The organism is Novosphingobium aeonii (assembly GCF_052279045.1).
Taxonomy (GTDB): domain Bacteria; phylum Pseudomonadota; class Alphaproteobacteria; order Sphingomonadales; family Sphingomonadaceae; genus Novosphingobium.
On the sequence record NZ_CP176833.1, the window covers coordinates 1820172 to 1876609 of the forward strand.

General features: G+C 64.7%; 50 protein-coding genes, 2 pseudogenes and 1 riboswitch (1 of these 53 only partly in view). Of the genes and pseudogenes, 25 read left to right on the forward strand and 27 right to left on the reverse strand.

Annotation, left to right across the window (positions count from 1 at the left end):
* The 11 genes from alkB to ACLIMP_RS23455 all read right to left on the reverse strand — a co-directional run.
* Positions 1 to 397, reverse strand: partial view of a DNA oxidative demethylase AlkB gene (alkB, locus tag ACLIMP_RS23405; protein WP_443478471.1) — the 5' portion only. The gene continues 245 nt to the left of window position 1, outside the view; the window shows 397 of its 642 coding nt (coding positions 1-397); its start codon is at positions 395 to 397; the stop codon falls past the left edge of the window.
* Positions 387 to 1085 carry a 2OG-Fe(II) oxygenase gene (locus ACLIMP_RS23410; protein ID WP_443478472.1) on the reverse strand — a complete coding sequence of 233 codons (699 nt, stop codon included), beginning with the start codon at positions 1083 to 1085 and terminating at the stop codon, positions 387 to 389. The genes alkB and ACLIMP_RS23410 overlap by 11 nt, the downstream gene beginning before the upstream one ends.
* 401 nt (positions 1086 to 1486) lie before the next feature.
* Positions 1487 to 2491 carry a DUF6607 family protein gene (locus ACLIMP_RS23415; RefSeq protein ID WP_347812943.1) on the reverse strand — a complete coding sequence of 335 codons (1005 nt, stop codon included), beginning with the start codon at positions 2489 to 2491 and terminating at the stop codon, positions 1487 to 1489.
* A gap of 233 nt (positions 2492 to 2724) precedes the next feature.
* Positions 2725 to 3939, reverse strand: coding sequence for a molybdopterin molybdotransferase MoeA (locus ACLIMP_RS23420; RefSeq protein ID WP_443478473.1), 1215 nt, complete (start codon positions 3937 to 3939; stop codon positions 2725 to 2727).
* A complete protein-coding gene (cobA, locus tag ACLIMP_RS23425) occupies positions 3939 to 4721 on the reverse strand; it encodes a uroporphyrinogen-III C-methyltransferase (protein ID WP_443478474.1) in 783 nt (260 codons plus the stop codon). Before cobA ends, ACLIMP_RS23420 begins: the two co-directional genes overlap by 1 nt.
* Positions 4721 to 5056: a nitrite reductase small subunit NirD gene (gene nirD, locus ACLIMP_RS23430; protein ID WP_185999436.1), complete on the reverse strand. Its 336-nt coding sequence runs from the start codon at positions 5054 to 5056 to the stop codon at positions 4721 to 4723. Before nirD ends, cobA begins: the two co-directional genes overlap by 1 nt.
* Before the next feature lie 5 nt (positions 5057 to 5061).
* Complete coding sequence (gene nirB, locus ACLIMP_RS23435; RefSeq protein WP_443478475.1) at positions 5062 to 7566, reverse strand: nitrite reductase large subunit NirB; 2505 nt, start codon at positions 7564 to 7566, stop codon at positions 5062 to 5064.
* A 221-nt stretch (positions 7567 to 7787) separates the two neighbouring features.
* Positions 7788 to 8993, reverse strand: coding sequence for an alginate export family protein (locus tag ACLIMP_RS23440; RefSeq protein ID WP_324699303.1), 1206 nt, complete (start codon positions 8991 to 8993; stop codon positions 7788 to 7790).
* A gap of 73 nt (positions 8994 to 9066) precedes the next feature.
* Complete coding sequence (locus ACLIMP_RS23445) at positions 9067 to 10329, reverse strand: nitrate/nitrite transporter (RefSeq protein ID WP_324699302.1); 1263 nt, start codon at positions 10327 to 10329, stop codon at positions 9067 to 9069.
* A gap of 317 nt (positions 10330 to 10646) precedes the next feature.
* Positions 10647 to 11861 carry an ABC transporter substrate-binding protein gene (locus tag ACLIMP_RS23450; protein WP_054436249.1) on the reverse strand — a complete coding sequence of 405 codons (1215 nt, stop codon included), beginning with the start codon at positions 11859 to 11861 and terminating at the stop codon, positions 10647 to 10649.
* Positions 11858 to 12439, reverse strand: coding sequence for an ANTAR domain-containing response regulator (locus ACLIMP_RS23455; protein ID WP_132469701.1), 582 nt, complete (start codon positions 12437 to 12439; stop codon positions 11858 to 11860). Before ACLIMP_RS23455 ends, ACLIMP_RS23450 begins: the two co-directional genes overlap by 4 nt.
* Before the next feature lie 126 nt (positions 12440 to 12565).
* Positions 12566 to 12688, forward strand: a riboswitch (TPP riboswitch).
* 55 nt (positions 12689 to 12743) lie between these two features.
* On the opposite strand from ACLIMP_RS23455, the gene tenA reads away from it, so the two are divergent.
* Positions 12744 to 13406: a thiaminase II gene (gene tenA, locus ACLIMP_RS23460; RefSeq protein WP_185999431.1), complete on the forward strand. Its 663-nt coding sequence runs from the start codon at positions 12744 to 12746 to the stop codon at positions 13404 to 13406.
* A 16-nt stretch (positions 13407 to 13422) separates the two neighbouring features.
* On the opposite strand, the gene ACLIMP_RS23465 is transcribed toward tenA, so the two are convergent.
* Positions 13423 to 13971 (reverse strand): YbaN family protein, encoded by a 549-nt coding sequence (locus ACLIMP_RS23465; protein WP_443478476.1) that lies wholly within the window; start codon positions 13969 to 13971, stop codon positions 13423 to 13425.
* A 65-nt stretch (positions 13972 to 14036) separates the two neighbouring features.
* On the reverse strand, positions 14037 to 15920 hold the full coding sequence (locus ACLIMP_RS23470; RefSeq protein WP_054436250.1) for a potassium transporter Kup: 1884 nt from the start codon (positions 15918 to 15920) through the stop codon (positions 14037 to 14039).
* 143 nt (positions 15921 to 16063) lie between these two features.
* Here ACLIMP_RS23470 and ACLIMP_RS23475 point away from each other — a divergent pair, with 143 nt between their 5' ends.
* From ACLIMP_RS23475 to ACLIMP_RS23505, 7 genes are all read left to right on the forward strand, one after another.
* Positions 16064 to 16399 carry a hypothetical protein gene (locus tag ACLIMP_RS23475; RefSeq protein WP_324699299.1) on the forward strand — a complete coding sequence of 112 codons (336 nt, stop codon included), beginning with the start codon at positions 16064 to 16066 and terminating at the stop codon, positions 16397 to 16399.
* 98 nt (positions 16400 to 16497) lie between these two features.
* Positions 16498 to 16587: a K(+)-transporting ATPase subunit F gene (kdpF, locus tag ACLIMP_RS23480; RefSeq protein WP_324699298.1), complete on the forward strand. Its 90-nt coding sequence runs from the start codon at positions 16498 to 16500 to the stop codon at positions 16585 to 16587.
* Between the two features lie 25 nt (positions 16588 to 16612).
* Positions 16613 to 18316: a potassium-transporting ATPase subunit KdpA gene (gene kdpA / locus ACLIMP_RS23485; RefSeq protein ID WP_324699977.1), complete on the forward strand. Its 1704-nt coding sequence runs from the start codon at positions 16613 to 16615 to the stop codon at positions 18314 to 18316.
* An 11-nt stretch (positions 18317 to 18327) separates the two neighbouring features.
* On the forward strand, positions 18328 to 20343 hold the full coding sequence (kdpB, locus tag ACLIMP_RS23490; RefSeq protein ID WP_324699297.1) for a potassium-transporting ATPase subunit KdpB: 2016 nt from the start codon (positions 18328 to 18330) through the stop codon (positions 20341 to 20343).
* Positions 20344 to 20355: 12 nt separating this feature from the next.
* Positions 20356 to 20964 (forward strand): potassium-transporting ATPase subunit KdpC, encoded by a 609-nt coding sequence (gene kdpC / locus ACLIMP_RS23495; RefSeq protein ID WP_324699296.1) that lies wholly within the window; start codon positions 20356 to 20358, stop codon positions 20962 to 20964.
* Positions 20961 to 23633 (forward strand): DUF4118 domain-containing protein, encoded by a 2673-nt coding sequence (locus ACLIMP_RS23500; protein WP_443478477.1) that lies wholly within the window; start codon positions 20961 to 20963, stop codon positions 23631 to 23633. The genes kdpC and ACLIMP_RS23500 overlap by 4 nt, the downstream gene beginning before the upstream one ends.
* Positions 23630 to 24316 (forward strand): response regulator transcription factor, encoded by a 687-nt coding sequence (locus ACLIMP_RS23505; protein ID WP_324699976.1) that lies wholly within the window; start codon positions 23630 to 23632, stop codon positions 24314 to 24316. The genes ACLIMP_RS23500 and ACLIMP_RS23505 overlap by 4 nt, the downstream gene beginning before the upstream one ends.
* On the opposite strand, the gene ACLIMP_RS23510 is transcribed toward ACLIMP_RS23505, so the two are convergent.
* Complete coding sequence (locus ACLIMP_RS23510) at positions 24292 to 24957, reverse strand: YitT family protein (protein ID WP_082370126.1); 666 nt, start codon at positions 24955 to 24957, stop codon at positions 24292 to 24294. The two genes, ACLIMP_RS23505 and ACLIMP_RS23510, sit on opposite strands and share 25 nt — an antisense overlap.
* A 249-nt stretch (positions 24958 to 25206) precedes the next feature.
* Here ACLIMP_RS23510 and ACLIMP_RS23515 point away from each other — a divergent pair, with 249 nt between their 5' ends.
* Complete coding sequence (locus ACLIMP_RS23515) at positions 25207 to 25587, forward strand: winged helix-turn-helix domain-containing protein (RefSeq protein WP_054434945.1); 381 nt, start codon at positions 25207 to 25209, stop codon at positions 25585 to 25587.
* On the opposite strand, the gene ACLIMP_RS23520 is transcribed toward ACLIMP_RS23515, so the two are convergent.
* Both ACLIMP_RS23520 and ACLIMP_RS23525 read right to left on the reverse strand, forming a co-directional pair.
* Entirely contained in the window at positions 25588 to 26592 is a 1005-nt protein-coding gene (locus ACLIMP_RS23520) for a cytochrome c peroxidase (protein WP_324699294.1), read from the reverse strand. It lies immediately after the preceding gene.
* Between the two features lie 8 nt (positions 26593 to 26600).
* Positions 26601 to 27077, reverse strand: a complete 477-nt coding sequence (locus ACLIMP_RS23525; RefSeq protein WP_197282896.1) for a homogentisate 1,2-dioxygenase — start codon at positions 27075 to 27077, stop codon at positions 26601 to 26603.
* Between the two features lie 321 nt (positions 27078 to 27398).
* Between ACLIMP_RS23525 and ACLIMP_RS23530 the strand changes: the two genes are divergently transcribed.
* Positions 27399 to 29456 (forward strand): TonB-dependent receptor plug domain-containing protein, encoded by a 2058-nt coding sequence (locus ACLIMP_RS23530; RefSeq protein WP_324699291.1) that lies wholly within the window; start codon positions 27399 to 27401, stop codon positions 29454 to 29456.
* 283 nt (positions 29457 to 29739) lie between these two features.
* On the opposite strand, the pseudogene ACLIMP_RS23535 reads toward ACLIMP_RS23530, so the two are convergent.
* Positions 29740 to 30164 (reverse strand): annotated as a pseudogene (locus ACLIMP_RS23535) (site-specific integrase); the annotation flags it as partial.
* A 195-nt stretch (positions 30165 to 30359) separates the two neighbouring features.
* Entirely contained in the window at positions 30360 to 31280 is a 921-nt protein-coding gene (locus ACLIMP_RS23540) for a LysR family transcriptional regulator (protein WP_324699290.1), read from the reverse strand.
* A 97-nt stretch (positions 31281 to 31377) separates the two neighbouring features.
* Here ACLIMP_RS23540 and ACLIMP_RS23545 point away from each other — a divergent pair, with 97 nt between their 5' ends.
* Positions 31378 to 32247, forward strand: coding sequence for an aldo/keto reductase family oxidoreductase (locus ACLIMP_RS23545; protein WP_324699289.1), 870 nt, complete (start codon positions 31378 to 31380; stop codon positions 32245 to 32247).
* Positions 32248 to 32281: 34 nt separating this feature from the next.
* Here ACLIMP_RS23545 and ACLIMP_RS23550 read toward each other — a convergent pair whose 3' ends face one another.
* Together ACLIMP_RS23550 and ACLIMP_RS23555 are read right to left on the reverse strand one after the other, a co-directional pair.
* On the reverse strand, positions 32282 to 32926 hold the full coding sequence (locus ACLIMP_RS23550; protein ID WP_324699288.1) for an alpha/beta hydrolase: 645 nt from the start codon (positions 32924 to 32926) through the stop codon (positions 32282 to 32284).
* 255 nt (positions 32927 to 33181) lie between these two features.
* Positions 33182 to 34462: a S41 family peptidase gene (locus ACLIMP_RS23555; protein WP_443478478.1), complete on the reverse strand. Its 1281-nt coding sequence runs from the start codon at positions 34460 to 34462 to the stop codon at positions 33182 to 33184.
* 98 nt (positions 34463 to 34560) lie between these two features.
* On the opposite strand from ACLIMP_RS23555, the gene ACLIMP_RS23560 reads away from it, so the two are divergent.
* On the forward strand, positions 34561 to 35178 hold the full coding sequence (locus ACLIMP_RS23560; protein ID WP_324699286.1) for an ArsR/SmtB family transcription factor: 618 nt from the start codon (positions 34561 to 34563) through the stop codon (positions 35176 to 35178).
* Positions 35179 to 35659: 481 nt separating this feature from the next.
* Here the strand turns inward: ACLIMP_RS23560 and ACLIMP_RS23565 are convergent, their stop codons facing one another.
* The gene (locus tag ACLIMP_RS23565) at positions 35660 to 36079 is read right to left on the reverse strand and encodes a GNAT family N-acetyltransferase (RefSeq protein WP_054434307.1); all 420 of its coding nucleotides are present in this window, start codon (positions 36077 to 36079) and stop codon (positions 35660 to 35662) included.
* A 226-nt stretch (positions 36080 to 36305) separates the two neighbouring features.
* On the opposite strand from ACLIMP_RS23565, the gene ACLIMP_RS23570 reads away from it, so the two are divergent.
* The 4 genes and pseudogenes from ACLIMP_RS23570 (at position 36306) to ACLIMP_RS23585 (ending at position 39221) form a co-directional block, all read left to right on the forward strand.
* Positions 36306 to 36917: an SDR family NAD(P)-dependent oxidoreductase gene (locus tag ACLIMP_RS23570; protein ID WP_443478479.1), complete on the forward strand. Its 612-nt coding sequence runs from the start codon at positions 36306 to 36308 to the stop codon at positions 36915 to 36917.
* Between the two features lie 38 nt (positions 36918 to 36955).
* Positions 36956 to 38016 (forward strand): IS630 family transposase gene (locus tag ACLIMP_RS23575; RefSeq protein ID WP_443478325.1). Its coding sequence is split into 2 segments (ribosomal slippage): positions 36956 to 37448 and positions 37448 to 38016, totalling 1062 coding nucleotides; the frame shifts between segments, so codons are not numbered across the junction.
* A 15-nt stretch (positions 38017 to 38031) separates the two neighbouring features.
* Positions 38032 to 38307 (forward strand): annotated as a pseudogene (locus tag ACLIMP_RS23580) (SDR family NAD(P)-dependent oxidoreductase); the annotation flags it as partial.
* Between the two features lie 5 nt (positions 38308 to 38312).
* Positions 38313 to 39221: a glycoside hydrolase family protein gene (locus ACLIMP_RS23585; protein WP_185999348.1), complete on the forward strand. Its 909-nt coding sequence runs from the start codon at positions 38313 to 38315 to the stop codon at positions 39219 to 39221.
* A 567-nt stretch (positions 39222 to 39788) separates the two neighbouring features.
* On the opposite strand, the gene ACLIMP_RS23590 is transcribed toward ACLIMP_RS23585, so the two are convergent.
* The gene (locus ACLIMP_RS23590) at positions 39789 to 40685 is read right to left on the reverse strand and encodes an AraC family transcriptional regulator (RefSeq protein ID WP_324699285.1); all 897 of its coding nucleotides are present in this window, start codon (positions 40683 to 40685) and stop codon (positions 39789 to 39791) included.
* A gap of 189 nt (positions 40686 to 40874) precedes the next feature.
* On the opposite strand from ACLIMP_RS23590, the gene ACLIMP_RS23595 reads away from it, so the two are divergent.
* Entirely contained in the window at positions 40875 to 41606 is a 732-nt protein-coding gene (locus ACLIMP_RS23595) for an SDR family oxidoreductase (protein WP_443478480.1), read from the forward strand.
* 473 nt (positions 41607 to 42079) lie between these two features.
* A complete protein-coding gene (locus tag ACLIMP_RS23600; protein ID WP_443478481.1) occupies positions 42080 to 42364 on the forward strand; it encodes a hypothetical protein in 285 nt (94 codons plus the stop codon).
* Positions 42365 to 42623: 259 nt separating this feature from the next.
* On the opposite strand, the gene ACLIMP_RS23605 is transcribed toward ACLIMP_RS23600, so the two are convergent.
* Positions 42624 to 42959 carry a TfoX/Sxy family protein gene (locus tag ACLIMP_RS23605; protein ID WP_324699283.1) on the reverse strand — a complete coding sequence of 112 codons (336 nt, stop codon included), beginning with the start codon at positions 42957 to 42959 and terminating at the stop codon, positions 42624 to 42626.
* 679 nt (positions 42960 to 43638) lie between these two features.
* Between ACLIMP_RS23605 and ACLIMP_RS23610 the strand changes: the two genes are divergently transcribed.
* Complete coding sequence (locus ACLIMP_RS23610; RefSeq protein ID WP_221937268.1) at positions 43639 to 44028, forward strand: putative quinol monooxygenase; 390 nt, start codon at positions 43639 to 43641, stop codon at positions 44026 to 44028.
* 7 nt (positions 44029 to 44035) lie between these two features.
* Here ACLIMP_RS23610 and ACLIMP_RS23615 read toward each other — a convergent pair whose 3' ends face one another.
* Positions 44036 to 44701: a glutathione S-transferase family protein gene (locus ACLIMP_RS23615; protein ID WP_324699282.1), complete on the reverse strand. Its 666-nt coding sequence runs from the start codon at positions 44699 to 44701 to the stop codon at positions 44036 to 44038.
* 85 nt (positions 44702 to 44786) lie between these two features.
* Between ACLIMP_RS23615 and ACLIMP_RS23620 the strand changes: the two genes are divergently transcribed.
* Entirely contained in the window at positions 44787 to 45752 is a 966-nt protein-coding gene (locus ACLIMP_RS23620; protein ID WP_185999345.1) for a helix-turn-helix transcriptional regulator, read from the forward strand.
* A gap of 92 nt (positions 45753 to 45844) precedes the next feature.
* Entirely contained in the window at positions 45845 to 46699 is an 855-nt protein-coding gene (locus ACLIMP_RS23625; protein ID WP_324699280.1) for a LysR family transcriptional regulator, read from the forward strand.
* Positions 46700 to 46930: 231 nt separating this feature from the next.
* Here the strand turns inward: ACLIMP_RS23625 and ACLIMP_RS23630 are convergent, their stop codons facing one another.
* Both ACLIMP_RS23630 and ACLIMP_RS23635 read right to left on the reverse strand, forming a co-directional pair.
* A complete protein-coding gene (locus ACLIMP_RS23630; protein WP_324699279.1) occupies positions 46931 to 47503 on the reverse strand; it encodes a hypothetical protein in 573 nt (190 codons plus the stop codon).
* 455 nt (positions 47504 to 47958) lie between these two features.
* Positions 47959 to 49401, reverse strand: coding sequence for an efflux transporter outer membrane subunit (locus ACLIMP_RS23635; RefSeq protein WP_324699974.1), 1443 nt, complete (start codon positions 49399 to 49401; stop codon positions 47959 to 47961).
* A gap of 90 nt (positions 49402 to 49491) precedes the next feature.
* Here ACLIMP_RS23635 and ACLIMP_RS23640 point away from each other — a divergent pair, with 90 nt between their 5' ends.
* The 4 genes from ACLIMP_RS23640 (at position 49492) to ACLIMP_RS23655 (ending at position 54815) form a co-directional block, all read left to right on the forward strand.
* Complete coding sequence (locus ACLIMP_RS23640) at positions 49492 to 50112, forward strand: TetR/AcrR family transcriptional regulator (RefSeq protein ID WP_185999343.1); 621 nt, start codon at positions 49492 to 49494, stop codon at positions 50110 to 50112.
* 186 nt (positions 50113 to 50298) lie between these two features.
* On the forward strand, positions 50299 to 51270 hold the full coding sequence (locus ACLIMP_RS23645; protein WP_443478482.1) for an efflux RND transporter periplasmic adaptor subunit: 972 nt from the start codon (positions 50299 to 50301) through the stop codon (positions 51268 to 51270).
* The gene (locus ACLIMP_RS23650) at positions 51267 to 54404 is read left to right on the forward strand and encodes an efflux RND transporter permease subunit (protein ID WP_324699277.1); all 3138 of its coding nucleotides are present in this window, start codon (positions 51267 to 51269) and stop codon (positions 54402 to 54404) included. The genes ACLIMP_RS23645 and ACLIMP_RS23650 overlap by 4 nt, the downstream gene beginning before the upstream one ends.
* A 150-nt stretch (positions 54405 to 54554) precedes the next feature.
* On the forward strand, positions 54555 to 54815 hold the full coding sequence (locus tag ACLIMP_RS23655; protein ID WP_420719899.1) for a winged helix-turn-helix transcriptional regulator: 261 nt from the start codon (positions 54555 to 54557) through the stop codon (positions 54813 to 54815).
* A gap of 223 nt (positions 54816 to 55038) precedes the next feature.
* On the opposite strand, the gene ACLIMP_RS23660 is transcribed toward ACLIMP_RS23655, so the two are convergent.
* Entirely contained in the window at positions 55039 to 56436 is a 1398-nt protein-coding gene (locus ACLIMP_RS23660; protein ID WP_324699276.1) for a sensor histidine kinase, read from the reverse strand.
* Between the last annotated feature and the right edge of the window lie 2 nt (positions 56437 to 56438).

Genomic DNA, 56438 nt, shown 5'->3' on the forward strand with positions numbered 1-56438 from the left:
CCTGATGGAGCGAGAGCTTCGTCTCGGCGTCGTAGCGATTGACGAGGCAGGCGTCGGGCACGAAGCCGGGATAGCCCGCCTGCGCCGCCGCGCCCGCGGCCAGCGCCAGGAACCGGGGCGGGATCGCCGGCCAGGGCCGGTCGGTCTGCGGATCGATGGCCTGATAGCGATAGCCGCGCCGGTCGCTCACCCAGCCGGTCTCCCCGCAGTTGAACATGGCGACCGAGAGCCTTCCGCCGCTGCGGGTCTCCATGTGGCGGAACCCAGAAACGGCGGCGAGAGCCGGAATTTCGCCGATCAGCGCTTCCGATTCGGCCAGCGCGAAACCGCCGAGCAGCACCGCGCCCGGGCCGAGATCGATGCGGCTGCGCGTGTCGGCGAAGAGGTCAGGCTGCATCGTGGAAAATGATCCCCAGCGTATGGCGCCGCCCTGTGCGCAGTTTCGAGACGCCATGCCGCATCACCACGCGGTAATCCCCGCGCGATCCCTTCTGCGGGCGCTGGTTCACCGCGAAGACCACCCCGTCCCCCTTGCCCAGCGGCACCACGACCGGACGCGACTGCATGCGCGGACGCTGCTCGGTCAGGACCAGCTCCCCGCCGGTGAAATCCCGCCCCGGAGAGGACAGCAGCACCGCCACCTGCAAGGGGAAGACATGTTCGCCGTAAAGGTCCTGGTGAAGGCAGTTGTAATCGCCCGGGCCGTATTGCAGCAGCAGCGGCGTGGGTCGGCGCTGGCCCGCCGCATGGCAGCGCGCCAGGAATGCGGCATGATCTTCGGGAAAACGGGTGTCGATCCCCATGCGCTCGTGCCAGCGGTTGGCCACCGGCGCGAGGGCGGGGTAGAGCGCGGCCCGCAAATCCTGCACCAGCGGCGGGAGCGGATAGGCGAAGTAGCGGTATTCCCCCAAGCCGAAGCCGTGACGCGCCATGTGGACATGGCTGCGGAACCGGTCGGAAGGGCCATAGAGCCCGGCCACGGCATCGCATTCCGCCTCGTCCAGCAGGCCGGGCAGCACGGCCCAGCCCTCATTATCCAGATCGGCGGCAATGGTCTGCCAGTCGATGCTATCGGTCTGCCTCATCCAGCGGACCTAGGTCGTAAACTCATAAACGGCACCATCGAGGTTTGAAGAAAAAATGGCTCAGCGCAAGAAGGGAAGGCGATGGAATATGTCGATATTTCAAGCCTTCCCGACGCAGCGATGGGCCATTTTGGTCAAATCCCGAAGGGACGCCCAAATGGCTTCCATCTCGAACCGAAGCTGCCTTGGACGGGCAACCAGCCCGCCCGGCGGCACCTTCGGCCCGAGCTGTTCGCCATTTGGGCGCCTCGATGGTGCCGTTTATGAGTTTACGACCTAGCGCGCCGATCCGCCGCCTGTCACTCCGAAGCTTGCGATCAAACCGGATGCCAGGAACCCCTGCCCCCACTGGAGACGGGGACAGGGGTTCTGGTTGGGACCTTCTGTTGCTCCGCTCCGGCCTAGCGGCGCGTTACTTCGGCGATCACCGCCTTGCCGCGCTGCACCGCCTGCGGCAGCCTGACCTTGCCGGACTGGATATCGTCGGCGAGCCCCATCAGCCGCTCGCCGCTGGCAGAGCCGGTTTCGGCCACTTCTGCCACGGAAACGCCCTTGTCGCGGGCGATCGCCTCGTCCCAGTCGGTGCGGATCGCGGCCCAGTAATCCTTCGTCGCCGCCCAGTAGCTGTCGGCCGCGGCCAGGCTTACGCTGTCGTCGCGCACATAGCTGTTCAGCACCGATTCCTGCACGAAGGGCACGATCCTGCCATCGGCGGAACCCGGTTCAGGCCCCTCCTTGATATTGTCCTGCCAGTGAATCCACCCGGCGGGGCTCGGCGAATGGCGGTTGATCGCGAGATAGCGGTCATAGGGCGGCTTGCGCACGGCATCGCGGCGGGCAAGCGGACGCCAGGTCCAGTTGCTGCGCCAGCGGCGCACGCCGCCTTCCTCGGTCCACTGCCCCCAGCCGCCATAGCGCGGGGAATCGTCCGTCTGCCACACCGTCTGCGACCAGCGCCCCTTGCGGAAGGCGGCGGGCACGGCCTCGACGTTCCAGCGCCCCTTCCCCGCGTAGACCAGCACGCTTTCCGGCTCGTACGTCCAGTCCTGCCGCCAGTGCTTGATGACCATCTGCTTGCCGTCGCCCTCGTCCACCACGAGCAGGTGCTGCAGCACGATGCGCCGCCCGCTGTCCTCGATCACGCGAACCGCTTCGTGCCCGCCCGAGACCTTGCCCGGAATCGGCGTGTAATCGGCGCGCCATGGCGTGGTCTCGCGCATGTCGAAGGTGACCTTGTAATTGCCCGCCATGGCAAGGATCGCAGCACGGTCCGCATCGAACGCCGCGGTCTCCGCCTCCGCCGAACGCCCGGCGACCGGCCCGTCCGCCATGGCAGGTCCGGCAAGGGCCAGACCGCCGGCCAGGGTCGCCGCGAGCAGCGCCGACTTGAGCATCATTCTCTTCATCTTCTTCGTACCCTCTTCGCAAGCGAGCGAGCAGCAGACCCCGCCGCCAGGCGAAGATCCGGCCCCTCACTGCATCGACGCTTGGGAACGCGGCAATTCCGGCACGATCGCCGGAGCGGGCGAACCGGCTCAACGCCCTGCATCGATATTTGATAGTGATTTGATAATGATTCGCAGAAGCGATTTATCGAGAGGAACACGCTCCCGTCAATCCATGCCGGAAGATTTGCCGCTCAGGCGAAGCCCGCAAGCCGCAGGAATTGCGCAAGGCCGCCATTGGCGGCGCTTCCCAGCCGCACCAGCGCATTCGCGCCCAGCAGCGGGGCCAATGCGGCGCTGTCGCTGCCGCCCAGCAGTTCGATGCACCGCCCGGCGCCCGCGTTATCGGCAAGGCGCGCGAAACGCAGGCGTTCGCAGCCCGCTTCCCCTGCCGGATCGCCCAGCTCCGGGCAATCGGTCCAGCTTATGGCCGCGCCCAGCCCCTGAAGCGCGAGCAGGGCCGGAACCAGGAACAGCTCCGCCGCCGCCAGCGCCGCCACGGGGTTGCCGGGCAGGCCCATGACGAAACGGTCATCCCCAAGGCGGCCGAACCAGAACGGCTTTCCCGGCCGCATCCGCACGCTCGGCACCAGGACCGACAGTCCCAGCCCGCCAAGGGCCGCGCGCACCCGGTCATGCCGCCCACCGGACGCACCGCCGATGACGACGAGGATCTCCGCATCGGCGCGGCGAAGGCGCGCGGCGATCGCGGCGTCATCGTCCGCCGCAATGCCAAGGTCCAGCACCGCCGCGCCGACCTGCCCCAGCCTTGCGCAAAGCGCGGGCGACAGCGCATCATAGTTCGCGGCGGCATGTGCCATTGCACCGGGAACCACGAGTTCGTCCCCGGTGGCGAGCAGCGCCACGCGCGGGCGGGCGCGAACCTCAACTTGCGCGGTGCCCGAGGCGGCCAGCCGCGCGATATCGAAATGATCGATCCGCTTGCCCGCCACCAGCAGACGGGCGCCCTGCCGGAAATCACAGCCGCGCGGCCGGATATCGCGCCCGCTCACGCATTCGCCGATGGAAAGCACGGTGCCGAGCTGACGTCCCTGCTCGCGCCGCACGAGAGCATCGGCGCCGCCGGGCATCATCGCGCCGGTCGAGACATGAACCGCCTCGCCCGCCTGCAATTCGCCCTGGAACGCGTGGCCGGCGCGGCTTTCGCCGATGACCCGGAACGACGTCCCGCCACCTTCCTGCCCGCCATCATCCCCTCGGCATATCGCCCAGCCGTCCATCGCCGCCGCCGCGAAGCGGGGCTGATCCCCGGTCGCGGCGACACCGCGCGCGGCGATCCGGCCAAGACCCGCGCCCAGCGCCACGGTTTCGGTCCTGCCCGGCCCGCCCAGCATTCCGGTCACTACGGCATGGGCATCGTCTATCGCAAAGGATGCGGGCGCCGTCATCAGGCCGGGCAGGCCAGTTCCCGCAGCACGTCCACTGCCGCGCGCCGGGTCTCCACAGCTTCGCCGATCAGCAGCAGCGTCGGGTCGTCATCGCTGATCGTGGCGACGAGGAAGGCCAGCGCCGAAAGCTTGCCCCGGATCAGGCGCTCGCTCGGGAGGGACACGTTGACCGCGATCATCACCGGCGTATCGGGATCGCGTCCGGCGGCGATCAGCGAACGGCCGATCTCGCCCGCCGCCGCGCGCCCCATGTAGACGCCGAGCGTGCCGCCCGGCCGGGCCAGCGTTTCCCAGTCCAGCCGCAAAGACTCGCCCGCCTTGAGATGCGCGGTCACCAGCGTCAGGCCGCGCGCCACGCCGCGCAGGGTGAGCGAGGCCAGCCCGCTCGCCGCCGCCGCGCTGGCGGTGGTGATGCCGGGGCAGATCCGCACCGGAACGCCCGCCGCCGCAAGGTGATCCATCTCCTCCGCCGAACGCCCGAATACCGAGGGATCACCGCCCTTCAGCCGCACCACCCGCTTGCCCGCGCGCGCCGCTTCCAGCAGCAGGTCGTTGATCGAACCCTGCTCCTTGCTGTGGCGGCCGGAGCGCTTGCCGACGCTGACCCGTTCCGTCGGCACAGGGATCAGGTCCAGCACGCCCGGCCCGACCAGCGCGTCGTAGAACACCACGTCCGCCGCCGCGATCAGCCTTTCGGCCTTGCGGGTGAGCAAGTCGGGATCGCCCGGCCCCGCACCCACCAGCCAGACCTGCCCCGGCGCGATGAGGTCCCCCGCCGCCATCACGCCGCGACCTTCAGGCTCTGCGGGTGCGCGATCAGGATACGCTCCCCTTCCATCCGCACCGGGATCGTCGGGGTGCAGCCCTTGTCCTCGCCCTGCGCCTCGCCGCTGGCAAGCGCGATGTTCCAGTTGTGCAGCGGGCAGGCCACCGAATGGCCGTGGACGATGCCCTGGCTGAGCGGGCCCTTCTTGTGCGGGCACTCGTTGACCAATGCGAAGACCCGGTCGTCTCCGGCGCGGAACACCGCGATTTCCTTTTCGCCCTCGATCTGCACGGTCCGGGCGCCGCGCAGGGGAATGTCGGAGAGGGTGCCGATGTCGATCCAGTCGTTCATGTGCATTACTCCGCTGCAATGGCCAGGGGTTCAAGGTGCTGGTGCAGTTCGGCCTTGTGACCGGCCGCGCGTTCGGCCCAGGGGTCTTCCTGGCTGAAGCTCTGCGAATAGAGGAAGCGGCTGCGCAAGGCCTCGCGTCCGGTGTCGTCCTCGACGATGCGCTGCTTCACATATTCGACGCCGACGCGTTCGATCCACGGCGCGGTGCGTTCGAGATAGCGCGCCTCCTCGCGGTATAGCTGGGTGAAGGCGGCGCAGTAATCGAGCGCCTCCTGCTCCGTGGCGACCTTGCAGAGGAAGTCGGTGGCGCGAACGTGAATGCCGCCGTTGCCGCCGACGTGGAGTTCATAGCCCGAATCCACGCAGACGATCCCGAAGTCCTTGATCGTCGCCTCGGCGCAATTGCGCGGGCAGCCGGAGACCGCGATCTTGAACTTGTGCGGCATCCACGAGCCCCAGGTCATCCGCTCGGTCTTCACCCCAAGGCCGGTGGAATCCTGCGTGCCGAAGCGGCACCATTCGCTGCCCACGCACGTCTTCACCGTGCGCAGCGACTTGCCGTAGGCATGGCCGGAGACCATCCCGGCGGCATTGAGATCGGCCCAGACGGCGGGCAGGTCTTCCTTCTTGATCCCGAAGATGTCGAGCCGCTGCCCGCCGGTGACCTTCACCATCGGCGCGTCGTACTTCTCCACCACATCGGCGATCGCGCGCAGTTCGCGGGGGTTGGTCAGGCCGCCCCACATGCGGGGAACCACCGAATAAGTGCCGTCCTTCTGGATATTGGCGTGCATGCGTTCGTTGACGAAGCGGCTCTGCTGGTCATCCTCGTATTCGCCGGGGAGCGCGCAGAGCAGGTAGTAGTTGAGCGCCGGCCGGCAGGACGAGCAGCCGTCGGGCGTGGACCAGTGAAGCTTCTGCATCACTTCGGGGATCGATTTCATGTGCTGCGCCACGATCTCGCGCCGCACGTCGTCGTGCGTGAAGCTGGTGCACTTGCACATCGTCTTCGGGCCGGACTTGACCTCCTCGCCCAGGGTCAGCGCCAGCAGGCTCTCGACCAGACCGGTGCAGGAACCGCAGCTTGCCGATGCCTTGCAGGTGGCGCGCACGGCGTCGAGGCTGCAGGCGCCGCCGGCGATCGAGCCGACGACCTGCCCCTTGGAAACGCCGTTGCAGCCGCAGACCTCGGCATCGTCGGAAAGCGCCGCCACCGCCGCCAGCGGGTCCGCCGTGCCGCCCGAGGCGAAGGCCTGCCCCAGGATCAGGAAGTCGCGGATTTCCGAAACGTCCTCCCCCTTCTTCAACAGGTCGAAGTACCAGTTGCCGTCGGCCGTATCGCCGTAGAGCACCGCGCCCACGACCTTGCCGTCCTTCACGACGACGCGCTTGTAGATCCCGCGCGAGGCGTCGCGCAGGACGATGTCCTCGCAGCCCTCCCCGCCCGAGAAGTCACCGGCCGAGAACACGTCGAGCCCGGCGACCTTGAGCTTGGTCGACGTGACCGAACCGCGATAGCCGCTGTGGCGGTCGGTCAGGCCATCGGCGAGACTGCGGCACATGTCCCAGAGCGGCGCGACAAGGCCGTAGACGTTCCCGTCATGCTCGACGCATTCGCCCACCGCGAGCACGGCGGGGTCGCTCGTCACCATGTGATCGTCGACCCTGATGCCGCGCCCCACATCCAGCCCGGCGTCGCGCGCCAGTGCCGTGGAGGGACGAATGCCCACCGCCATGACCACGAGGCTGGCCGGGATTTCGCGGCCGTCCTTCAGGCGCACGCCCTCGACTTTGCCGTCGCCCAGGATTTCGGCGGTATCGGCGCCGGTCAGGATGGTCTGGCCCCGTGCTTCGAGCGCGCTCTTGAGCAGCCAGCCCGCCGCCTCGTCCAGCTGGCGCTCCATCAGGGTGGGCATCAGGTGGATCACGGTGACCTTCATCCCGCGCAGGGTCAGGCCGTGCGCGGCCTCGAGGCCGAGCAGCCCCCCGCCGATCACCACCGCATCGCCGCCCCTGCCCGCGGCTTCCAGCATCAGGTCCACGTCGTTCATGTCGCGGAAGGAGATGACGCCGGGCAGGTCCTTGCCGGGAACCGGGATGATGAAGGGATCGGAACCGGTGGCGATCAGCAGCCGGTCGTAATGGACCTTGCGGCCCGACCGCGAGGTGACGGTCCTGCCCGCACGGTCGATCGCGGTGACCGGGTCCGACGTGACGAGTTCGATGCCGTTCCCGTCATACCATTCGCGGGTATTGATGACGATCTGGTCGAAGGTCTTCTCTCCCGCCAGCACCGGCGACAGCATGATGCGGTTGTAGTTCACATGCGGTTCGGCGCCGAAGATGGTGACGCGGTAGCGCCCGGCATCGCGCGCCAGCAGTTCCTCCACCGCGCGGCATCCGGCCATGCCGTTGCCCACCACCACCAGATGTTCGCGCACATCGTCGGAGGGCACGATCAACGTGCTCTCATAGTCCGCAGAAGCTTCGATCCCGTCCTGAAATTCCATGCCCGCGTCTCCAGAAATTCGAAGGAGAAAAAGAAAAAGGCCGCCATCCGGACCCTCGGTTCGAAAACCGAAAGTCTGGATGGCGGCCTTGCCATCGTTTGCGCTTCTGCGGCCCTTCAGTGGATCGCATCGGCTATGTTTGGTTGGGACAACGTCGTCCCTTGCACTGCACAATAAACGGAATCGCCCGAACGCTCAAGCGATTCCGTAAACGGTGGCGATCAGATCGCCCAGTCCAGCTGAATCCAGTACTTGTCGGTATCGACCGCCATCTGGCGGGCGTCGTAATGCGCATAGCGCAGCGCGATCGTCGTCCTGGCGACCTTCGCACTCGCGATAATATCCACTTCGTTGCCGTAGTGCTGGTCCAGGCGGTCGCTGTCGAAGCGGTGCCAGGTTCCCTGCAGGGCGACGGCGGAGAGCGGCCCCAGTTGCTTCACGCCGTAACCGCCGCCGAAATAGAGATCGCGCAGGCCGTTCGCAGGCGTCGTCAGGAACTTGTCCGTCCAGCCCTGGAACTTGAAATTGGTGCCGAGCGGGACCTGGAAGCTGGTCAGCGCGGTACCATCGGCAGCGCCCAGCACTTCATAACCGGCGTTGAGCTTCCATCCCTTCACGTCCAGCACCGCATCGGCCAGCCAGTAGTCGGCATGGTAGCTGTTGGGATTGTTGTGCCAGTCGTACTGGCGGGCATAACTTGCCTGCCAGGACAGTTTCGCCGCCTTGCCGAAGCCGTGGCTGCCCACGAAACGCCCGCCATAGGTCTGGCTGGACAGGCGGAACCCCTGCACCGCCGCTTCGTCCTGATCCACCAGATAGGCAAAGCCGGTGAACGTGCCGACCGGCGTCGCATAGGACAGGTTGGCGAAGACATTGTCCCCGCTCACCGCCTGCTGGCGGGCGCCATGTCCGTCGATGCCCCAGATCGTGCGCACGCTCCAGGCGTAGGACACATCGAGCTTCAGGCCCTTGAGCGGGGTGAGTTCGGCGCGCACGGCATCGAAAGTCTGCGCGTTGTCGCGAAAGCCGGCGTTGCCGATGAACCGCTCGTCGTCGAGCGCGATCTTCTGGCGGCCCGCGGTCAGCGTCACGCCCTTCGCCTTGTACTGAAGCTGGGCGACATAGAGCGCGATGTTCTGCGGATCCGATACCTGCGGACGGATCGCGGCGCCGTTCAGGCCGTCGTAGTAATGGTCCACCACCGCCAGCGTGCCTTGTCCGACGACCGTGGCGCTGAAGGCCCCTGTCGTCGCCGTGGCGCCGCCGCGAACGCGCAGGATCACGGCATCGGCGGCCGGGTCGATGTCGTCCTGATCGACATGTTCATAACGGGCCCGCGCCTCGACGATGGGCTTCAGGTCCACTTCCTCGGCATGGGCGGACCCGGTAGCGGCCAGCGCGGCCACCGTTCCAAACAAGTATCGCATTGAACTGATCTCCTGGGGGGCAAGGGTCAGCGGCGTCCAGACCAGCCTGTCCGAACGCCGCGATGCACTCCCATTATATGCGGGCGGCGGTCTTCCAGGTCGCGCGCCAGCGAGACTTGACCAGCGCCACCGAGGCGAGCGCGGCCAGCGCAAGGCCCGCGAAGATCAGGAAGCCCGGCGCGAAACTGCCGGTCATCTGCTTGGCCAGGCCCAGCGAACTGGCGAGATAGAACCCGCCGATCCCGCCTGCCATGCCGACAAGGCCCGTCATCACGCCGATCTCGGCCTGGAAGCGCTGCGGCACCAGTTGGAAGACCGCGCCGTTGCCGGTGCCCAGCGCCAGCATGGCCATCACGAACATGCCGAGCGCGCCCGGCAGGCTGGTGGCATTGGCAACCCCGGAAAGCGCCAGCGCGGCGACGAGGTAGACCACCATCAGCGCCTTCACGCCGCCGATCCGGTCAGCCAGCGCACCGCCCATGGGCCGCACCAGCGACCCGGCAAAGACGCAGCCCGCCGTGCAGTATCCCGCGACGATCGGGGTCAGGCCGAACTGGTCGGTAAAGTAGATCGGTAGCGAGGCGGCAAGGCCCACGAAACCGCCGAACGTCACGGCATAGAAGCCCATCAGCCACCATGCATCGGCCTGCCGCAGCGGTTCGAAATAGTCGATCAGCTTGCGCGGAGCCGGTGCGTCGGGGGCATCCTTCGCCATGACCATGTAGGCGACGAAGACCAGCGACAGCGGGATGCAGGCAAGGCCGAGCACCGCATTCCAGCCGAACATCTTGGCCAGCATGGGCGCGAAAAGCGAAGCGAGCACGGTGCCGGAATTGCCCATGCCGGCCAGCCCCATGGCCTTGCCCTGGTGCTCGGGCGGGTACCAGCGGCTGGCGAGCGGCAATGCGATCGCGAAACTCGCGCCCGCAAAGCCGAGGATCACGCCGAGCGCCAGCGTTCCCGCAAAGCTGTTCACGCCTGCAAGCCATGCGGAAAACAGCCCGGCGATGACGATGATCTGGCTGATCGCGCCGGAACGCTTGGGTCCGATCCGATCGACGAGCAGGCCGTTGACCACCCGCAGCAGCGCCCCGGCGAGCGTGGGGGTGGCCACCATCAGGCCCTTTTCCGCCGGGGTCAGCGCCAGCGTCTTCGAAATTTCCGGGGCCAGCGGCCCGAGCAGGACCCACACCATGAAGGCGAGGTCGAAATAGAGAAAGGCGGCGATCAGCGTGGGTGCATGACCGGCCTTCCAGAAGCTGGTTGTCGGCGCGTCGACCGGCGCATTCCCGGCCGTCTCGGCCTCTCCATCACGTTTCCAGTAAGCGGTTGCCATCGTAGGTCCCCCATAAACGGACACGAAAAAAGCCGCAGGCCGGACGTCACCCTCTGGTGAGCCCGGTCAGCGGCTTTGCTGCGAATATCGGTAAGGATGGCGCCCCGCCCTTGGAGCAGCGCATCCGAACATGGTCACGCTACATCGCGTGAGGCCTGTATCATCAGGCGATTCGCTTCATGTTGCAAGGCACAATATTCGCCGCCCGTGATCATCGCCGCATGAATGCGCGCAAGGGTGGCGCCGGAGAAGCGCAAGTCCATCAATTCAGATGGATTTTCCGCAAGGGCGCAATCGCCGCCGCTGGAACGAACCGGTCAATCCGGCTTCGCGAAGCCCGCAAGATAGTCCTCGATCCGTTCGGGATCGAACACGCGCCCGTCGAAGAAGCTGTCCGGCCCCAGCGTCAGGTCGCCCTGACGCGAGCCCACGGCGAGCGGCGCCGCCACCGCGCCTTCCAGCTTCATGCTGGCGCCCGGCATCGGCATGTCGCTGCCCGCCAGAGCGCGGCGGAACACGTCCGGACGGAATACCGCCCCCGCCCTCGCCGCATTCTCGGGCGTATGTTCGACCATGCCCCAGCGCGCGAGTTGCGAATAGATCCACAGCGCCTGGCTGCGCCAGGGAAACGGCGTCGCCTCGCGCGAGAACAGCATGAAATCGGGATTGGAGATCGGCGCATCCCCCGCCCGCGCGACGATCTGCCCGGTCAGCGCGCGCTGGATGAGATCGGCCGGCTGGTCGAGATAGCGGGGATCGGACAGCAGGTGCGCCAGCGCATCGTGGTTCTCCGGCGCATCGCACCACGCGGCGGCCCGCGCCAGCGCGCGCAGCAGCCGGTCGACGGTTTCGGGGTTCTCTTCCAGCCAGTTCTGGCGGAAGGCGAGCACCTTTTCCACGCCGCGGCGCCAGATCCGCTCCCCCACCGCCACGGTTTCGGCAAGGCCCGCCTCGATCGCGGCGCTGCCCCAGGGCTCGCCCGCGATGAAACCGTCGATCTCTGCCGCCAGCAGCGCCTCCACCATCAGCGAGGGCGGCAGCACCCGCAGCACCACGTCCCGGTCGGGATCGACGCCTGCGCTCGCCAGCCAGTAGCGCAGCATGAGCGCATGGCTGGAGAAGCGATGGACCACGCCGATCACCGGCTTGCGGCGCCAGAGGCCGATGGCCCCGGCGAAATCGTGCGCCGTGCCCAGCGGATCGGCGAGGCGGCTGGCCGGATCGGGATAGAGCGCGGCGGCGAAATCCTTCGCCATGACCAGCATGTTGCCATTGACGCCCAGCTTGTAGGGCGCGGCAAGCGCGGCGGGCTGCTGGCTGAGCCCCAGCGTCACCGCGACGGCGAGCGGCGCCAGCATGTGCGCGGCCTGCACCTGCCCATAGACCAGCCGGTCCCGCAAGGTTGCCCAGCTCGTCGTGCGCAGCAGGTCCAGCGCGAGCCCTTCCTCCTCGGCAAACCCTCGTTCCCGTGCGGCGGCAAGCACCGCCACGTCGTTCAGCGGCAGGAAGGCGATGCGCAGGTCCGTCGTCATATTCCGCCTCCCAGCAGGTCGCTGGCGGTGATGAGCGCCTGCGCCACGTCCACGATCTTCTTGCCCTGGTTCATCGCACCCGAGCGCAGCAGCGCATAGGCTTCCTGTTCGGAGAGGCTGCGCTGCGCCATCAGGATCGACTTCGCCCGGTCGATCACCTTGCGGTCGGACAAGGCTGTGCGCGCCTCGTCCAGTTCAGCCTGTATCCGTGCGAAGGCATTGAAGCGCCGCACCGCCAGTTCGAGCACCGGCTTGACCCGTTCCTTGCGGAGCCCGTCGACGACATAGGCCGAAACCCCGGCATCGATGGCCGCACCGATCATCGCCTCGTCCGACTGATCCACGAACATGGCGATCGGCCGGGCGAGCGCGCGGCTGACGGTGAGCATCTCCTCCAGCGTGTCGCGGCTGGGGCTGCCGAGGTCCATCAGGACGACATCGGGCGCCATCCGCTCAAGCCGGGCCACGAAGGCGCCGCGCGGCGGAACGATGTGAATGTCGTCATAGCCCGCATCGCGCAGGCCCTCCTCGAGAACCGTCGCGCGCAGCCCGCTGTCGTCGATGATGACGATTCTCATCGATTCCCCAATTTGATCGAACCCGTGCCCGTGTTTCCCCGCACATCGCCGAGAGCCGGTGCCGCGTCAATCGCCGTCCACCGGCCGTTGACGCGGCTCGCGCCTTTTCCTAGGCCGCCATGACATCTTCAACCCACGGGGTGTCCTGGCGCTGTCAGGGCTGAGAGGCGGATCGGGGCCGTTCCCAGTCCGCAAACCCGCGAACCTGATCCGGCTCATACCGGCGGAGGAATAGGGACATGCACTGCTGCGGCTCGATGACTTTCGCCTTCACGCCGGGCGCCATCTTCAAGGACGAAACGCCATGAGCTTCTGCGACGCCATCTGGGACGAGGTCGCCCCGCTGCGCCGGTCGATCCTCGCGCATCCGTTCCTTGCCGAACTGGCGGGCGGCACGCTGGAGGCGGAGAGCTTCCGCCACTACATCGTGCAGGACAGCCTCTACCTTGCCGAATATGCACGCGTGCTGGCCATCGCGGCCGCCCGCGCGCCCACGGCGGCGGGCCGGCTGGAATTCTCGGACGGTGCCAAAGTGGCGGTGCAGGTCGAGGAAGCGCTGCACCAGGCGTTCTTCGCCCGGTTCGGCGTAACGGCACAGATGGCACAGGACAGCGAAGCGACGCCGGCCTGCCTCGGCTACACCGGCTATCTCGCCACCCTTGCCGCCACGCGCAGTTACGAGGAACTGATCGCGGGCATCCTGCCCTGCTTCTGGGTCTACTGGGAAGTCGGCTGCGACATCAAGCCGCGCGCTGCCTCGCCCAATCCCTATGCGGCATGGATCGACACTTACGCAGCCCCTTCGTTCGGCGAGGCGACCGCGCGCGTGCGCGCCCTGGTGGACGAAGCCGCCGCCAACGCCGCCCCCGCCACCCGCGCCGCCATGGCCACCGCATTCCGCAATGCCACCCGCTTCGAATGGATGTTCTGGGATTCGGCCTATCGCCGCGAGGGCTGGCCGATCTGACGGTTAAGGTCCGGCCTCAGCTCTCGCCGCGCGGTTCGCGGCGCCGGATCACCCAGGTCGCGCAGCCCAGCAGCACCGCCGCCACGCCCAGCGCCGGCAGCGGCCCGGGGCGCGCGATCAGGCAGAACGAGACGAAACCGATGGTCATCCCGGCAAGGGAGGCGATCTTGGCCGGGCGCGGGATCGCCCGCTCCGCCCGCCATGCCCGCAGCCCCGGTCCGAACCGGGGATGATTGAGCAGCCACGCCTCCAGCCGGGGCGAGGACCGCGCGAAGCAGGGCAGCGCCAGGATCATGAAGTCGGTGGTCGGCAGCAGCGGCACGAAGATGCCGATCACCCCGATCCCCACCAGCAGCAGCCCCAGCGCCATCCACGCCAGCCGCGCCGGACGGCCCCGCCGCAGGATCTCGTCGGAGGGCGCCCACACCGGCTGCGGAGACTGGACCGAAGTGGACTGGACCGAAGCGGACTGGACCGAAGCGGACTGGCCCGAAGCAGCGGGCGCCGCGGCAGCCGGATCGGCCGTTTCAGGCGGGGGCGACAGGGTGGAAGAGCTATTCGGCACGGATCACCATGGGCCCGTGCTATCGCAGTTGCGACTAATTCTCAACAGCACAATGGCTTGTGCCGTCAGATTTCAAGCTGGCTGCCCAGTTCGATCACGCGGTTGGTCGGCAGCTTGAAGAACTCCATCGCGCTCTGCGCATTGCGGACCATCGAGGCGAAGAGCTTTTCCCGCCACAGCGCCATGCCGGGTCGGCTCGACGGAATAAGCGTCTGGCGCGAGAGGAAATAACTGGTTTCCATCGGCTTGAACGGGCCGCCCGCGCGGTGCTCGGCGGCAAGCGCGGCGGGAATGTCGGCCTCGTCCATGAACCCGTAGCGCAGGACCATCCGGTAGAATCCCTGCCCGAGATCCTCGACATCGCAGCGATCCTCGGCGCCGACGTGCGGCACCCCGCGATTGGCGACGGTAAGGATCACCACGCGGTCATGGAGGATATGGTTGTGCTTGAGATTGTGCAGCAGGCCCGGCGGCACCCCCTCGACAGAGGAAGCAAGAAACACCGAAGTGCCCGCCACGCGCCTGACCCGCTCGCCCACCGACTTCAGGAAGACCTCGATCGGAATCGAATCCTCGTGCAGCCTCTCGCGCACGAGGCGGCGGCCGGTCGCCCAGGTGGTCAGCAGGGTGAAGACCACCGCCGCGACCAGCAGCGGGAACCAGCCACCATCGGGTATCTTGGTGACGTTGGAAGCGAAGTATAGCCCGTCGATGAAGAGGAAGCCCAGCGTCACCCCGCCGGCCACCAGCGGGTGCCATTTCCACACGGTGAAGGTCAGCACGCCCAACAGGCAGGCGGTGATAAGCATCGTCCCGGTCACCGCGATCCCGTAAGCCGCCGCCAGGTTGCCGGAACTGCGGAAGCCCAGGACCAGCAGGATCACCATCACCAGCAGCGCCCAGTTCACCAGCGGCACGTAGATCTGCCCCACTGCCTTGGCGCTGGTGTGCAGGATCTTCAGCCGCGGCAGGAAACCGAGCTGCACCGCCTGCTGCGAAACCGAGAAGGCGCCCGAGATCACGGCCTGGCTGGCGATGATCGTTGCCATCGTCGCCAGCGCGACGAGCGGCAGCCGCGCCCAGTCCGGCGCCATGAAGAAGAACGGATTGCTGATCGCCTCGGGATTGCGCAGGACCAGCGAAGCCTGTCCCAGGTAATTGAGCAGGAGACAGGGAAAAGCGACGTAGAGCCAGGAGATCGAGATCGCCTTGCGCCCGAAATGCCCCATGTCCGCATAGAGCGCCTCGGCCCCCGTCACCGCCAGCACCACCGATCCAAGCGCGAGGAAGGCGAGCTTGGGGTTCACCATGAAGAACTCCACCGCATGGTGCGGGCTCAGGGCCGACACGACCTCGGGCGCCCGCGCGATCGAGGCGATGCCCAGCGCCGCCAGCACGAGGAAATAGACGATCATGATCGGCCCGAACAGCTTGCCCATGGCGGCGGTGCCGTGGGACTGGACCGAGAACAGCCCGATCAGGATCACCACCGCGATCGGCACGACGAACGCGGAAAATTCCCGGTTCACCACCGTCAGCCCCTCCACCGCCGACAGCACCGAAACGGCGGGCGTGATGATCGCATCGCCGTAGAACAGGGCCGTGGCGATAACGCCGAGCATCGCGATCAGCGGGCTCCAGCGGTTCTTGCCGATCTTGCGCCCGATCAGCGCCAGAAGCGCAAGGCTGCCGCCCTCGCCGTTGTTGTCCGCGCGCAGGATGATGAAGACGTACTTGATCGTGACGATCAGCATCATCGTCCAGAACATCAGCGAGATCACGCCGAACATGTGCAGGCGGTCCACCACCAGCGGGTGATGGCCGATGAAGCTTTCCTTTAGGGCATAGAGCGGCGAGGTGCCGATATCGCCGAAAACGACCCCGATCGCGCCGATCGACAGCGCCGTGAGGCTTTCATTGGGGGCATGGTGCCCGGAAGTCTCGCTCATGATGCCGGCGCCTAGTCCCACGCGCGCGAGGGCGCCATCACCTTTATGCTTTCTTTATGCGGCGGGCACAATTCCCCGTGGAACCTTAACGCCCTTCGCGCCCACTTCGCCTTCCGTCCACCACTGACGGGAGGCCTTGCGCCATGCCGCATCGATTGCCGGGAGAGCCCTGGTCCAGAGAACGCCTGGCGCGCCTGCGCGCCGGCCAGCGGTGGTGGCCGGCCGAGATCCTGAGCCGGATCGCGGCGCTGGGACTGCTGGCGGTGTTCTGGCGCCTGGCCCTGCTCGAGCACCGGCTGTCGCTGACACCGGCGCCTCACCCGCCCTGCGCCGCAGACCTCCTCGCCTGCCTTGGCATGGTCGCGCTTCTCGTGAGCGGCCTCGCGCTCGGCATGGCCGGGCCGGGGCTCCTGCGCGAGGTCGAGCTGCCCGGCCATTTCTCCGCGCGCGGCGACTTTTCCATCCCACCGAGGAGCTGATCCGATGAACGATATCGCCTGGCTGGCCATTCTCGCCGGCCTTTTCCTCCTGACGCTGGCCTTCGCGCGCCTCTGCGAAAAAGCCTGAGAGACCCGCCATGAACCTGCCGCTGCTGCTTGCCGGGCTCACCACCCTGGGCCTGCTGATCTATCTCCTCGCCGCGCTCCTGCGCCCCGAACGCTTCTGACGGAGGCCGCGCCATGACCACCGGAATGACATTGCCGGGCTGGACCCTGATCCTCCTGTTCACCGCGCTGGTCGCGGGCCTCGCCAAGCCGATGGGGCTCTGGCTCTTCGCGCTTTACGAGGGGCGCCGAACCCCGCTTCACCGCGTGCTCGGCCCCGTCGAGAACGGCTTCTACCGGCTTGCCGGGATCGATCCGAATGCCGAGCAGGGCTGGCGCCGTTACGCCCTGCACATGCTGGCGTTCAACCTCGTCCTCCTGCTGTTCACCTACTGTGTCCTGCGCCTTCAGGACGTGCTGCCGATGAACCCGCGCGGCCTTGCCGCGATAGGCGCGGACGGCGCGATGAACACGGCGGTGAGCTTCACCACCAATACCAACTGGCAGTGGTATTCGGGCGAAGTCGCGATGTCGAACCTCAGCCAGATGCTGGGGCTGACCATCCATAACTTCCTGTCCGCCGCCACCGGCATCGCGGTGGCCTTTGCGCTGTTCCGCGGATTTGCGCGGCGCGAGGCGAAGACGCTCGGCAATTTCTGGGCCGACTGCACGCGCGTCACGCTTTACCTGCTGCTGCCCGCCTGCCTGGCCTATGCGCTGTTCCTGATCGCCAGCGGCGTGCCGCAGACGCTGTCGAGCATGGTCGACACCACCTCGCTGGAAGGCCTGCGCCAGTCCATCGCGCTGGGCCCGGTCGCCTCGCAGGAGGCGATCAAGATGCTCGGCACCAACGGCGGCGGCTTCTTCAATGCCAATTCCGCCCACCCGTTCGAGAACCCCACGGCCCTGACCAACCTGGTGCAGATGCTCTCGATCTTCGCGCTGGGCGCCGGCCTGACGTGGTGCTTCGGCAAGGCGGTGGGCGACACCCGCCAGGGCTGGGCGATCCTTGCGGCGATGCTGGCGCTGTTCCTTGTCGGCGCCGGGGTGACATACTGGCAGGAAGCCGCGGGCAACCCGGTGCTCCATCAGCTCGGCCTGCCCGGCGGCAACCTGGAAGGCAAGGAACTGCGCTTCGGCATCACCGCCAGCGCCCTGTTCTCGGTCGTGACCACGGCGGCCTCCTGCGGCGCGGTCAATGCCATGCATGACAGCTTCACCGCGCTGGGCGGGATGGTCCCGCTCATCAACATGCAGCTTGGCGAAGTCGTGGTCGGCGGGGTCGGCGCGGGAATCTACGGCTTCTTGCTGTTCGCGCTGCTCTCGGTCTTCGTGGCGGGCCTGATGGTCGGCCGCACCCCGGAATACCTCGGCAAGAAGATCGAGGCGCGCGAAGTCAAGCTGGCGGTGCTCGCCATCGCCGTCCTGCCGCTCTGCATCCTGGGCCTCACCGCGCTTTCCGCCGTCATGCCGGAAGGGCTTGCCGGGCCGCTGAACAAGGGGCCTCACGGCTTCACCGAGATCCTCTACGCCTTCGCCTCGGGCACCGGCAACAACGGCTCCGCCTTTGCCGGGCTGAGCGCCGGGACGCCGTTCTACAACGGCCTGCTCTCGGCGGCGATGTGGATCGGCCGCTTCTTCGTGATCGTGCCGGTGCTCGCGGTGGCGGGAAGCCTCGCGACCAAGAAGCATACCCCCGAAACCGCCGGCTCCTTCCCGACCACCGGCCCGCTGTGGATCGGGCTGCTGGTCGCCGTGATCCTGATCCTGGGCGGCCTCACCTTCCTGCCGAGCCTCGCGCTCGGGCCCATCGCCGATCATCTCGCGATGATCTCGGGCCAACTGTTCTGAAAGCTCCTGTCATGACGACACCCAACTCGATGTTCTCGGCCCGGCTGGTCGTGCCCGCGATCGGCGATGCCTTCCGCAAGCTGGACCCGCGCGAACTGGTGAGGAACCCGGTGCTTTTCACCACGGCGGTCGTCGCCGTCCTGCTCACCGTGCTGCTGATCCTCGGCGGCGAGCCGCTGCCGCGCGGGTTCCAGATCCAGCTCATCGCCTGGCTCTGGCTGACCGTGCTGTTCGGCACCTTCGCCGAGGCGCTGGCCGAAGGGCGCGGACGGGCGCAGGCGGCCTCGCTGCGCGCCACCAAGTCGGACCTCACCGCCCGCCTGCCCGATGGACGCTCGGTTCCTGCCTCCCAGTTGAAGAAGGGCGCCGTGGTGGTGGTGACGGCGGGAGACCTCATCCCCGCCGACGGCGAAGTGATCGAAGGCGTCGCCTCCGTCAACGAAGCGGCCATCACCGGCGAAAGCGCGCCGGTGATCCGGGAAGCCGGCGGAGACCGTTCCGCCGTCACCGCGGGCACCCGCGTCATTTCCGACGAGATCCGGGTGCGGGTCACGCAGGAGCCGGGCCAGGGCTTCCTCGATCGCATGATCGCCCTCGTCGAAGGCGCGGAGCGGCAGAAGACCCCCAACGAGATCGCCCTTACCATCCTGCTGGTGGGCCTGACGATCGTGTTCCTGATCGCGGTCGCCACGATCCCGGCCTTTGCGCACTATGCCGGCGGCGCGATCCCGGTAGCGGTGCTCGCGGCCCTCCTCATCACCCTGATCCCCACCACCATCGCCGCGCTGCTCTCCGCCATCGGCATTGCCGGGATGGACCGCCTCGTGCGCTTCAACGTGCTGGCGAAGTCGGGCCGCGCGGTGGAAGCGGCGGGCGATATCGACGTGCTGCTGCTCGACAAGACCGGCACGATCACCGTGGGAGACCGTCAGGCCGCCGAGTTCCGCCCGGTTTCCGGGGTCGGTGCCGGCATCCTCGCCGAAGCCGCCCTGCTCGCCAGCCTTGCCGACGAAACGCCCGAAGGCCGCTCGATCGTGGTGCTGGCGCGCGAAGGCCACGGCCTCGTGCCCGGCGCGCTGCCGCAAGACGCCGAAGTCATCCCCTTCACCGCGCAGACCCGGATCTCCGGGCTGAAGAGCACTGCCGGACTGGTCCAGAAGGGTGCGGTAGACGCAATCCTGCGCGCCAATCCGGACGCGGCATCCTCGCCCCAGGCCGCCGAACTGCGCCGCCTCGCCGAGGAAATCGCCCGTTCGGGCCAGACCCCGCTCGCAGTCGCCCGCGACGGCCGCCTGCTCGGGATAATCGCGCTGAAGGACGTGGTGAAGGCGGGCGTGCGCGAACGTTTCATGGAACTGCGCCGGATGGGCATCCGCACGGTGATGATCACGGGCGACAACCCGCTGACCGCCGCCGCCATCGCCGCCGAGGCAGGCGTGGACGATTTCCTCGCCGAAGCCACGCCCGAGGACAAGCTGGCGCTGATCCGCAAGGAACAGCAGGGCGGCAGGCTCGTGGCGATGTGCGGCGACGGCACCAACGACGCCCCCGCCCTTGCCCAGGCCGATGTCGGCGTGGCGATGAACACCGGCACCCAGGCCGCGCGCGAAGCGGGCAACATGGTCGATCTCGACAGTGACCCCACCAAGCTCATCGAGATCGTCGGCCTAGGCAAGCAGCTCCTGATGACACGCGGCGCGCTGACGACGTTCTCGGTCGCCAATGACGTGGCGAAATACTTCGCGATCATCCCCGCCATGTTCCTGGCGCTCTATCCCGGCCTCGGCGTGCTCAACGTGATGCGCCTCGCCTCGCCGGAAAGCGCGATCCTCTCGGCCATCGTGTTCAACGCGCTGATCATTCCCGCGCTGGTGCCGCTGGCGCTGAAGGGCGTGACATACCGGCCGATGGCCGCCGGTCCGCTGCTGGCCCGCAACCTCGCGGTCTACGGCCTCGGCGGCCTGATCGCGCCGTTCATCGGCATCAAGCTCATCGACCTTGCGGTCACCGCGCTCCACCTCGTCTGAGGAAAGGCATCCATGCTCAAGGATCTCACCACCGCCGCGCGCCCCGCGCTCGTGCTCACCGTGCTTTTCGCGCTCCTGCTCGGCCTTGCCTATCCGCTGGCGCTCACGGGGATCGCGCAGGCCCTGTTCCCCCGGCAGGCGAACGGCAGCCTGATCGAGCGCAACGGACAGGTGATCGGCTCGGCCCTGATCGGCCAGGCCTTCACGCAGGACCGCTACTTCCACGGCCGCCCTTCCGCCGCGGGCGCCGCCGAACGGGGCGGCTACGATGCCATGGCCTCCTCCGGGTCCAACCTCGCCCCCACCAGCCAGGCCCTTGCCGACCGCGTCAAGGCAGACGTTTCCGCGCTTCAGAAATCCCCAGGTTCCCTCGTTCCATCCGACCTGGTGACAACTTCCGCCTCGGGGCTGGACCCCCATGTCAGCCCCGAGGCGGCGCTTTTCCAGACCGATCGCGTGGCCCGGGCGCGCGGCCTTGAAAAGGCGCGGGTGGATGCGCTGGTGGCGCGGCATGTCGAACGCCCCCTGCTCGGTTTCCTGGGCGAACCGCGCGTCAACGTGCTCGAACTCAATCTCGCTCTCGACAGCATGGCGGCAGGCGGCGCACAAGCACGGCCGTGAACGATCCCCGGCCCGATCCCGACGCCCTCCTTCGCGCCGCCGCGCGCGAGAACCGAGGCCGCCTCAAGGTTTTCCTTGGGGCGGCTCCTGGCGTGGGCAAGACTTACGAGATGCTGGCAGAAGGCGCCGCTCTCGCCAGGGCGGGGCTGGATGTCGTGGTCGGCGTTGCCGAAACCCATGGCCGGGCGGAAACGGCGGCGCAGCTTGCCGGGCTCGAGATCGTACCGCTGCGCCGCATGGCCTATCAGGGCCACGCGCTGGACGAGATGGACATGGACGCCATCCTCGAACGCCGCCCGGCGCTGGTTCTGGTGGATGAACTGGCCCACACCAACGCCCCCGGCAGCCGCCACGACAAGCGCTGGCAGGATGTGGAGGAACTGCTGGCGGCAGGGATCGACGTCCATTCCACGCTCAACATCCAGCACCTCGAAAGCCTGAACGACGTGGTCGCCTCGTTCACGCATGTCCGCGTGCGCGAAACCCTGCCGGACCGGATGCTGGAGGAGGCCGAACTCGAAATCGTCGACATTCCGCCCGACGAACTGATCGAGCGCCTGCGACAGGGCAAGGTCTACGTGCCGGAGGAAGCGACCCGCGCGCTTGGCGCGTTCTTTTCCAAGTCCAACCTTTCGGCCCTGCGCGAACTGGCGCTCCGCCGCGCAGCGCAGGCGGTGGACGCGCAGATGCTCGACTATGTGCGCGCCCACGCCATGGCCGGGACCTGGGCGGCGAGCGACCGGCTGGTGGTGGCCGTCAGCGAACAGCCCGGCTCGCTCGAACTGGTCCGCGCCGCCAAGCGCATGGCAGACGCGCTGCGGGCACCGTGGACCGCCGTCCACATCGAGACCCCGCGCAGCGCCCGCTTCAGCGACGGCGAGAACGCCGCCCTCGCCGATGCGCTGCATCTTGCCACCCAGCTTGGCGGGCAAGTGGCAACGCTGCCGGCCGAGACCGTGCTCGCAGGCCTGCAGCGCTTCGCGGCGGAAGCCCGCGCGACCCAGTTGATCGTCGGGAAATCGTCCCGCTCGCGCTGGTTCGAACTGCGCCACGGCTCGATCGTCGACCGACTGGTGCGCGAAACGCAGGGGCTGGCGGTCCATGTCCTGCCCACCGGCGACAATGCGGCACAAACCCCTGTGCCGCGCCTGAGCCGGCCGCGCGGCGAATGGGGCAGCCTCTCCGGCTACCTCGTCTCCTTCGCGCTCACCGCGGCGGTGACGCTGATGGGCACGCAGATCCTGCGCACCGGCAATATCTCGGACCTTGGCCTGCTCTACCTGCTGCCGGTGATGGTCGCCGCCACGCGCTACGGCCTGCGTACCGGCGTCGTCACCGGGCTGCTCTGCTCGATCGGCTACAACTTCTTCTTCATCCCGCCCACCCACACCCTGACCATCGAGGACCCGCGCAACATCCTCACCGTACTGGTCCTGCTCGGCGTGGCGGTGGTCAGCAGCCAGCTTGCCGCGCGGGTGCGGGCGCACGCCTTGCAGGCGCAGGCCAGCGCCGCGCAGAACGGCGCGCTGGCGGGCTTCGCGCGGCTGCTGACCGGGGTGAGGACGGTGGACGACCTGGGGCACCTGCTCTGCGCCGAGATCGGCCGCCTGCTGGCCGGCAATGCGGTTCTCCTGATGCCCGGCGATGACGGCCTCTCGCAGCGCTGGAGCTGGCCGAAGGAAGCCCATCTCGAAACCCTCGACCTTGCCGCCGCGACCTGGGCCTACGACAACAATGCGCCAGCCGGGCGCGGGTCGGACACGCTGACCGCCTCGGAATGGCTGTTCCATCCGCTGGCGGCGGGCGGCGCGGCGATGGGCGTCTTCGGCCTGGCCCGCAGCGATGCCCGCGCGCCGGTGCGGCCGGACCAGTTGCCCCTGCTGCTCAGCCTGCTCGATCAGGCCGCGCTCGCGCTGGACCGGATCCTGCTGGAAGGGCAGATGGCCGAACTGTCGCAAGTGCGCGAACGCGACCGGCTGCGCCATGCGCTGCTGTCCTCGGTCAGCCACGACTTGCGCACGCCGCTGACCACGATCCTCGGCACGCTCGATGCGGTGCGCACCACCGACCCCGAGCAGGAAGAACAGATGGCGGCGGCGCGCGGCGAGGCGGAGCGGCTGCACCGCTTCGTCACCAACCTGCTCGACATGGCCCGGATCGAGGCGGGCGCGCTGCACGGCAAGGCGGAGCCGGTGGACCTGGAGGAAGCGGTATCGGGGGCCCTGCACCAACTGCGCGCGCTGCTGGGCGGACACCGGCTGGATATCGCCATCGCGCGGGACGTGCCGATGGTCATGGTGGACCCGCACCTGTTCCACCATTGCCTCACCAACCTGATCGAGAACGCCGCCAAATACGGCGATCCCGGCGGACCCATCGCAATCGCCGCGCGCCGCATCGGCCCCGGCCTCGAACTGACCGTAGCGGATCGCGGCCCCGGCATCCCGCCCGGCGAGGAAGAACGCATCTTCGAGACTTTCGCCCGGATCGAGGGTTCGGACCGCAAGGGCGGCACCGGCCTCGGCCTTGCCATCGTCAGGGGTTTCGCGCTGGCCATGGGACTCTCGGTCTCAGCGGCGGCCCGCCCGCCCGATGCGGACGGCAAGGGAGGCGCCTGCTTCACGATCCGCTTCGATCCGACCCATCTCAGGGAATGGCCCACGATATGAACCCCAACGTCAAGATTCTCGTCGTCGATGACGAGCCCGCCATCCGCCGCCTGTTCCACGCAGGGCTCTCCCGCGCGGGCTATCAGGTGGTGGAAGCCGGCACCGCCCGCGAGGCGCTCAATGCGCTTACGATCGACAAGCCCGAAGTGGTCCTCCTGGACCTCGGCCTGCCGGACCGCGACGGGCTGGAGCTGATCCCGATCCTCAAGGGGCGCACGGCGATCATCGTCGTCTCCGCGCGCGACGCCACCGAACAGAAAGTGGCCGCGCTGGACCTCGGCGCGGACGACTATGTCGCCAAACCGTTTGACAGCGAAGAGGTCCTCGCCCGGATCCGCACCGCGCTGCGCCACCGGCTGCCGGTGGAAAGCGGGGAAAAGCCCGTGCGGCATGGCGATATCGAGATCGACCTCACCGCCCGGATCATTCGCAAGGGGGGCGCGGAAATCCACCTCACGCCAAAGGAGTACGGCTTTCTCTCGGAACTTGCGCGCAGTCCGGGCCGGGTCATCACCCACGCCCAGCTCCTGCGCTCGGTGTGGGGGCCGGGCCACGAAAGCGATGTCGAATACCTGCGCGTGGCCGCGCGGGGCATCCGGCGCAAGCTGGAGGACGATCCCTCTCAGCCGGCCATGCTTCGCAACGAGCCCGGCGTCGGCTATCGCCTGGTCGGGCTGGACTGATCGTCCTGCGCGGTGCGGCGGGCGGCGCGCAGCGGGGAAAAGCCCGCATAGCGCCCCGGCCGCAACCACAGTCCGGTAACAAGGCCCATCGAAATCGCGCTCACCGCCGACCATGCCAGCTTGTCCGCCGGCAGGAACAGTGCCGAAGCGCCAAGGATCGCAAAGTCGATCGCGATCTGCGAGCGGCCGATGTTCCAGCCCCGCTTCAGGAACAGCCAGTACGTGACGATGCCGACCCCGCCAACCCCGGCCCCGTGCCGCACCACCGCCAGCGTGCCCATGCCCAGCAGGGTGCCTGCGCCCACGGCTGCGGCGAAGGGATCGTTGACCTCGATCGTCAGCGCGTGCTCGGCCAGCACAGAGGCCAGCGCGATGCCGCCGCTCGCCGCGATCGTGCGCAGGGTGAACAGCGAACCCATCGCCCGCAGCGCCAGCGCCAGGAACGGAACGTTGAGCAGGGCGAACAGCAGGCCCGGCGGCAGCGGCGCGAAATGACCGACCAGCAGCGCCAGCCCCGCCATGCCGCCTGTCACCAGCCCCGCCGCATGGAGAATGGTCAGCCCAAGGCCGATCAGCACGCTGCCCACGGCGATCGCGTAGATATCCTCGATGCGGCCGTGGCGGACCGTATTGGCGTTCATGGGCGAAATTCGCTTCGTCTGGTGTGGAATCCTGGGAGCCATTTATGCAGGTGCGAACACCGAGTCGAGCCTTGTGATAGTCCCGGAACAATCCGGCTTTCCAGCGGGATTTCGCGCAAGGATGCATGGCGGCGAAAACCCGGCGCGCATGTAATCTTTCGCAGGTGCGAAGACCCGCTTTCGGCGCTCGCACCCATCGCCGAACTCGGCTAGATTCGCGGTCCCTATCGCCAACATTCGACCGAGCCCATGACCGACCCCTCCCACCTCAAGCTGCGCGCCCGCATCTATTGCGGAGACGAAATCGCCATGGGGCCGGGCAAGGCGGACCTGCTGGAAGCCATCGCCAGCCAGGGTTCGATATCGGGCGCCGGGCGCGCGATGGGGATGAGCTATCGCCGGGCGTGGCTCCTGGTCGATGCCATGAACCGCTGCTGGGACCAGCCGCTAGTCGAGACGGTAGCCGGAGGAAGCCACGAACGCGGCGCCCGCCTCACGGAAACCGGACGAACGGTGCTGGAACGCTTCCGGTCCCTGCAGGGCCTCATGGCCGCTCTCGGGAACTCGCCGGAATACGCCGCGCTCGAGGCCAGCTTGCGCAGTACCCCGCTGCCCGCCAAGGGCGAGTGATCAAAGCGCCTTGCCGCAGGCGGTGCGCGGCAAGGCATGCCGGGGATCGGCCAGAAACGCCGGATCGGTAAGCGCATCGAGGAAAGCGAGCAGCGGTTTCGCCTCGTCCTGCGGCATCGCCTCGAAACCCGCGTGGGCACGCAGCGCCCCGGCGAGCGTGGGAATCGACCCGTCGTGAAGATAGGGCGCCGTCACCCCGACATTGCGCAAGCCCGGCGTGCGAAACCCGCCCATGTCCCCCGCCACGCCGGTCACTTCCGCCAGACCCGCGTCATCTCCCGGAATGTCTCCGGGTGCAGCGATCCGGTGGAAGCGCGCATCTGTAAAGTCGGCCCCGGCATGGCATGAGGCGCAATCTCGCGCAAAAAAGGTCGCGCCCTGCCTCGCCTCGGCGGAAATCGCATCGGCCTCCCCGCGCGAGAACTTGTCCCACGCACTGTCCCGCGACACGAGCGTGCGCTCGAAAGCGGCCAGCGCCTTCGTGACCTTGCCGTAACCGATGCCGCCCGCCTCGCCCGGGAACGCCTTGCGGAACATCGTCCGGTAACACGGATCCCGTCCGAGCCGCTCCGCGATATCGGCTTCCCGCCCCTTCATCCCCATCTCTACCGGATGGTCGCCCAGTACCGGAACCGAGACTTGCGCCTCCAGCGTCGTCTGGCGCGGATCGGCCCATGTCAGCGGGGAAAGCCAGGCGAGGTTGACCAGCGCCGGCACGTTGCGCCGCCCCGGATCGTCCAGCGCGCCGGGGTGAGTGCGATTGCCGTCGGCGAAGGCGTGGTGCTGCTCATGGCAGGTCGCGCAGGACATCGTCCCGTTCACCGAGAGATCGGCGTCGTAGAACAGGCGGCGGCCCAGCTCGACTTTCGCCGCGCTCATCGGATTGTCGGCGGGAACGCGGGGCGCCGGAACGCCCGCGCCCCAGTCCCACCCCGGACGGGACCGTGCCGACAGGCCGGAGAGCGTCGCGGCAAGCAGCGACAGCCCGAGCAGGGCGTATCGCATCCGCCCGCTCAGGGCAGCCGGGCGACGAGCAGGGGAAGCCGGTCATCGGCATTGGCCGAGACCTGCAACAGGTAAGTTCCGGGCTCGAGCGTGAAGTCCACCATCTTGCGGATTCCCGAGCAATCAGGGCCGTGACCATGCGCGGTCGAGGTCATGGCCGTGCCGTCTCCCGCCTTTTTCCCGGCCTTGATGACATCGATCCAGGCCGCCGAACCGAGCGCGACGCGATAGCTGCCCGCCTCCGCGACATCGAACGTGTAAAGGCCGCCGAAACTGACCGAACCGCCCGGCTTTTCCGGTCGCTGGGCATAGCGCATCTCCGGGGTCGGCCGCAGACCGCCCTCGATCCCCTTGCCGATCGCGATCGTGGCGCCCGAAAGCGAGCGCGTGTCACGCGCCGCCAGCAGCCGCGTGCGCTGGTTCCAGGCGGCGAGTTCGGGCGGCAGCTCCACCGGATCGGACGGGCAAGCCATCGGACTGGGCATGCGATCCGCCATAGGCGAAGATTCGCCGCCAGGGGAGCCGGAAGCCGCCGGGCCCGGTGCCTCGGCCGGTGCCTGAGCAGGAGTTTGGGCAGGGGCCTGAACCGGCGACTGCATCGGGATGACCTGGGCCCAGGCCGTTCCGGAAACCGACAGCGCGGCAAGTATCAGCGCCGTTCCAAGCCCGGCCCAAGGAGGCGCACGCCCCATCATCGTGGATGCCCCATTGTTGTAATCGTCTTTCATGTTCGCCCTCGACTATATACCACCAGATATAGCGAATCGCCGGAATGGCGACAGGCCAAAAATATGGGGGTTTCATTCATGCGTTCCGCATCAGCACTTGCGGTTACTTTTTCCTGCGCGCTCGGGCTGCCGGTTCTGGCCGCGCCCGCGCTTGCCGAAACTGCCGCGACGACCGAACAGGGCAGCGCCTTCACGCTGGGGCAGATCATCGTCACCGCCCCCACGCAATCCACGCCGACGATCTCCTCCTCCACGCTCGACGCCGACGCCATGCGGCTGTTCCAGCGTGCCAGCCTGGACGATGCGTTCAATCTCATGCCCGGCGTCTCCTCCTCGAACAGCGGCGGTTCTCGCAATGAACGCCTGATCAACGTGCGCGGTTTCGACCGTTACCAGGTGCCGCTCTCGATCGACGGCATCCGCGTCTACCTGCCCGCCGACGGGCGGCTCGATTACGGCCGCTTCCTCACCGGCGATATCGCGCAGGTGCAGGTGGCCAAGGGCTATGCCTCGGTGCTGGACGGCCCCGGGGCGATGGGCGGTGCGATCAACCTCGTCACCCGCAAGCCCGTCCAGCCGATCGAAGCAGAGGCGCGCGGAACCCTGGACCTGGGCCGAAAGGGCGAATACGCAGGCTACAATCTCTTCGCCCTGCTCGGCACCCGGCAGGACAAGTGGTACGCGCAGGCCAGCTACACCCGGCGCTTCACCGACCACTGGGATCTTCCCGGCGGCTACGAACCTGCCGCAGGTTCGGCGGAAAACGGCGGCCACCGGGACTTCTCGCGCACCGAGGACTGGCGCGTCAACGCCAAGCTGGGCTTCACCCCCAACGCCACCGACGAATATTCGCTCAGCTATACCCGGCAGGAAGGCTCCAAGAACGCGCCGCTGCACATCTCCGATGCCCCGTCCAGCCAGCGCAACTGGTCGTGGCCCTACTGGAACATCGACAGCATCTACTTCCTCTCCACCACGGCGCTCGGCGATGTGGCCACGCTGAAGACGCGCGCCTATCGCAACGGCTTCGACAACCTGCTGCGCGCGTTCGACGATGCGACGCAGACCACCCAGACCAAAGGCCGCGCCTTCAACAGCTACTATGCGGACACTGCCTGGGGCGGTTCGGCCCAGATCGACGTGAACGTCAGCGGGTCTGACCGCTTCAGCGTCGCGGCCCATTACCGGCGCGACAAGCATGTCGAATGGCAGCAGGCCTTCCCTTCCGGCACCACGGAACCCCGGCAGACCAGCATCGAGGAGACCTACAGCATCGCGGCCGAAAACCGCCTTGCCTTCAGCCCCGCCCTGGCGCTGACCACCGGCGTCAGCTTCGACTGGCGCAATCTCACGCGGGCGGAGGACTACGCCAGCAATGTCCTGATCGCCTATCCCCTGCATAACGGTAAGGCGCTGAACGGACAGGCGCAGCTCGTCTGGACGCCGGACCCGCTGACCAGCCTTCACGCCGGAGTCTCGTCACGCGCGCGCTTCCCCACTATCTTCGAGCGGTTCAGCTCCCGCTTCGGCGGCGCGGTGTCCAGCCCGGACCTCAAGGCCGAACGCGCCACCAATTACGAAATCGGCGGCACGCGCGATTTCGGCCCGCTCCACGCCGAAGCCACGTTGTTCTACTCGCACCTGAACGACGTGATCGTCGCCTTCCCGTTCCTCTACCAGGGCCAGTCCGTGACCCAGAGCCGCAACCTCGGCAGCGGCAACTACTACGGCGGCGAGATCGCCCTGACGGCAAGGCTGACCGAAACGCTGAGCCTCGGCGGCAACTACACCTACACGCACCGCGACCTCGACGACCCGACCAACTCGGCCTTCCAGCCGACCGGCGTTCCCACGCACAAGGCCTTCGTCTGGGCCGACTGGGCGCCGCTGGGCGGCCTGCACATCCTGCCCAACGCCGATATCGCGTCGAACCGCTGGACGGTGAACACGGCCGGAACCGAATACTATCGCACCGGAAGCTACGTGCAGGCCAACCTGACCGTGAACTACGAGGTCCGCGAAGGCATCGTCATCGGCGCGGGCGCACGCAACCTGTTCGACGATTATTATGTGCTGGCCGATGGCTTCCCCGAACCGGGCCGCAGCTTCTTCCTGTCGTTCCAGTACAAGTATTGAAAGCGATCCCTGCATCGCACCGACATTGCCCCGGGACGATGCAGGGACGCCCACGTGAATGACCGGGATGGGCAGATGGTGTTGGAAAACTCTGGCTTGAAGTAGCCTGTGTGGTCTGATTCACTGTTCCAGCAGGACGGAGACAGGCTGATGATGGGTGAGCGGACGATGGCGCAGGAGGCGCTGTTTTACAGCTTGAACCTGGAACGGCACGTGCCGGCAGGCCGTCTACTGCGATCGATTGACAGGTTCGTCGATCTGTCCGGCATCCGCGAGCAAGGGTCTTGGATGGGCGCAGAGAGTGAGTGCCATAATCTTCGCCGGGAAGTCCGATCCCCGTGACCCATTCGTCAACAAGGCGAGCATATTGCCTGGTGCTTATGTGGGCTGCGTGATCGGTACAGCTAGGAAATGCAAAATCCTCCAACAACCCGCCTCTCAGTTCCAGCCATTTGAGCAGGCTGGCGCGAGCATCGGTCATCAGTTCAAACTGGGCCCGTCTGCCGGTCCTTTGCTGTACGACCGTGGCCCGTGTTCGAATTTTCCGATCACAAAAGATATCGCTGATCCTGATTTTCACCAGATCGCATCAAAGAAGCGGATCGCCCATATCTGACGGGGCTTGAGCGCTCGCTTTGCTCCAACCTTGCGCCCGGCGTTCCAAGATACCCGCTCGCGAGCGCCGGGATCAAACTCTGATAATCCCATGACACATCTCCTATGGCCCTGACGGCCAGAGGTAGAACACTTCTAGAGAGGCCGACCCATTGCGGCCGTTCAGCAGCCAATTTTTCAGTCTTCGCTGCTGCCTATCCGGTTCGGGTAGTTGTCGACGAGTCGAGGACATTCAGATCAGTGCGGGCGAAGGCCCTGATTGCAAATCCTGCTGCAAGCGGACAGTCGTTAACCTTGCGCTTGCGGCGCAGCTTGCTCCTTCCGGGTGAAGTCGATGAATGCCCTGAGTGGAGGCGGAAGCTGGCGGCGGCCGGAATAATACAGCATCGGCCCCGAGAACGGCTCGTCCCATTCGTCGAGTATCCGTTCCAGGGCCCCCGACTGCATGGCCGGGGCAAGCCAGTCCTCGAAGAGCCTTACGACACCGAGCCCCGCCATTCCGGCCTCGACCAACAGGTCGCAAGCCGAACCGGGCTGGATAAGGAGAGGACCGGGCGGGTCGATACGGATCACTTCGTCACCGCGCTCAAATTCCCAGATGGCCAGCGCGCCGCTGGAGAAGCGCAGGCGCAGGCACGCGTGGTGAAGTAGGTCGCGGGGATGCGCGGGGCGGCCATGGACATCGAGGTATGCCGGAGCCGCCGCCGTGATTATCCGCTGCGACCGTGGTCCGATCGGTAACGCGATCATGTCCTGCTCCAGCCGTTCCTCGTAGCGGATGCCGGCGTCGGCCCCGGAGGCGAGAATATCGACGAAGCTGTCTTCCACGGTCACTTCCACCCGGATCTGGGGATGCGCTTTCAGGAATGTCGGCAGGATGCCGGGAAGGACGGTTCTGGCGACATTCGCCGGGACGTTGAGCCGCAGGGTGCCGGCCGGCTGGTCGGTCTCGGCATGGACGGCGTCGAGTGCGGCATCGATCTCGTTAAGGGCGGGGGAGAGGCGCTCGAACAGCCGGTTGCCCGCTTCGGTGGTCGAGATGCTGCGCGTCGTGCGGTGCAGCAGGCGCACGCCCAGCCGCGCCTCCAGCCGCCGAAGCGCTTCGCTGAGACCGGATGCGGAAACGCCCGATACCCGGGCGGCCTCGCGAAAACCGCCTGCGCGGGCCACGGCCACGAAAGCCGATAGATCGTCAAGTTCAGTCGCCATTGTGCATATTCTCGCACAGCCTGTGCTTAACTGCACGGCTTATCGATCGTTGGCAAGCGGTCCATATGCCTAGGTCGTAAACTCAGGAGATTTGCGCATGACCGATCTTGTACCCGCGAAGACCTTTGAACTTGGCGACCGTACCGTCAGCCGGATGGGCTATGGCGCCATGCAGCTTGCAGGGCCTGGCGTATTCGGCCCGCCGCGCGATCGCGCCGCCGCCATTGCGGTCCTGCGCGCCGCAGTAGAGGCCGGGGTCAACCATATCGACACGAGCGACTTCTACGGACCGCACGTCACCAACCAGATCATCCGCGAAGCGCTGCATCCCTATACCGATGATCTGGTCATCGTGACCAAGGTGGGCGCCGTACGTGGCGACGACGCCGCGTGGCTGCCGGCGCAAAGCCCCGCCGAACTGACGCAGGCGGTGCACGACAACCTGCGCAATCTGGGCCTGGAGCAGCTCGAAGTCGTCAACCTGAGGCTGATGGGCGATGTCCACGCACCGAGCGAAGGATCGCTCGAAGTACAGTTCTCCACGCTTGCGCATTTGCGGGAGCAAGGCCTGATCCGGCATCTTGGCCTCAGCAACGTCACACCTTCGCAAGTGGCCGAGGCGCAGAGGATCGCTCCCGTGGTCTGCGTCCAGAATCAGTACAATCTCGTCCACCGTGCTGATGATGCACTGTTGGAAGACCTGGCCGGCCAGGGGATCGCCTATGTCCCGTTCTTCCCGCTGGGCGGGTTCAGCCCGATCCAGTCGGATGCGCTTTCCCGGATCGCGGCGCGGCTCGAAGCCAGCCCGTTGCAGGTTGCGCTGGCCTGTCTGCTGGCACGTTCGCCCAACCTGCTCCTGATCCCCGGCACCTCGAGCGTTGCGCATCTGACCGAGAATCTGGCGGCCGCGAACCTGCGGTTGTCGCAGGATGTTCTCGACGAGATGGACGTCGTGGCGGGCACCTGAAATCTGCCGCCGTCAGAGGGTGCACGCGCGGTGTTCAACCGATCACGGTCCGGGCGAATGCCGCAGCTGCCTCAAGGCCATCCTGCCCGACGCTGTGGCCCAGCCCTGGCGAGACGTGCATCTCGACAGGCACGCCGGCTGCCGTGAGTGCGGCGCTGGCCAGATCCATGGAACGGAACGGCACGACCTCGTCTTCCGTACCGTGGATCAACAGGACCGGAGGGCGGCTGCGGATATCCGCTTCCAGCAAATCCGGTGCGACCAGCATGCCCGAAATCCCGATGATCCCGGCGACGGTTTCTTTCCGGCGCAACCCGACGTGGAGTGCCATCATCGTCCCCTGACTGAACCCGACGAGTAGCAGGCGGTCGCCGGTCAACCCGGCCGCTTGGAGTTCTGCAGTAAGGAAAGCATCGAGAGCCGGCGCCGCAGCCGCCGCGCCGGCCGCATGTTCCGCCGCCGAGAAGGTCTCGATCGGCCACCACTGGTAAGCGGCTGCCATGTGAGGGATCTGCGAAGGGGCATTCGGCGCTACAAAGGCCGCATCGGGCAAGGTGGGCTGGATCATGCGCGCCAGCGAGATCAGATCTTCGCCATTGGAGCCGTATCCATGAAGCAGGACCACCAGTCCGGTGGGGGCCGTGCCGGAGAGCGTAGCGAGGCGGGGGCCGTCGAGCATCAGGATAATCCTTTTAGATTGGCAATCTCAGCATAAATGCCTGCATTATGAAATTCGAGGATCCGACCCATTGTCGCCTTCCCGCCGTCGACCCTTCCCAGCCATTCCGCACCCAACTTTCCGTTCCAAGTTGCGGCCAGCCCGCTTTCTCGACCTAGACGTTCGGGACAGGCCGGATCCAGATCGGCTGATTTTGTTGCAAACCCGCAAGGAACCTTCCCGACGGGTTTGCGGTTGCCTTGCGCCGGTCCTTTCCTAAGGAGCGGTGTGGCGACCACTGGGGACCGTCGGCTCCAGAAACCCTGGTACAGATGTCCCCAAGGGTGGCTCAAGCACAAAGCGCGGGTAGGAGAGAACCAATCCTGTATTGGGGAGCGTTATGGATTGCACGCCGCCGGATTGCTGTGTTCGTGCGCTGTTTCCGACCCCCCTGAGAGTGCCGAAGCCATAATCACGCACGACATTTCCGAACAGCACGGCGGATGAGTACGTCAATGGACCGATCAGGACCTCAACCTTGCCGTTGAAATGCAGCGCTTCGCCAAGGGTTGGGACGGTCGCGGTCTCGATGCTCCCCGATGAAAGTGAGCCATCGCGTTCGCGTTTAACGTAGGTCGAGCCCTGCTTGTAAGGTTTGGTGGCAATGTAGCGGAGGATACCTTCTTTCCACATGTCGTCATCGCCGCCGCCATTGGCGCTGACATCGATTACCAGACGCTGCGTAGAAGCCGCCTTCATCTGTGCGAAACAGTCATGCGTAAATTTGAAATACTGTGCCTTGTCGCTCCAAGCGAATGAGGCAACCTTCAGCGACGCTGTGTGGTCCGCGTTGATGCGGCAGGAGTAAAGGCGATCAAAATTAGCCTCTTGCTGCAAAATCGCCGGAAGCACATGCCCCGCCGAGACCCGATGCGACATCGGAGAGCCTGCGAATTGAAGATCATAGACTGCCGGAGTGCCATAGAGTTTGGCAAATCCAAGCCACCAGCGCTGCGATAGCAAGGCTGCCCGAAATGCCGGCGTATCTCCATGCATACGAGCCAGCAAAGCGTACGTTACGTCCTGGGCATCACGACCACTTATTCTCACGATCCTACGCCCGGCGAACGGCGTCATCTCGCCGCCCAGTTTTGCCGTAATGACCGGATAGCCCTGCTCGTCGAGTTCGACTTCGAAAGGGAAAAATCCGGTTCCTCGACGTACTTCCGCTGCGCTCTGTTCTCGCCAATTCGGCAAGCCGATGAACAAGTGGCCGTCCGCGAGCAGCGGGTTAAGTTGGGCCATGGCCGCCCACGCCTCCCCCTGCGTCATGGCACGAGACAGCTGCCCGCGTATTGACGCTGCGGCGGCTTCCAGGCGCTCTCGGGTCGTCGAGCGTTCAAGTTGCGGATGTTGCCGTTCGATTGTGTCGATGGCGAAGCGCAGATCTGCCTGCAGAGCAGCGGGCTCAAATGATTGCGGAGCAGCTGCCAAGCCGATGTTAGGCAAAAGGCATACCGAAACCACGATCGCAGCAAGGACCATTGAACAATTCATGATCGGCTTTCCTCATTTGCAGCCTCGTACGGATCACGGACTTCCATCGAGCGATTCGTTGAAATATATGAGTTGTATTTCAACAGGAGTCCATGCGGATGAGTCATCAATTCGATCCGGGGGCGCTCACCGATCCGGCGATGATCCGACTGCTGAGTTCGCCAATGCGCCAGGAACTGATGGACACTTTGGCTGCCATCGGGGGCGAGGCGAGCGTTGCTACGTTGGCGGAAGAGCTGGGGCGTCCGGCAGATGGCTTGTATTATCACTTGCGTGCGCTCGCAGCGGCTGGGTTGATCTGCGAAGTGCCGGCGGACGATAACGGCGATCGGCGATACCGATTGGCAAGCCACGATGGCGGTCCAATTCGGCTGGCCTACGATCTGCGTCCTAATGGTAATGCTGCCGAACTGAGAAATTTCGCTCATGGATTGATGCAAATAGCTGAACGCGATTTCCAGGATGCGCTGGGTAGAGTGAATGCGGTAGTTTCCGGTCCTAAACGAGAATTATGGGCTTCGCGCAACAAGGGCTGGCTCAGCGATAGCGACCTGACCGAGGTCAACACTCTGCTCGAACGCTTGAGTGAATTGACGAGCCAACCGAAGGACGAAGGCAAGAATCACCTTGTTAGCTTGGTCTTTTCGTTGGCGCCGATTGATCCACGACCGAAGCGAAGGGCTTCTGGCAAGGCACGGAAGGGACCGGTGTCGTAGCTCGCATACAGCGTGGGCCTGAGCCGTCCATTCGTCGCGACGCAAAGAGCGGGATGGCTGCCTGGAATCGGCACGTAGCAACTACTTCTGCCGTCAACCCTTGTCGGTCGCTCGGCTCTCGATTTTGCGCTACCAGGTGCGGACTGGCAGCTTTCCCATTTTGGATGCCTTCGACTGGCCGTTAGCGGAATGTCGCGTTCGGAAAGGCGCGAGTGAGATGGCTGCCGATCGGGCATTACGGAAAACATCTCTGAACGGGGTTTCCGACATATTTTCAATCCGACGGGGCTTTCCGTACAGCGGACTTCATCGTATGATGATGATCGGTGTACATACGAGCCTTTGCAAGTTCCTTCTTGCATAAGCGGGCATTAATGCAGTCTCGCTACACGACAATCAGGCAATTTCCGACGCCTCAGGCTGGAAATCCCTGCCGTAAACTGCCGTCGGCCTCCATCATATTTTTTCTGGAAGATTGAGATCAAAGCTTCTTACGAAGAAAAAGCCGCTTTTGGCCGATGGGATGATCGTCGATTATGGCGAATACCTCAAAGCCCAGCTTTTCATAAAATCCGCTAGCCTGAAATTCGAATGTGTCGAGCCAGACCCCGATGCAATCATTGGATCGAGCGATATTTTCAGCTTGTTCCACAAGGGCTTTGCCATAGTTCTTGCCACGATATTCTAGCGGAATGGCAAGCATTTCTATAATGAGCCAGTCATAGGCGCACTGGCCCCAAAGCCCTCCTACATTGTCACCCATCTCATTGGTTAGCAACACGGCGATGGGCCGAATACACGGATCACCCGCACGCATTATGTTGTGAGTGTGTAGGGGCCTGAAAATCGCTTCGTATTCAGCGTCGGAGGGATTTTGAGATGTTTTTATAAGTAACGTCATGACGTTAGCATATATTGAAGTGCTTGATCCGCAACGACTGAGCGGGGCGTATCGCCTGAATCAATCGAAGGTTGAACCACACTAAGTCCTCCCGACAATCGGGTGTTTTCCGGCACGGCCGGTTTCGGGAGCCTGCCTTAGGGCACTGAGCGACTGACAAAGGGCGCAAAGCGGCCCCAAAGTAGCCATGCCCCTGAATATGTTATGCCCAGACAATCCAAGGTGATTGAGCAACGGCACCTACGACACCTTCGGGTGTTATCTGCGCATGGCGCATCACACATTATCCTTCGGCCAGACATCGGTCGCGATCGTGACGGGTGGGGAATCGGGAATCGGGCGCTCCGCCGCGATTAAACTGGGTAAAGCGGACCTCCCTGTCGCGCTGACCTATTTCGCAGATCAGGGCCGAGCGAATGCAGTCGTCGCCGAAATCACCGACAGCGGTGGGAGGGCCGTGGCTGTACGGACCGATGTCGGCGATGAGCAGAGCGTCGAGGCACTCTTCGATCTGGCAGAAGAGCGCTTCGGCACGGTCGACCTTCTCGTCAATTCGGCCGGGCTGAATATGACGGGCGTGATGCTGCGCGATATGGAGTTGGTCCAGTTCGATCGCCTGATGCGCGCCGATCTCTACGGTCCGTTCCTGACATGTCGGCGCATGGTGCGCGCGCTGGATGGTGCGAACCGAGGCGGCCGGATCGTCAACATATCCTCGATTCACGAGCGCGCGCCACGTGCAGGCGGGGTCGACTATGACGCCGCCAAGGGAGGTCTCGCGCAGCTTATACCAAGGTGCGTTGAGGCTGACTCACGCGGGGGATTCCCAAGATCGTGAAAATCTGATTCGACGTAGCAGGCACGTGGAGGCTTGCGATGGCGGCAGCGATTGGGGTTCGGTATGACTACACATCGGCAGATTTGCGCCAGTTTGCGCGACGAAGCGATGATGCGGATCAGGTCCGGCGGCTATTGGCGGTGGCTCTGATCCTGGACGGCGGGAGCCGGAGCGAAGCGGCGAAGGTTGCCGGCGTCACGCTGCAAATCGTGCGCGACTGGGTCCTGCGGTTCAACGAAGGCGGCCCCGATGGTCTGGCGACGCGCAAGGCGCCGGGCCGGGCCGCGATCCTCAATGACGAGCAGCGCGCGCGGCTTGCGGCGATAGTCGAGGCCGGGCCAATCCCCGCGTCGCATGGCGTCGTGCGCTGGCGGCTTGCCGATCTGACCCAGTGGATCTGGGACGAGTTCGCGCTCTCGGTCACGCGCCATACCCTCGGGCGTGAGCTTCGCGCGATGGGCTACCGCAAGCTCTCGGCGCGGCCCCGCCATCGGGGGCAGAAGGGCGACGACATTGCCGATTTTAAAAAAGCTTCGCTGCCCGCCTGGCGCAGATCAGGTGGCGCCTCCCGCGAGGAACGCCGATAGAGCTGTGGTGGCAGGACGAGGCTCGCATCGGTCAGCAAACCAAGCTCACCCGGCGCTGGGCGAAGCGCGGCACGCGGCCCTCGGCACCCAAGGATCAGCGGCGCTCCTCGGCATGGCTGTTCGGCGCGATCTGTCCCGCCGAAGGTAAAGCCGCCGCCATCGTCATGCCCCGCTGCAACAGCGAGACGATGAGCAAGCACCTCGAGGAGATCGCCTTTCACGTCGCGCCAGGCGCACATGCCGTTCTGCTGCTCGATCAGGCCGGATGGCATGGATCGGTCGAGCTGGTCGTGCCGCCCAACATCACCTTGATGCCGCTGCCGCCCAGGTGCCCGGAGCTCAACCCCGTCGAGAACGTCTGGCAGTTCATGCGCGACAACTGGCTGTCGAACCGCATCTTCAAATCCTACGATGACATCGTCGACCACTGCTGCTTCGCCTGGAACAAGCTCGTCGAACAGCCCTGGCGCATCATGTCCCTCGGACTGCGCCAATGGGCCCATGGGTTCTGATCAATGCACCTTGGTATTACAGCGACCCTCGCGCTGGAACTCGCGCCGAAGCGTGTGGCGGTCAACGGGATCGCGCCTGGCATGATCCTGACCCCGATGAACCAGAGCGCGCTCGATCATCCCGACGAACTGCGGCGCAAGGAAATGGCAATACCTTGGGGCCGCGCAGGAACGCCGGACGAGGTGGCCGATCTGATCCTGTTCCTGCTCTCATCCGCCGCAGACTATATCACCGGCACCACGGTTACGATCGACGGCGCGCTGTCGCTGACCGTTGCGCAAGGAGCCTGACGGGAATGGCCGCCTATGTTGTCGAGGAATTGCAGACCGTCACGCTCGATATCGCCGGGCCCGACGGGCGATTGGCACATCATGATTTGATGAGCCCCTATGTGTGGATGGAGGGTGAGACCTATCGCTTGCTCGTCCGCGTCGTTCCCAATCCTTTGAGGCCGGACGATCCGACCGGAGTTATCTGGGCCGGGGAATCAGATGATGGTCTCGTTTTCCGAATGAGTGAGGCACCGGCGATCCTGCCTGGCCCTAATCCCGACGATGCCGGCGGATGCGAGGATCCGACCGTCGTGCTTGGTGAGGATAGCGCCTATCTTGTCTTCTACACTGGCGTCGATGCCGCCCGGTCACAGGGCGCTCTGCTGGTGGCGAAAGGGCGCGACCTAACCAGCCTGCGCGAACAACGGGTCATGCTCAAGGCGCCCGACGGCGAAGGCAACATCAAGGAAGCGACGCTGGCGCAGGGATCGGACGGGCGGTTCCGACTCTTTTACGAATATGCCAGGGGCAATGCCTCGCGGATCGGCATGGCGGAGGGGGCGACGGCCGAAGGTCCGTGGACGGTAATCGATGATCCATTCACGATCCGGGAGGACAGCTGGGACAATTGGCATCTGTCGACCGGACCAATCGTCCAGCAGCCAGGCTGTGATCCGGTCATGTTTTACAACGGGGCGACGGTGGACGCGCGTTGGCGCATCGGCTGGATCAGCTTCGCACCCGATTTCAGCTGCGTGACCGGGCGAGGCCTTGAACCGATCCTCATGCCGCCGCCCGCCAAGAGCCGGGACGCCACCGACATTGCCTTTGCGGCGTCATGCATTGTGACTGGTGACGCAATCTGGCTCTATTATTCGTTGGAGGACAAGATCCTTCGCCGCGCACGGATCCACCGTTACACCACGCGGTAGATCAGCCTAAGACTTGCGCGAGACGGATGATCGGCAATCTTGAGGATTGGCAGATCGGTTGCACTGACCGGACCCGCGCGACGCATCGATTTAGATTTCGGACGGCGGCTTACAAGCGAGGCTGTTGCATCTTTGAAAGGCTAGAGTTGGCATTTTGCTGCTTTCCCGCCGTCGACCCCACGCAGACACTCGGCTTTCATTTCGAAACTCCAAAGTGCAGACCGTCAGCTATATCTCGCGGCTGTCGCTCGGATTTGTGCAATAGCGCCATCGGCAAGTGCCGCTTGCTGTTAGGGCAGAGAAGCTTTGTTCTCTAGCGCATGATCCCAAACATGTGTCGTCTGTCTCGATGTCGCACCCAATTTGTCGCGCCAAGGGGGACATGAGATGCGGACGGTTCGCAATGCTCGGGGAGCGGACCCTATTTTGCAAGCGACGATGATCAGCGAGTGTTTGTCGATCCAGTCTTTGGCGCTCTCCAAGCGCGCCATTGCTCCCTGTAACGAAGCCGATCACAGCTGGGCAATTATCGTCGCCCCGCATCGGACCGAACTACGCCTCGCCCCCTCAAATCGCCATAGCCATCTGCGGCGTTGCCCTTAACCGCCTCAAGTCGCGGACAGGCGGGGCGCCGAAGAGGCGACGATACTCTCGGCTAAACTGGGAAGGACTGTCATAGCCAACACGGAAGCCCGCCTCTGCCGCATCAAGCCGGTCGGCTAGCATCAGCGCCCGCGCTTCCTGCAACCGCAGCTGCTTTTGATATTGCAGCGGAGTCATGGCGGTGGCGCGGCGAAAATGATCATGGAAGCTCGACATGCTCATGCCGGCAAGGGTGGCAAGGTGCGGTCCGCTAAATGGTTCGCGGAAATGGGCCTTAAGCCAGGCGATCGCTTTAGCCAGCTGGCTGGTGCGGCTTTCGCCGCTCGCTATCGCCCGCAGGACGCCTGCGCCCGGCCCGGTCATCATCCGCACCAGCAATTCTCGCTCGATGAGCGGCGCGAGCAGCGGCGCGTTCGCCGGATCGCCGAGCAGCGCCGTCAACCGCGTCGCCGCGTCAATCAGTTCAGGTGTCATCGGGTGTAGCGTCATCCCGCCGCTCTCCTCCGTGCCCGCCGGCAGGGGCGGCAGGGTTAGCGCGATCTCCGACAACAGGGCGGGGTCGAGATAGAGGCAAAAGCAGAGATAAGGCGCGTCGGCGCTCGCGCGTGTCACAGCGCCTGTGATGGGCAGGTCAAGTGAGGCGACGAGGTAGCTGGCAGGGCCATAGTCGATCACCGCATCGCCCAGCAGCACGCGCTTGCCGCCCTGCGCGATGATGCACAGCGCCGGACGCTGCACCATATGCACCGGCTCGCCACCCTGATCCGAGCGGACCAGCGTGAGCCGAGCGATGGGCGTGTCGACGATGCCTTCGCACTCGGCGTATCGGGCAATCTGTCGAGCCAGTTCTTGATGCGCCATCAGCGCTTCTCCCAGAGCCTTCGGTATGATCCGCCTACACAGTCGATAGCGACCGATCCAGCCCGACGCTAGAAATCTGGAATATCGTGCAATCATCCCGGATGACCGTTCTACCTCCTTCCGACCAGATAGCGCCATCTAACGGGCATTGGATCGATGGTTCGGTCCGTCTGAACAGGAGTGACTATCATGACTCTCGAGGACAAGGTCATCGCGATTACCGGCGCCAGCAGCGGCATCGGCGAAGGCACGGCGCGGCTGCTAGCGGCGCGCGGCGCGAAGCTGATGCTGGGCGCTCGCCGCACCGACCGGCTCGCCGTGCTGGCGGAGGAACTGAACGCAGCTGGAGGCACGATCGCCTTCCGGTCGCTCGACGTCACCGACCGCGGCGATTTCGAGGCGTTCATCGCCGCGGCAGAGGCCGAATATGGCCGCGTTGATGTATTGGTCAACAATGCGGGCCTGATGCCGCTGTCGCGCTTCGACAGCCTTAAGGTTGACGAATGGGACCGGATGATCGACGTCAACATCCGAGGCGTCCTGCACGGCATAGCCGCCGCCCTCCCTCGCTTCAAGGGCCAGGGCAGCGGCCAGTTCGTCAACATTTCTTCGATCGGCGGCTATGCCGTGTGGCCGACCTGCGGCGTCTACAGCGCGACAAAATACGCAGTGCGCGCCATCTCGGAGGCGCTGCGCATGGAGCATGACGACATTCGCGTCACCATTATCGCACCGGGCGTCGTGGAATCTGAACTGGCCCACACGATCACCGATCCGGTCGCGGCGCAGGCAATGATCGATTTCCGCTCCATCGCGCTTACGCCGGACGCGATCGCGCGCGCCATCGCCTATGCAGTGGAGCAGCCGGCGGATGTGGATGTTAATACGCTAATCGTCCGGCCGGTTCGCTCAACAATCTGACGAGGATGGGGGCATTCGCATATGCCCCCCGTAACTCGGCCGCAGACAAAGTCCTAAGCGCTCTTGAATTTCTCGAAGACTATATAGGATAAATACGGCCAAACTTTGCAACCTCTCGAATTTTTACTACGAAGCCAACCTCAAAAATCGCGCTCGACCTGACGATCTATCTTGTCCGAACCGACCCATTTACGAAATTCTGACCATGCTTTTGCTTACTTCGGTGCGGACGGTCCGATCAGGTAGCTTCCGATTAACATACGATGCCCGATTCGGTGCTTGAAATGTCAGCTCATGTCCGACCCGGCCATCAGCAAGTTTGACAGCTGCCGGGCAGCGAAGCCCCCGCCCCATGTATCGCCCCCATCAGGGACAAAGTCGGGTGGCGGGTTCAACGACAGTTTCGGGCCGCCGGGCATGGCTCCGCCGCCTGCATATCGTGGACGGAAGTGTTTCTAGGCGGAACCTCGGCGATGGTGACGGCAGCAGTCTCTGCCGGACTTGCCATTTCCGCCTTCTCCTGCCGGCTGGCACCGCCGGGAACGATGGAAGTCAGTCAACGCTTCGGCCTGCCGCCGCTGCCGTCCACCGAGCTCGTGATGTTCTCCACGCTGACCGACATGAAATCGCGTGAGGCCCTGCGTACCCTGGCCGCCACATTCCGCGACCATCGCCCCGGGACCAAATTAGAACATCTCAGGCCCGATGAAACTGTCGGTCCTGTTCTGCCTTACCCCATGCGCGATCCATGCCCGTGATTCGAGTGATAGGGAACAGGGCTGAGGAGGCGAAGGGACCGAGCGCCTGAGTTGAAAATGTCAGCTATCATTGCTCCTTGCTGACGCACTCGCCCCTTATGAGACGCTCAGCACCCGTTTGCAGCGCGGCAGGTGCCGACGGTCCGCAATCCGGCAGGTGTCAACCAGATATTGCCGTTCACCAAGTGTGGTGCGTACGTCCGGACCGGACACAAAGCGACAGTCGTTTAACGAACACCGGCTTCTGCCAGGCGTTGAATCAAGCGGATTTGCGCTTGGCTCTGACCTTGGGAGCAGGCAATTCCTGGAATGTGATACGAACGATCTCGGCAAGCCACTCACTGTCATCCCACTGTTCCGCGTCGATCAGGAGACAGGGCTTTGCACCGGGATACGGAGGTGCTTCTTCCGCGCCGGCAGCGAATGCCCGCCCTCCAACCGTGGACTTTACGAATAGGTGGTCGTCGCAGACCAATGCGACCATTTTCCCATCACAATAAATGCCGAATTCGCCAAACATCGCCTTGGCTGTAACGGTGCCCCCGCCTGCCATCTGCTCAACAAGGAATTCGACGGTTTTACGATCAGACGCCATAAGGCGATATCGCTGGTCCTGATGAAAAGGTCGAGGGTCAATCGACCCTTTGCGGCCACTCAGGGTGCAAATCCTGATCGCCAAGTGCGGAAGGTCCGGTATCGCTGAAACCCGCCATTCGTTCATTGGATGGTGAGCAACGGCCGGAAAGACTGACATTGGGACCTCGGGCCTACGCAGTTTTGCGGTTTCCAACGCAGGAAAGCAAACCATCCAAGATTGAAAAACCCCGAGCCAAAAGGCTTCGGACGTTGGGTGTTTTAATGATCCGGAACTTTAAACCTTCACGATCAGCGCCCTGGTGGGCGATCAGCATGTTCAGGTTTTCGCCGCCATGATTGCAAGCGGCCATGAGGACGTATGAAGTCGCCTGCGCCGGCGATACGGTCCACTGCTTGAGGATGAGGCGATCGTTCGGGCAGGGTTTGATTGGAGCGAGCCATTGGCGTGCGCGATGGTCTCGGCGAGCAGCTCGCGGTAATAGCAGTACCGACCAAACTAGGTCGTTCATTAGAGGTGCGAATGTCGGGATCGGACAGGAGCAGTGGCGGGACCTAGGGACGCTTCCGCCCGGCAGTTATCTGCGGTTGACGCGGATAGCTGCGGATCAGTAGTCCCGCAGGTAGCTACAGCTGCTGATGTTCCTTCCTCTCGCGTAACCTTTCGTTATGGTGGAGAAATGGACATTGAGCGACGCACCGTACTCACGGGCATGGTGGCATTCTCGGCAGTTGGACCAGCTGCCGCAGCAGAAAAAGGGGACGCCATGTACGGATTGATCAGCAAGATGACTGCACGCCGCGGTGAGTGGGACGCCCTTTCGGCGATTCTGATAGCCGGCATTGCCGGAATGCCCGGCTGTTTGAGCTACGTCGTCGCCGCTGATCCGACGAATTCGGACATCATCTGGATCACTGAGGTTTGGGAATCGAAGGACCTGCACGCGGCTTCCTTGGCGCTTCCCTCGGTGCGAGACGCGATCATGAGAGGACGTCCCCTCATTGCGGGAATGGAGAGGGTAGCCGAGACGTCGCCGGTTGGCGGCTTCGGCCTCGGTACCCAAAGGTAGCAATGAACTACGGCAGGTCATTTGCCTTGCTTGCATCGACAGCCCGCTGATGAGTGGCGGCGAGTGCCTCATCTTGACGCGCAATCTTGATCGCCGCAGGGCGGCCGGCAATCCGCGCAGCATAGGAACGGAAAGTGTCGTTGCCGGGTATCAGCTTGAACGCGATCATCCAGTTCAATGCGCCGCCCCACAATATGTCCGCAGCGCTGAAATCGTCCCCAAGCAGATACGGCCCGCTCCGCAACTGTTCTTCCAGCGTGTTTACGACATGATCGTAGTCGCCATAGGGTGACATTGCTGAGGGCCCGGGCTCGCGGCCTAGTGCCTTGTCGGTCACTGCAGGTTCAAGGCACGCAGCATAGTAGACGAGCCACCGGAGGTAGGAGCCTCGGCGAATATCGTCGATGGGTGGAGCCAGCTTCGCATTCGGGAACAGATCGGCAAGGTAGATAAAGATCGCGACTTGCTCCGTCACGAGCACGCCGCGATGCAGGATCGCAGGCACCTTGCCGAGCGGGTTGACCGCGAGGAAATCAGGTTTGCGTTGCTCGCCTGCTTTGATGTTCAAAATGGCCAGCTCATAGGCCGCGCCGAGTTCCTCCAGCAGCGTGAGCACGCCGGCGGAGCGCGATTGCGGCGCGTGGAACAGGGTAATTGGCTCGATTGGGTTCATTGCGGGTTTCCTGATCGGTGTCGACAAGCCGTTATCGAACCGCCAAGCTGACATCTTCTGTCAGGTATGCGGATAGTTTTAAACGATGCGGGCGACCCGGCTGCTTAAGATCCTTATGACCCTTCAGGCACGGCGCCGGGTGTCGGCCTCCGCACTTGCCGAAGAGTGCGAAGTATCGGTCCGGACGATCTACCGCGACGTGGATGCACTCAGTTCGGCAGGTGTACCGATTTACGCCGATCGTGGTTCGGAAGGCGGGTATCGGTTGCTTGAAGGGTATCGCACGCGCCTGAACGGCGTGTCGGAGCGGGAGGCGGAGGCCATGTTCCTGTCGGGACTTCCCGGGGCAGCCGACGCTCTCGGACTAGGTGCAACGCTGGTGACCGCACAACTCAAGCTGTCGACGGCGCTACCGGAGTCGATGCGGTCGTCAGCGGATCGTACGCGGACGCGGTTTCATCTCGATGCGCCGGGGTGGCTCGATAGAGGCGAAACGCCCGAGCACCTGCGGACCGTATTTGAGGCAGTGTGGCACGATCGGCTTATCGACATCCGCTACCGGAGCTGGAAATCCGAGCGGCGCCGACAGGTAGCGCCACTTGGTCTCGTCTTGAAAGCGGGCGCCTGGTATTTGATCGGATCAGTCGGGGCGAGCGTTCGCACTTATCGTATCAGCAGAATTTGCGATCTGGCATTGCTCGACGAGCATTTCGAACGGCCTGCGGCTTTCGATCTTGCCGATTACTGGAGAGAGAGCACGGCAAGGCTGGAGGAAGAGCTTCATTCCGCCTCGGCCGTCGTCCGACTGACACCGGCAGGCATCAAGATGCTGCCGGCGTTCCTATCCCCGTATGCGCAGTTGGAGATGGTACTCGGCGATGAGGATGACGCAGGTTTTCGAGTTGCCACGCTTCCAGTCGGCTCTGTCTCGCATGCCTGCTCCGAGCTTCTACGATTTGGAACCGATGTCGAAGTGATTGGGCCGCCCGCGCTCCGGGAACATATGATAAAAGTGATAGATCAGCTCGGCCGGACATACTTGCGACCCTGATTGAGGTAAAATGGATTTCCCATATTCTGTTGGGTTTCACGGCGCGCTTCGCGCCGACCGCTCTTCAGCATTCCAGACATGGAGCGCGGTGGGTGAGCCGCAATGTGGCGGCCCTGGAGACGCATCTTCGGCAGCGGCTCTTGCAACGATCCACCCGCAAACTGCACCTGACGCCCGAAGGCGAACGCTACTATGTCGAAGCCCGCCGCATCCTCGACGCCGTGAACGAAGCCGAGTCTGCGCTGAAGAGCGAGGCCAGTCCCTCTGGTCTGCTCCGCGTCGCTTGCCCAACGGCCTTTGCTCACGCGTTTCTGATGCCCCAAGTCCCTGAGTTTCTGCGGACCTACCCGGGTCTCGATCTCGACCTGCAGATTTCCGATCGTTTCGTGAACCTCATCGACGACGGCGTCGAGCTGGCCCTGCGGATCGGACACCTCAGCGACAGCGCCTTGCGCGCACGGCGTGTCGGCCTTTTCACGCGCATTTGCGTGGCGGCGACGGATTATCTCGACGCGCGCGGCACGCCCGAAACGCCGGGCGACCTGATCAACCATGACTGCATCGTCTATTCCCTGCTGTCGACGGGCGCGACCTGGCGCTTCGCCGACTTGGAAGTTACGGTGTCCGGCCGACTTCGCGTGAGCGCCCCACAAGCCGCGCGCGAGGCCGCCCTGGCCGGCCTGGGCGTCGCCCTTGGGCCGCATTGGCTGTTCGAGGACGGCCTCAGGAGCGGTCGCCTCAAGCGGATCCTCACCGGATGTGAGGCCACCCCCGTTCCCATACACATCCTCTACGTCGCCAACCGCCTTCTTCCGCGTCGCGCCACGGTGTTCATGGATTTCATGGCCGCAGCGTTTTCCAAGATCGAGACGCTGAACGTCGACCTTTTGCCTTCCGGTTGCGGTGACGACCGGTGGCCGCCGTCTCGGAAGCGGACAGGTAACTAGCGGCCCAGTTCCGGTCGCAATTCGCGCCCAGCGAGCCGACCGTTGAGTGACGGCTTATGGTAATGAACCAGCCGCTGGACTCTCCGCGCGGAACGGAAGAGTTGTCCCAGGCCTTGCCCATCACAGCGGACCCTTTATCGTGGTTCAGCCATCAATTTTCCAACCTCAAGTCAGGATGTTCCGCTTTCTCGATTGCTGCCGCCCGCGCCGCAGACAACGGTAGGCACACCATCACTCCGGCGTGTCGTCATTTTCGACCTTGGCCTGCGCTGCGAGTTTAGCGTCGATCGCTTCCAGCGCTTTGATGAAACGCTCATGCGCCAATTGCGCCTTCGGCATCAGCTTTGGGCTGATACCCCCAGCGGCGAGAATCTCGGCGCGAACCTCCATCATCTTTTGCGCCTTCTTAATCGCATTGACCGCCACCAGGTCTTTGGAGATCGGGACGTAGCGGGTCGGTAGCCCAAACCGAGGATGGGTGCGAATTGCCTTGTCATCCGGCACGAACACTATGCGCGGTTCCCCATCAACCGTGGGGGTAACGTCGCGCCGGGTGCCGTCCTGTTGCTCCCATATCGCGTGGTGCTCTGCCTCCAGCCATACGCCAGGCTTTTCCCAAATGATCCACCCCATGATCGCCTTGCCACCATGAGCGCGGATCGCCCGATCGACGTTATCGAAGCACTCGGTTTGCATGCTTCCCTCTAGAGGCTCCACCTCGATCCACTCGGGCACACCCTTGAGTGCGATGCGAGCAAAGCGGATGACCTGGTCGTCGATTTGGGCGGGAGCGATCGGTTTCATGGTCGGGCATCTATGCCTCACTCACATTTCCAGCAAGACGCACTCGCCAGACTGAAAGGGCGCCTGGCAGACCTGTCGACTCTCAAAGGCTTGATGCCGTGCTCGCCGTTCCGTGCTCGCCCCTGCCCGGTCGTTCAGCACCCAATTTTACGCTCTCAGGTGCGGAATGGCAGCTTTCCCATTTTGGATGCCTTCGACTGGCCGATAGGCGACCGTCGGGTGCTGGGCCTGGTTGTGGAGATAGCTAACGCTTAGGCGGCGTCGGCCGCCGACCAAAAAGTTATCCTGAAGGGGCGGTATGAATGAAGGGTTTCACCGAAAATGGCCGCCGCCGTCCCACTTGCCTGGCAACTGCCTCACTACGCCTCAACATGAGGGGGCCACAGGTTGCTTTCACAAGCGGCTCATCGGAAAATCTGCGACTGACAGTCTAAAGAGCCGAATTTCGCCGGCGATCAACCCGCGGCGCTCCATCCTCCGCCAAGGGCACGAAACGATGCAATCGCGCCTCGCGTTGCTGCGGCGCGCGCCTGGATCGCGCCATCGCGGGTTTCGAGCAGGCGACGGTCGGCATCCAGCACCTCGATCAGGCTTGCCATTCCGCCCTTGTAGGCGGCCATGGAAGCGTCTCGCGCCCGTGACAGCGAACCTTCGCCCTGGACGAGGGCCGTCGCGCGCGCTTCCTGTTGCAGCAGTGTGGAGAATGCGTCCTCGACATCCTGCGAGGCGCGCAAAACCGTCAGGCGGTAAGCTGCCAGCGCTTCGACATTGCGTCCCTTGGCGGCCTTTATCTCGGCGTCGACCCGCCCGAAATCAAACAGCCGCCAGCGCAGGCCAAACACGCCATTGGCCTGCGTGGCATTGCCGGTAAACAGGCCGCCTGCAGCCGTGGTCGCCGTTCCCAACAGGCCGCTCAGAGAGAATTTCGGATAATATTCCGATACCGCCACACCAATGCGCGCGTTGGACGCGGCAAGCGTGCGCTCCGCAGCTATGATGTCGGGGCGACGGCGCAGCAAGGCGGCCGGCCCCCCGGCCGTCGAGATCGCAGGCGGTGCTGGGACTGGCGTCGAGGCTGCAAGTTCGGGGCGTGTCGTGCCAGGCTGAACGCCGATCAACACGTCGAGTGCATTCATCGCCATGTCGAGCTCGTTTTGCAGAGCCGGGACGGAGGCGCGGACCTGCGCCAGAGCGCCTTCCGCTTGCCTCAACTGAAGTTCGGCAGCCACACCCTTGCGATATTGGAGCGCCACAAGGTCGACCAGCCGCTGCTGGGTTTCGAGTTGCAAACGCGCGACATTGAGCCGCGCCTGCAACATTCGGATGGCAACATAGGTATCGGCGATCTGCGCCGCGACGGATAGGCGCGCGGCAACCGCGCCGGCTTGTGATGTCTGCCAGTCGGCGCGCGCCGCATCGCGAGCAGCGTCGCGCCCTCCAAACAGGTCGATTTCCCAGCTGGCACCGAGGCTCAGCTCATAGGTCTCGGTCGACCGCTCGAACTGGGGAAAAGCACTGCCGATCCGTCCGATAGGCGTGTCACGGGACTGATAGACCTCACCGGCCTGTCCGCTGACCTGACCCGAGGGCATCAGCGCGGCATCCGCACCCTTAAGCGCCGCGCGCGCCTGGACGACGCGTGCGGCCGCCTGCTGGAGATCAAGATTCTGCACCAGTCCCCGTTCGACAAGGCTTGTAAGAAGCGGATCGTCGAACGTGCGCCACCATGCAACCAGGTCTGAGGATTCCGATGCGGACGATCGCGCCTCGACCGCAGGTCCGCTCGTAAAGGCGGCCGGCTGTATCGACACCGGGGCTACATAGCGCGGCCCAACTCCGCAGCCGGCAAGAAGGACGGAGCCGCCTACGGCGGAAAGAATCGAGTTCAGGGGACGCATCGCTTCCTCAGGACGCAAATGGCAAGATATGACTGATATATATAATGGTCACTCGTTGTCAATTATGGCCTATGTCATTATGCTTGAGCGATGAGCAGCAGCACCTACACCAATGACTCCCCGGTCCGAGGGCCCGCAGAACATGCCGTGCGCGACCAGATCATCGCGGCGGCGCACGAATGTTTTGCCCGCTATGGCTATGCCAAGACTACCGTGGCCGACCTCGCCAAGGAGATCGGATTCTCAAAAGCCTATATCTATCGCTTCTTCGAGTCGAAGCAGGCGATCGGGGAAGCAATCTGCGGTTCGCGACTGGAGCAGATCTTAACAGAGGCGCGCGCGGCGATCGATCAAGGCAGCAGCGCGACAGATCGTCTTCGTCGCATGTTCAAAAGCTTGACAACCCGAAGCGTCGACCTTTTTTTCCATGATCGCAAGATTTATGACATCACGGCCCATTCTGCCGCTGAGCAATGGGGTTCGTCCCTGGCATACAAGCAGACGCTCAACCACATGCTTGCCGAAATCATCAAGAGCGGCCGGGAAAGCGGCGAGTTCGAGCGCAAGACGCCGCTCGACGAGACTTGCCGGGCGATCTTCCATGCCATGACGCCCTTTGTCGATCCGCTCCATCTCGAGCGCAATCTCGACCTGCTTCCCGAAGCTCCATCTGAAGTAATGAGCCTCATTCTGCGCAGCCTCGCGCCGTGACAATGACCAGTGACCTATTGACATAATGGTTACACGACAACAATGCTCCTCCAAAGTTTGGAGGATCCAGCCTTGTCGAGTCGTTTTCTAGGAGCAGGCCTTTGCGTCCTTGCTCTCCCGCTTTCCCTCGCAGCATGCAGCAAGGCGGATGGCGACCCGCGTACGGAGCCGCCCCTGGTAAGGGTGATGACGTCCGCGTCGCAGGGCGGAATCAATCGCGAATTCACCGGTATCGTCGCAGCCCGTGTGCAGAGCGATCTGGGTTTCCGGGTCGGCGGCAAAGTGATCGAACGCCTCGTAAATGCCGGACAGGTCGTACGGCGCGGCCAGCCGCTTATGCGGATCGATCAGACCGATCTCGCGCTTGCAACGCGGGCATCGCAAGAAACGGTGCAGGCCGCGCGTGCACGCTCGGTGCAGACCGCAGCCGACGAGAAGCGTCTGCGCGACCTCGTCGGCGCGGGAGCGGTCTCGGCTTCCACTTACGATCAGGCAAAGGCCGCCGCGGATTCGGCCCGTGCTCAGCTCGCGGCGGCGGAAGCGCAGGCCCGGGTTTCGCGCAACGAAGCGAATTACAGCCTCCTCATGGCCGATGCCGACGGCACGGTCGTCGAGACGCTTGCGGAACCTGGGCAGGTGGTGGCAGCAGGCCAGATTGTTGTCCGGCTGGCCCGGTCCGGCCCACGCGAAGCCCTGGTGCAATTGCCAGAGACGATCCGACCGACGACCGGCTCGACGGCCCGTGCCCGCACTTATGGCGGCGCGACGGGGCCGGCGCGCCTGCGTCTTCTTTCCGATGCTGCCGATCCGGCGACGCGCACCTTCGAAGCCCGCTACGTTCTCGAAGGCGCACCGGCGGACGCTCCGCTCGGATCGACGGTTACTGTTTCGCTGGCGCAGCCCGGAGATGCGTCATCGACCGTGGTGCCGCTCGGCGCAATTCGGGACGAGGGCAAAGGTCCCGGTGTCTGGGTGATCCGCTCCGGCTCGCCCGCGAAGCTCGCGTGGCGGCCTGTGCGGATCGCGGCGGTCGGTGAGGAGACTGCGACGATCGCATCGGGCCTCAAGGCAGGTGAACGCTTCGTTGCCATGGGAGCCCACATGCTGCACCAGGGTCAGGCCGTGCGCACTGCGCTGGTGCCGGGAGCCGCGCAATGAGCGAGCATGCGCCCGAAAAGCGGGGTTTCAACCTCTCCGCGCTCGCCGTGCGCGAGAAATCCGTCACTCTCTTCTTCCTGATTGCCATCGTCGGTGCAGGTATCTTCTCCTTCCTCAGCCTTGGCCGGGCGGAAGACCCCAGCTTCACCATCAAGGTCATGACCGTGGTTACCGCTTGGCCTGGCGCGACCGCACGGGAAATGCAGGACCAGGTCGCCGAGCCGCTCGAGAAGCGGTTGCAGGAACTGCGCTATTACGACCGCAGTGAAACCTTCACGCGGCCCGGCCTTGCCTTCACCACGCTGACGCTGATCGACAAGACGCCCCCGAAAGAGGTGCCGGAGCAATTCTACCAGGCCCGCAAGAAGCTGGGCGATGAAGCCGCGAAGCTGCCTCAGGGCGTGGTTGGACCTTTCATCAACGACGAATATGGCGACGTCACGTTCGCTCTTTACGCGTTGAAGGCAAAGGGCGAACCGCAGCGGCTGCTCGCGCGCGAAGCGGAGAGCCTGCGCCAGCGATTGCTCCACGTTCCCGGCGTCAACAAGATCAACATCGTCGGCGAGCGTCCCCAGCGCATCTATGTCGAGTTCGCCCAAGAGCGTTTGGCGACCCTGGGTGTATCCCCTCGCGATATCTTCACGGCGCTTGCGAGCCAAAATCTGATCACCCCTGCCGGCGCGATCGAAACGAAGGGTCAGCAAACCCTGGTGCGCCTGGATGGCGCTTTCGACGATCTGACGAAGATCCGTGATGTGCCGATTGTCGCCAATGGGCGGACACTGCGCCTGTCCGACATCGCCAGTGTGACGCGCGGCTATGAGGATCCGGCGACATTCCTGGTTCGCAGCGAGGGCGAACCCGCCATTCTGCTTGGTGTCATCATGCGAGAGGGCTGGAATGGCCTCGATCTTGGCAAGTCGCTCAAGGCCGAGATCGAGAAGATCTCGTCCGAGCTGCCGGTGGGCATGAGCCTGACGCCCGTGACCGATCAGGCCGTGAACATCAGCGAAGCCGTCGACCAGTTCATGCATACATTCCTGGAGGCGCTTGCGATCGTGATGATCGTCAGCCTCGTCAGCCTCGGCTGGCGGGTAGGCATCGTCGTCGCGGCCGCCGTGCCGCTGACGCTTGCGGTGGTGCTGGTCATCATGTGGGCAACTGGCCGGGTCCTCGACCGCATCACGCTGGGCGCGCTCATCCTCGCGCTTGGCCTTCTGGTCGATGACGCCATCATCGCCATCGAGATGATGGTCGTGAAGATGGAGGAAGGTTACGACCGCATCAAGGCCTCGGCCTATGCCTGGAGCCACACGGCCGCACCGATGCTGGCGGGCACGCTACTGACGGTCATCGGCCTGATGCCGGTTGGGTTTGCCCAGTCCACGGCTGGGGAATATGCCGGAAACATCTTCTGGGTAGTAGGCTTTGCCCTCATCGCCTCCTGGTTCGTGGCGGTGATCTTCACCCCTTACATGGGCGTGAAGCTGCTGCCCAATATCAAGCCGGTCGAAGGCGGGCATTCCGCGATCTATGAGACGCCGCGCTACCAGAAGGTGCGCCGGGTCATAGGTTGGGCGGTGCGCCGTAAGAAGCTGGTCGCACTGGCGACCCTTGGCGCATTCCTTGTTGCCGGCGCGGGTATGCCGCTGGTGAAGAAGCAGTTCTTTCCCGCTTCCGACCGGCCCGAAGTGCTGGTCGAGGTGCAGATGCCAAAGGGCACTGCGATCGCCCAGACGGCGAAATCCGCCCAGGAGGTCGAGGCCTGGCTGCGCAAGCAGCCGGAAGCCAAGGTCGTCACAACCTATGTCGGACAAGGCGCTCCGCGCTTCTTCATGTCCCTTTCGCCTGAGTTGCCCGATCCGTCGTTCGCCAAGATCATCGTGCGCACGCCGGATGAGGAATCGCGTGATGCGCTCAAGGTCCGCTTGCGCCGGGCTGCGGCAGATGGGCTCGCGCCTGCCGCACGCGTGCGCGCGACGCAGCTCGTGTTTGGTCCCTATTCGCCGTTCCCTGTCGCCTTCCGTGTCAACGGACCCGATCTCGCAACGGTCCGCTCCATCGCGGCCAAGGTCCAGAACGTCCTTCAAGCCGATCCCATGATGCGCACCGTCAACAGCGACTGGAGTGAGCGGGCGCCCGCGCTGCACTTCGTGCTCGACCAGGATCGTCTGCGCGCGATTGGCCTCTCCTCCAGCGACGTAGCGCAACAGCTTCAGTTCCTCTTGACCGGCGTCACCGTGAGTCAGGCTCGCGAAGACATCCGTACCGTCGATGTCGTAGTGCGCTCTGAGGGGCCCGATCGGCTCGATCCGGCGCGTATCGGCGACTACACCCTCACCGGCGCGGACGGGCAGCGCGTCCCGGTCAGCCAGATTGGCCGGATGGAAGTCCGTATGGAGGACCCGATCCTCCAGCGCCGCGACCGGGTACCGACCATCACGGTGCGCGGCGATATCGCCGATGGGCTTCAGCCGCCCGACGTATCGGCGGCGATGGCGAAGAAGCTGCAGCCGATCATCGACGATCTGCCGGTCGGCTATCATATCGACATGGCGGGCTCGATCGAGGAGGCTGGCAAGGCCAATGCCGCGCTTGCGCCGATCTTCCCTATCATGATCGTGCTGATGATGATCGTGATCATCCTTCAGGTGCGCAGCCTGTCGGCAATGTGGATCGTCCTGCTGACCGCGCCGCTCGGCCTGGTTGGGGTGGTGCCGATCCTGCTGCTGACGGGCCAGCCCTTCGGGTTCAACGCAATCCTGGGGCTCATCGCGCTCGCGGGCATCCTGATGCGCAACACGCTGATCCTCATGGGCCAGATCCACGACAACGAGCATGCCGGACTGTCTCCTTTTGATGCGGTGGTCGAGGCGACGGTCCAGCGCTCGCGTCCCGTCATCCTGACAGCGCTGGCTGCCGTGCTGGCGTTCGTGCCGCTCATCAGTTCGGTGTTCTGGGGATCCATGGCGGTGACGCTGATTGGCGGCACCTTGGGCGGAACCGTCCTTACCCTGTTGTTCCTGCCCGCGCTCTACGCACTCTGGTATCGCATCGCGCCGCCATCGGGCGATGACCGGTCGGCGACGCAGGCCACCGCGCACGGCCCGGCGCCACGGGAACGCCTGGCATGAGCAGCGCCATCTTCAGGACGAGGTCCGATCTATCGAGAGATGTTCCATGGCAATAAGTGAAAGGTTGCGCAGCACTTGGTCGAGCCTCTGGCGCTATCTCGAGGTGCTCGACCACGCCGCTGCCTATGATCCACTCGAAGAGCAGCGGCGGTGGATCGCCGGTCTCGAGGCCCGCATTGCAGAGGTGGAGGCGGCGCTGTCGTCGGGACAAGAGGGGCCATTCCCGCCGTCTCAGCCAATATCCTGGCGCGTAGGCTGCGCGAGCTCGAAGAAGCCGGGATCATAAGCTGGCGGGCGCTGACAGCCCCTGCTGGCTGCAGGGGCTATGAACTGACAACCCTTGTCGAAGCGGCGCACCCGGTCATCGGGACAATCGATCGATGGGCATCGGTGCTTGTCCGGCTAGGGTAGTTTGAACCAAGGTCTCAGAATAATCTGCCGAAAGAATAGCCTGTATGGTGTGATTATCATCGGAAGCCATCCGACAGCACTCTGCTCGGCCTCGGTCGATGGACACTAGCATTACAACTGGCCGAAGGGTCTGCTCTGGCTAGGTCCGGTCATAATCTGAATGTCCGCTCCCAAGCCTGCGAAAATCTCGGTCGAACGGCTTGGTTGGGCGCTATGCAGGTGTTTAATCCGAGGCTGCCTGGATGGGCATGCTTGCCGAAGCTTGTGCGGGAAAGCGCAGGATTACCCGCAGGCCCGGTGCCGCGTCGGCAAATTCGATTCTGGCACCGTGGACCTGGGCGATGGCGGCGACCATGCTCAGGCCGAGCCCTTCGCCGGGAATGCCCGCCGAGCCTTCCGCACGGTAGAACGGCTCGGTCACGCGCGCGCGGTCGGCCGGGGCTAGGCCCGGGCCGTCGTCCGCCACGCTCAGCACCACCTCATCCGCCCGCCGGACTGCGCGAACTTCCACCCTTCCTCCGTCAGGCGCGTGCTTGAGCGCGTTGTCGAGCAGGTTCGAGATCGCCTGAAACACCATGTCGAGGTCGAGATCGGCCACCAGCGGGCGCCGCGCGAGAAGCTCCAGCTCGATCTCTCTCCGCTCGGCTTCCGGCTGGTAGAATTCGACCACGTCTTCCAGAAGTTGCACCAGATCGGTGCGCTGGAGCCGCACCGTGGCCCGGCCGCCTTCCAGCCGGGAAATGCGGATCAGCGCGGCGAATATCTGGCGGAGCCGGTTGGCCTCCACGATGGCCTCGCCGATGGCGATGCGGGCTGCCGGGTCGTGGCCGAGATCGTGTTCCAACACTTCAAGCTTGCCCGCCAGACGCGCCAGCGGGGTTCGCAGTTCGTGCGCGGCGTTGTCGGACACCCGGCGGACCGCGTCGAACAGGCTCTCGATCCGCGAAAGCATCAGGTTCAGCGTTACGCAGAGCCGGTCGAAGTCGTCGTTCGTGCCCCGCACTGGCACGCGGCCGGAAAGGTCGCCTTCCATCACCTGCAAGGCCGTGGACGTGATCGTGTCGATCCGCTTGCCGATGGTGTGGCTCATCAGCCAGCCGCCGGTAAGCCCCAACGCCAGCGTGCCGCAGAGCATCCACAGCGCGCCGGTGCGCAACATGTCTTCATCGTCCACGATATCCTCGACATCGCGGCCCACGATCAGGCGCCCGCCGTCCGGCATCGTCTGGTCGCGCACCAGCGCGGAGTGGTCGATCTCGAAACCGTCCACGAACCTGTCGGCCTCGATGATGGACAAGTGCCGGTTCGGTACCGGCGCCCAGCTCGGCAGGTTGGTGGCGAGGATTTCGCCGTCCGGCGCGATCAGGGCATGGAACGGGATACGCTGGTCCGCGCGGTGCGAGCGTCGCTCCAGCGCCGCCCGCGCCGCCGCGATCCCGTGCGCGCGGTAGATCGCGGCGATCTCGCTTGCCTCGGCCTCCACCACCGAACTGACCTGATCCATCGGCCGCTCCACGCGGAACCAGTAGCCCGCGCCGATCATCAGCCCGACGGAAAGGCTGAACAGCACCGCGTAAGTCAGCGCGAGCCGGAACGACAGGCTGCGCAGCAGGCGCTTCATGG

Coding starts and splice junctions, on each gene's coding strand:
- ACLIMP_RS23415 (WP_347812943.1), bottom strand. CDS start 2,491: ATGAAGAGAATGATGCTCAAGTCGGCGCTGCTCGCGGCGACCCTGGCC.
- ACLIMP_RS23610 (WP_221937268.1), top strand. CDS start 43,639: ATGGACATTGAGCGACGCACCGTACTCACGGGCATGGTGGCATTCTCG.
- ACLIMP_RS23450 (WP_054436249.1), bottom strand. CDS start 11,861: ATGACGACGGACCTGCGCATCGCCTTCCTGCCGCTGAACGACGTGGCG.
- ACLIMP_RS23410 (WP_443478472.1), bottom strand. CDS start 1,085: ATGAGGCAGACCGATAGCATCGACTGGCAGACCATTGCCGCCGATCTG.
- ACLIMP_RS23605 (WP_324699283.1), bottom strand. CDS start 42,959: ATGGCGTCTGATCGTAAAACCGTCGAATTCCTTGTTGAGCAGATGGCA.
- ACLIMP_RS23545 (WP_324699289.1), top strand. CDS start 31,378: ATGACCGATCTTGTACCCGCGAAGACCTTTGAACTTGGCGACCGTACC.
- ACLIMP_RS23630 (WP_324699279.1), bottom strand. CDS start 47,503: ATGAAACCGATCGCTCCCGCCCAAATCGACGACCAGGTCATCCGCTTT.
- ACLIMP_RS23420 (WP_443478473.1), bottom strand. CDS start 3,939: ATGACGGCGCCCGCATCCTTTGCGATAGACGATGCCCATGCCGTAGTG.
- ACLIMP_RS23530 (WP_324699291.1), top strand. CDS start 27,399: ATGCGTTCCGCATCAGCACTTGCGGTTACTTTTTCCTGCGCGCTCGGG.
- ACLIMP_RS23560 (WP_324699286.1), top strand. CDS start 34,561: ATGAGTCATCAATTCGATCCGGGGGCGCTCACCGATCCGGCGATGATC.
- ACLIMP_RS23455 (WP_132469701.1), bottom strand. CDS start 12,439: ATGAGAATCGTCATCATCGACGACAGCGGGCTGCGCGCGACGGTTCTC.
- kdpC (WP_324699296.1), top strand. CDS start 20,356: ATGCTCAAGGATCTCACCACCGCCGCGCGCCCCGCGCTCGTGCTCACC.
- ACLIMP_RS23590 (WP_324699285.1), bottom strand. CDS start 40,685: ATGGCGCATCAAGAACTGGCTCGACAGATTGCCCGATACGCCGAGTGC.
- ACLIMP_RS23550 (WP_324699288.1), bottom strand. CDS start 32,926: ATGCTCGACGGCCCCCGCCTCGCTACGCTCTCCGGCACGGCCCCCACC.
- ACLIMP_RS23470 (WP_054436250.1), bottom strand. CDS start 15,920: ATGAGCGAGACTTCCGGGCACCATGCCCCCAATGAAAGCCTCACGGCG.
- ACLIMP_RS23515 (WP_054434945.1), top strand. CDS start 25,207: ATGACCGACCCCTCCCACCTCAAGCTGCGCGCCCGCATCTATTGCGGA.
- ACLIMP_RS23525 (WP_197282896.1), bottom strand. CDS start 27,077: ATGCCCAGTCCGATGGCTTGCCCGTCCGATCCGGTGGAGCTGCCGCCC.
- ACLIMP_RS23615 (WP_324699282.1), bottom strand. CDS start 44,701: ATGAACCCAATCGAGCCAATTACCCTGTTCCACGCGCCGCAATCGCGC.
- ACLIMP_RS23650 (WP_324699277.1), top strand. CDS start 51,267: ATGAGCGAGCATGCGCCCGAAAAGCGGGGTTTCAACCTCTCCGCGCTC.
- nirD (WP_185999436.1), bottom strand. CDS start 5,056: ATGAACGACTGGATCGACATCGGCACCCTCTCCGACATTCCCCTGCGC.
- ACLIMP_RS23540 (WP_324699290.1), bottom strand. CDS start 31,280: ATGGCGACTGAACTTGACGATCTATCGGCTTTCGTGGCCGTGGCCCGC.
- ACLIMP_RS23475 (WP_324699299.1), top strand. CDS start 16,064: ATGCCGCATCGATTGCCGGGAGAGCCCTGGTCCAGAGAACGCCTGGCG.
- ACLIMP_RS23585 (WP_185999348.1), top strand. CDS start 38,313: ATGGCCGCCTATGTTGTCGAGGAATTGCAGACCGTCACGCTCGATATC.
- ACLIMP_RS23445 (WP_324699302.1), bottom strand. CDS start 10,329: ATGGCAACCGCTTACTGGAAACGTGATGGAGAGGCCGAGACGGCCGGG.
- ACLIMP_RS23635 (WP_324699974.1), bottom strand. CDS start 49,401: ATGCGTCCCCTGAACTCGATTCTTTCCGCCGTAGGCGGCTCCGTCCTT.
- ACLIMP_RS23640 (WP_185999343.1), top strand. CDS start 49,492: ATGAGCAGCAGCACCTACACCAATGACTCCCCGGTCCGAGGGCCCGCA.
- tenA (WP_185999431.1), top strand. CDS start 12,744: ATGAGCTTCTGCGACGCCATCTGGGACGAGGTCGCCCCGCTGCGCCGG.
- nirB (WP_443478475.1), bottom strand. CDS start 7,566: ATGGAATTTCAGGACGGGATCGAAGCTTCTGCGGACTATGAGAGCACG.
- kdpA (WP_324699977.1), top strand. CDS start 16,613: ATGACATTGCCGGGCTGGACCCTGATCCTCCTGTTCACCGCGCTGGTC.
- ACLIMP_RS23600 (WP_443478481.1), top strand. CDS start 42,080: ATGGTGACGGCAGCAGTCTCTGCCGGACTTGCCATTTCCGCCTTCTCC.
- ACLIMP_RS23660 (WP_324699276.1), bottom strand. CDS start 56,436: ATGAAGCGCCTGCTGCGCAGCCTGTCGTTCCGGCTCGCGCTGACTTAC.
- kdpF (WP_324699298.1), top strand. CDS start 16,498: ATGAACCTGCCGCTGCTGCTTGCCGGGCTCACCACCCTGGGCCTGCTG.
- ACLIMP_RS23555 (WP_443478478.1), bottom strand. CDS start 34,462: ATGAATTGTTCAATGGTCCTTGCTGCGATCGTGGTTTCGGTATGCCTT.
- ACLIMP_RS23505 (WP_324699976.1), top strand. CDS start 23,630: ATGAACCCCAACGTCAAGATTCTCGTCGTCGATGACGAGCCCGCCATC.
- ACLIMP_RS23620 (WP_185999345.1), top strand. CDS start 44,787: ATGCGGGCGACCCGGCTGCTTAAGATCCTTATGACCCTTCAGGCACGG.
- ACLIMP_RS23565 (WP_054434307.1), bottom strand. CDS start 36,079: ATGACGTTACTTATAAAAACATCTCAAAATCCCTCCGACGCTGAATAC.
- ACLIMP_RS23645 (WP_443478482.1), top strand. CDS start 50,299: ATGACGTCCGCGTCGCAGGGCGGAATCAATCGCGAATTCACCGGTATC.
- ACLIMP_RS23595 (WP_443478480.1), top strand. CDS start 40,875: ATGACTCTCGAGGACAAGGTCATCGCGATTACCGGCGCCAGCAGCGGC.
- cobA (WP_443478474.1), bottom strand. CDS start 4,721: ATGGCGGCGGGGGACCTCATCGCGCCGGGGCAGGTCTGGCTGGTGGGT.
- ACLIMP_RS23520 (WP_324699294.1), bottom strand. CDS start 26,592: ATGCGATACGCCCTGCTCGGGCTGTCGCTGCTTGCCGCGACGCTCTCC.
- ACLIMP_RS23510 (WP_082370126.1), bottom strand. CDS start 24,957: ATGAACGCCAATACGGTCCGCCACGGCCGCATCGAGGATATCTACGCG.
- kdpB (WP_324699297.1), top strand. CDS start 18,328: ATGACGACACCCAACTCGATGTTCTCGGCCCGGCTGGTCGTGCCCGCG.
- ACLIMP_RS23440 (WP_324699303.1), bottom strand. CDS start 8,993: ATGCGATACTTGTTTGGAACGGTGGCCGCGCTGGCCGCTACCGGGTCC.